The sequence below is a fragment of the Tuberibacillus sp. Marseille-P3662 genome (genome assembly GCF_900178005.1).
In the GTDB taxonomy this organism is placed as follows: Bacteria; Bacillota; Bacilli; order Bacillales; family Sporolactobacillaceae; genus Marseille-P3662.
In genome coordinates this window covers 288,358-346,028 of the sequence record NZ_FXBS01000005.1, presented here as the reverse complement: position 1 = coordinate 346,028, position 57,671 = coordinate 288,358, and the positions used below count along the sequence as shown (strand labels likewise).

Annotated in this window: 65 protein-coding genes (2 of these 65 only partly in view); 5 read left to right on the top strand and 60 right to left on the bottom strand. The window is 42.5% G+C overall.

The features are described from left to right. The 11 genes from B9Y89_RS07805 to B9Y89_RS07755 all read right to left on the bottom strand — a co-directional run. Positions 1 to 299: the beginning of a hypothetical protein gene (locus B9Y89_RS07805; RefSeq protein ID WP_139822752.1), read on the bottom strand. The gene continues 877 nt to the left of window position 1, outside the view; the window shows 299 of its 1,176 coding nt (coding positions 1-299); it begins with the start codon at positions 297 to 299; its stop codon lies beyond the left edge, outside the window. 62 nt (positions 300 to 361) lie between these two features. Beyond that, complete coding sequence (locus B9Y89_RS07800; RefSeq protein WP_085522667.1) at positions 362 to 1,267, bottom strand: sulfotransferase family protein; 906 nt, start codon at positions 1,265 to 1,267, stop codon at positions 362 to 364. Next, entirely contained in the window at positions 1,264 to 2,769 is a 1,506-nt protein-coding gene (locus tag B9Y89_RS07795; RefSeq protein WP_085522666.1) for an oligosaccharide flippase family protein, read from the bottom strand. Before B9Y89_RS07795 ends, B9Y89_RS07800 begins: the two co-directional genes overlap by 4 nt. A gap of 12 nt (positions 2,770 to 2,781) precedes the next feature. Then, positions 2,782 to 3,603: a CDP-alcohol phosphatidyltransferase family protein gene (locus B9Y89_RS07790; protein WP_085522665.1), complete on the bottom strand. Its 822-nt coding sequence runs from the start codon at positions 3,601 to 3,603 to the stop codon at positions 2,782 to 2,784. A 50-nt stretch (positions 3,604 to 3,653) separates the two neighbouring features. Next, the gene (locus B9Y89_RS07785; protein ID WP_085522664.1) at positions 3,654 to 4,334 is read right to left on the bottom strand and encodes a sugar transferase; all 681 of its coding nucleotides are present in this window, start codon (positions 4,332 to 4,334) and stop codon (positions 3,654 to 3,656) included. A gap of 7 nt (positions 4,335 to 4,341) precedes the next feature. Beyond that, positions 4,342 to 5,220: a UTP--glucose-1-phosphate uridylyltransferase GalU gene (galU, locus tag B9Y89_RS07780; protein WP_085522799.1), complete on the bottom strand. Its 879-nt coding sequence runs from the start codon at positions 5,218 to 5,220 to the stop codon at positions 4,342 to 4,344. Positions 5,221 to 5,534: 314 nt separating this feature from the next. After that, positions 5,535 to 6,302 carry a tyrosine-protein phosphatase gene (locus B9Y89_RS07775; RefSeq protein ID WP_085522663.1) on the bottom strand — a complete coding sequence of 256 codons (768 nt, stop codon included), beginning with the start codon at positions 6,300 to 6,302 and terminating at the stop codon, positions 5,535 to 5,537. Between the two features lie 108 nt (positions 6,303 to 6,410). Then, positions 6,411 to 7,130 carry a CpsD/CapB family tyrosine-protein kinase gene (locus B9Y89_RS07770; RefSeq protein WP_441351468.1) on the bottom strand — a complete coding sequence of 240 codons (720 nt, stop codon included), beginning with the start codon at positions 7,128 to 7,130 and terminating at the stop codon, positions 6,411 to 6,413. Beyond that, positions 7,111 to 7,860 carry a YveK family protein gene (locus B9Y89_RS07765; RefSeq protein WP_085522662.1) on the bottom strand — a complete coding sequence of 250 codons (750 nt, stop codon included), beginning with the start codon at positions 7,858 to 7,860 and terminating at the stop codon, positions 7,111 to 7,113. The genes B9Y89_RS07770 and B9Y89_RS07765 overlap by 20 nt, the downstream gene beginning before the upstream one ends. A gap of 164 nt (positions 7,861 to 8,024) precedes the next feature. Then, complete coding sequence (locus B9Y89_RS07760) at positions 8,025 to 8,315, bottom strand: hypothetical protein (RefSeq protein WP_085522661.1); 291 nt, start codon at positions 8,313 to 8,315, stop codon at positions 8,025 to 8,027. A 258-nt stretch (positions 8,316 to 8,573) separates the two neighbouring features. Continuing rightward, the gene (locus B9Y89_RS07755; protein ID WP_085522660.1) at positions 8,574 to 9,584 is read right to left on the bottom strand and encodes a DUF3231 family protein; all 1,011 of its coding nucleotides are present in this window, start codon (positions 9,582 to 9,584) and stop codon (positions 8,574 to 8,576) included. A gap of 175 nt (positions 9,585 to 9,759) precedes the next feature. On the opposite strand from B9Y89_RS07755, the gene B9Y89_RS07750 reads away from it, so the two are divergent. Genes B9Y89_RS07750 through B9Y89_RS07740 form a run of 3 tightly spaced genes read left to right on the top strand, consistent with a single transcriptional unit; the run spans position 9,760 to position 12,353 of the window. Then, positions 9,760 to 10,548, top strand: a complete 789-nt coding sequence (locus tag B9Y89_RS07750; RefSeq protein WP_085522659.1) for an ABC transporter ATP-binding protein — start codon at positions 9,760 to 9,762, stop codon at positions 10,546 to 10,548. Continuing rightward, positions 10,532 to 11,287 carry an ABC transporter permease gene (locus tag B9Y89_RS07745; protein WP_085522658.1) on the top strand — a complete coding sequence of 252 codons (756 nt, stop codon included), beginning with the start codon at positions 10,532 to 10,534 and terminating at the stop codon, positions 11,285 to 11,287. Before B9Y89_RS07750 ends, B9Y89_RS07745 begins: the two co-directional genes overlap by 17 nt. 22 nt (positions 11,288 to 11,309) lie before the next feature. After that, on the top strand, positions 11,310 to 12,353 hold the full coding sequence (locus tag B9Y89_RS07740) for an aliphatic sulfonate ABC transporter substrate-binding protein (RefSeq protein ID WP_254901212.1): 1,044 nt from the start codon (positions 11,310 to 11,312) through the stop codon (positions 12,351 to 12,353). A 453-nt stretch (positions 12,354 to 12,806) separates the two neighbouring features. Here the strand turns inward: B9Y89_RS07740 and B9Y89_RS07735 are convergent, their stop codons facing one another. After that, on the bottom strand, positions 12,807 to 13,244 hold the full coding sequence (locus tag B9Y89_RS07735; protein ID WP_085522657.1) for a hypothetical protein: 438 nt from the start codon (positions 13,242 to 13,244) through the stop codon (positions 12,807 to 12,809). Continuing rightward, entirely contained in the window at positions 13,231 to 13,446 is a 216-nt protein-coding gene (locus B9Y89_RS07730) for a helix-turn-helix transcriptional regulator (protein ID WP_441351467.1), read from the bottom strand. Before B9Y89_RS07730 ends, B9Y89_RS07735 begins: the two co-directional genes overlap by 14 nt. Before the next feature lie 102 nt (positions 13,447 to 13,548). Between B9Y89_RS07730 and B9Y89_RS07725 the strand changes: the two genes are divergently transcribed. Further along, complete coding sequence (locus tag B9Y89_RS07725; RefSeq protein WP_085522796.1) at positions 13,549 to 14,598, top strand: asparaginase; 1,050 nt, start codon at positions 13,549 to 13,551, stop codon at positions 14,596 to 14,598. A 297-nt stretch (positions 14,599 to 14,895) separates the two neighbouring features. On the opposite strand, the gene B9Y89_RS07720 is transcribed toward B9Y89_RS07725, so the two are convergent. After that, entirely contained in the window at positions 14,896 to 16,140 is a 1,245-nt protein-coding gene (locus B9Y89_RS07720; RefSeq protein ID WP_085522655.1) for an ABC transporter permease, read from the bottom strand. Further along, on the bottom strand, positions 16,133 to 17,032 hold the full coding sequence (locus B9Y89_RS07715) for an ABC transporter ATP-binding protein (RefSeq protein WP_085522654.1): 900 nt from the start codon (positions 17,030 to 17,032) through the stop codon (positions 16,133 to 16,135). Before B9Y89_RS07715 ends, B9Y89_RS07720 begins: the two co-directional genes overlap by 8 nt. Positions 17,033 to 17,356: 324 nt before the next feature. Between B9Y89_RS07715 and B9Y89_RS07710 the strand changes: the two genes are divergently transcribed. Continuing rightward, on the top strand, positions 17,357 to 17,791 hold the full coding sequence (locus tag B9Y89_RS07710) for a GNAT family N-acetyltransferase (RefSeq protein ID WP_254901210.1): 435 nt from the start codon (positions 17,357 to 17,359) through the stop codon (positions 17,789 to 17,791). Positions 17,792 to 18,183: 392 nt separating this feature from the next. Here B9Y89_RS07710 and rbsK read toward each other — a convergent pair whose 3' ends face one another. The 45 genes from rbsK to rho all read right to left on the bottom strand — a co-directional run. After that, positions 18,184 to 19,065 (bottom strand): ribokinase, encoded by an 882-nt coding sequence (gene rbsK, locus B9Y89_RS07705; RefSeq protein ID WP_254901209.1) that lies wholly within the window; start codon positions 19,063 to 19,065, stop codon positions 18,184 to 18,186. 85 nt (positions 19,066 to 19,150) lie between these two features. After that, complete coding sequence (locus tag B9Y89_RS07700; RefSeq protein ID WP_085522653.1) at positions 19,151 to 19,453, bottom strand: hypothetical protein; 303 nt, start codon at positions 19,451 to 19,453, stop codon at positions 19,151 to 19,153. 221 nt (positions 19,454 to 19,674) lie between these two features. Continuing rightward, entirely contained in the window at positions 19,675 to 20,112 is a 438-nt protein-coding gene (fabZ, locus tag B9Y89_RS07695) for a 3-hydroxyacyl-ACP dehydratase FabZ (RefSeq protein ID WP_085522652.1), read from the bottom strand. 47 nt (positions 20,113 to 20,159) lie between these two features. Continuing rightward, positions 20,160 to 20,576 carry a DNA-directed RNA polymerase subunit beta gene (locus tag B9Y89_RS19335; protein ID WP_254901208.1) on the bottom strand — a complete coding sequence of 139 codons (417 nt, stop codon included), beginning with the start codon at positions 20,574 to 20,576 and terminating at the stop codon, positions 20,160 to 20,162. An 18-nt stretch (positions 20,577 to 20,594) separates the two neighbouring features. Continuing rightward, complete coding sequence (locus B9Y89_RS07685; RefSeq protein WP_085522651.1) at positions 20,595 to 21,437, bottom strand: flagellar hook-basal body protein; 843 nt, start codon at positions 21,435 to 21,437, stop codon at positions 20,595 to 20,597. 12 nt (positions 21,438 to 21,449) lie between these two features. Then, complete coding sequence (locus tag B9Y89_RS07680) at positions 21,450 to 22,259, bottom strand: flagellar hook-basal body protein (protein ID WP_085522650.1); 810 nt, start codon at positions 22,257 to 22,259, stop codon at positions 21,450 to 21,452. Between the two features lie 75 nt (positions 22,260 to 22,334). Continuing rightward, complete coding sequence (locus B9Y89_RS07675; protein WP_085522649.1) at positions 22,335 to 23,336, bottom strand: rod shape-determining protein; 1,002 nt, start codon at positions 23,334 to 23,336, stop codon at positions 22,335 to 22,337. A gap of 202 nt (positions 23,337 to 23,538) precedes the next feature. After that, complete coding sequence (gene spoIIID / locus B9Y89_RS07670; protein WP_085522648.1) at positions 23,539 to 23,808, bottom strand: sporulation transcriptional regulator SpoIIID; 270 nt, start codon at positions 23,806 to 23,808, stop codon at positions 23,539 to 23,541. 599 nt (positions 23,809 to 24,407) lie between these two features. After that, a complete protein-coding gene (locus B9Y89_RS07665; protein ID WP_085522647.1) occupies positions 24,408 to 24,941 on the bottom strand; it encodes a chromate transporter in 534 nt (177 codons plus the stop codon). Next, entirely contained in the window at positions 24,938 to 25,507 is a 570-nt protein-coding gene (locus B9Y89_RS07660; protein ID WP_085522646.1) for a chromate transporter, read from the bottom strand. The genes B9Y89_RS07665 and B9Y89_RS07660 overlap by 4 nt, the downstream gene beginning before the upstream one ends. A gap of 33 nt (positions 25,508 to 25,540) precedes the next feature. Next, positions 25,541 to 27,154 (bottom strand): gamma-glutamyltransferase family protein, encoded by a 1,614-nt coding sequence (locus tag B9Y89_RS07655; RefSeq protein ID WP_085522645.1) that lies wholly within the window; start codon positions 27,152 to 27,154, stop codon positions 25,541 to 25,543. A gap of 54 nt (positions 27,155 to 27,208) precedes the next feature. Further along, complete coding sequence (locus tag B9Y89_RS07650; RefSeq protein WP_085522644.1) at positions 27,209 to 28,180, bottom strand: ABC transporter ATP-binding protein; 972 nt, start codon at positions 28,178 to 28,180, stop codon at positions 27,209 to 27,211. After that, entirely contained in the window at positions 28,146 to 29,150 is a 1,005-nt protein-coding gene (locus B9Y89_RS07645) for an ABC transporter ATP-binding protein (protein ID WP_085522643.1), read from the bottom strand. Before B9Y89_RS07645 ends, B9Y89_RS07650 begins: the two co-directional genes overlap by 35 nt. Positions 29,151 to 29,158: 8 nt before the next feature. Beyond that, entirely contained in the window at positions 29,159 to 30,709 is a 1,551-nt protein-coding gene (locus B9Y89_RS07640; protein ID WP_085522642.1) for an ABC transporter substrate-binding protein, read from the bottom strand. Between the two features lie 255 nt (positions 30,710 to 30,964). Continuing rightward, positions 30,965 to 31,867: an ABC transporter permease gene (locus B9Y89_RS07635; protein WP_085522641.1), complete on the bottom strand. Its 903-nt coding sequence runs from the start codon at positions 31,865 to 31,867 to the stop codon at positions 30,965 to 30,967. A 16-nt stretch (positions 31,868 to 31,883) separates the two neighbouring features. Further along, on the bottom strand, positions 31,884 to 32,825 hold the full coding sequence (gene nikB, locus B9Y89_RS07630; protein ID WP_085522640.1) for a nickel ABC transporter permease: 942 nt from the start codon (positions 32,823 to 32,825) through the stop codon (positions 31,884 to 31,886). A 353-nt stretch (positions 32,826 to 33,178) separates the two neighbouring features. Next, positions 33,179 to 33,625 carry an Lrp/AsnC family transcriptional regulator gene (locus B9Y89_RS07625; protein ID WP_254901207.1) on the bottom strand — a complete coding sequence of 149 codons (447 nt, stop codon included), beginning with the start codon at positions 33,623 to 33,625 and terminating at the stop codon, positions 33,179 to 33,181. Between the two features lie 244 nt (positions 33,626 to 33,869). Next, positions 33,870 to 34,901, bottom strand: a complete 1,032-nt coding sequence (locus B9Y89_RS07620) for a M23 family metallopeptidase (RefSeq protein WP_176222147.1) — start codon at positions 34,899 to 34,901, stop codon at positions 33,870 to 33,872. Positions 34,902 to 35,126: 225 nt separating this feature from the next. Continuing rightward, on the bottom strand, positions 35,127 to 36,155 hold the full coding sequence (spoIID, locus tag B9Y89_RS07615; RefSeq protein ID WP_085522638.1) for a stage II sporulation protein D: 1,029 nt from the start codon (positions 36,153 to 36,155) through the stop codon (positions 35,127 to 35,129). 241 nt (positions 36,156 to 36,396) lie between these two features. Further along, entirely contained in the window at positions 36,397 to 37,725 is a 1,329-nt protein-coding gene (gene murA, locus B9Y89_RS07610; protein WP_085522637.1) for a UDP-N-acetylglucosamine 1-carboxyvinyltransferase, read from the bottom strand. 92 nt (positions 37,726 to 37,817) lie between these two features. After that, complete coding sequence (locus B9Y89_RS07605) at positions 37,818 to 38,567, bottom strand: YwmB family TATA-box binding protein (RefSeq protein WP_085522636.1); 750 nt, start codon at positions 38,565 to 38,567, stop codon at positions 37,818 to 37,820. Positions 38,568 to 38,678: 111 nt separating this feature from the next. Then, a complete protein-coding gene (locus B9Y89_RS07600) occupies positions 38,679 to 38,909 on the bottom strand; it encodes a DUF1146 family protein (RefSeq protein ID WP_176222146.1) in 231 nt (76 codons plus the stop codon). A 233-nt stretch (positions 38,910 to 39,142) separates the two neighbouring features. Continuing rightward, the gene (locus tag B9Y89_RS07595) at positions 39,143 to 39,544 is read right to left on the bottom strand and encodes a F0F1 ATP synthase subunit epsilon (RefSeq protein WP_085522634.1); all 402 of its coding nucleotides are present in this window, start codon (positions 39,542 to 39,544) and stop codon (positions 39,143 to 39,145) included. A gap of 36 nt (positions 39,545 to 39,580) precedes the next feature. Further along, positions 39,581 to 41,002 (bottom strand): F0F1 ATP synthase subunit beta, encoded by a 1,422-nt coding sequence (atpD, locus tag B9Y89_RS07590; protein WP_085522633.1) that lies wholly within the window; start codon positions 41,000 to 41,002, stop codon positions 39,581 to 39,583. 26 nt (positions 41,003 to 41,028) lie between these two features. Further along, the gene (atpG, locus tag B9Y89_RS07585; RefSeq protein ID WP_085522632.1) at positions 41,029 to 41,904 is read right to left on the bottom strand and encodes an ATP synthase F1 subunit gamma; all 876 of its coding nucleotides are present in this window, start codon (positions 41,902 to 41,904) and stop codon (positions 41,029 to 41,031) included. 48 nt (positions 41,905 to 41,952) lie between these two features. Next, positions 41,953 to 43,464 (bottom strand): F0F1 ATP synthase subunit alpha, encoded by a 1,512-nt coding sequence (atpA, locus tag B9Y89_RS07580; RefSeq protein ID WP_085522631.1) that lies wholly within the window; start codon positions 43,462 to 43,464, stop codon positions 41,953 to 41,955. 27 nt (positions 43,465 to 43,491) lie between these two features. After that, positions 43,492 to 44,025, bottom strand: coding sequence for a F0F1 ATP synthase subunit delta (locus B9Y89_RS07575; RefSeq protein WP_085522630.1), 534 nt, complete (start codon positions 44,023 to 44,025; stop codon positions 43,492 to 43,494). After that, on the bottom strand, positions 44,022 to 44,510 hold the full coding sequence (gene atpF, locus B9Y89_RS07570; protein WP_254901206.1) for a F0F1 ATP synthase subunit B: 489 nt from the start codon (positions 44,508 to 44,510) through the stop codon (positions 44,022 to 44,024). Before atpF ends, B9Y89_RS07575 begins: the two co-directional genes overlap by 4 nt. 94 nt (positions 44,511 to 44,604) lie before the next feature. Next, positions 44,605 to 44,829 (bottom strand): F0F1 ATP synthase subunit C, encoded by a 225-nt coding sequence (gene atpE, locus B9Y89_RS07565; RefSeq protein WP_085522628.1) that lies wholly within the window; start codon positions 44,827 to 44,829, stop codon positions 44,605 to 44,607. 71 nt (positions 44,830 to 44,900) lie between these two features. Beyond that, positions 44,901 to 45,665 (bottom strand): F0F1 ATP synthase subunit A, encoded by a 765-nt coding sequence (atpB, locus tag B9Y89_RS07560; protein WP_085522627.1) that lies wholly within the window; start codon positions 45,663 to 45,665, stop codon positions 44,901 to 44,903. 31 nt (positions 45,666 to 45,696) lie between these two features. Then, on the bottom strand, positions 45,697 to 46,080 hold the full coding sequence (locus tag B9Y89_RS19570) for an ATP synthase subunit I (RefSeq protein WP_085522626.1): 384 nt from the start codon (positions 46,078 to 46,080) through the stop codon (positions 45,697 to 45,699). A 2-nt stretch (positions 46,081 to 46,082) separates the two neighbouring features. Continuing rightward, positions 46,083 to 46,298, bottom strand: coding sequence for an AtpZ/AtpI family protein (locus tag B9Y89_RS07550; protein ID WP_176222145.1), 216 nt, complete (start codon positions 46,296 to 46,298; stop codon positions 46,083 to 46,085). Positions 46,299 to 46,780: 482 nt separating this feature from the next. Next, positions 46,781 to 47,410: a uracil phosphoribosyltransferase gene (gene upp / locus B9Y89_RS07545; RefSeq protein WP_085522624.1), complete on the bottom strand. Its 630-nt coding sequence runs from the start codon at positions 47,408 to 47,410 to the stop codon at positions 46,781 to 46,783. Positions 47,411 to 47,540: 130 nt separating this feature from the next. Continuing rightward, the gene (gene glyA / locus B9Y89_RS07540; RefSeq protein WP_085522623.1) at positions 47,541 to 48,791 is read right to left on the bottom strand and encodes a serine hydroxymethyltransferase; all 1,251 of its coding nucleotides are present in this window, start codon (positions 48,789 to 48,791) and stop codon (positions 47,541 to 47,543) included. Positions 48,792 to 48,922: 131 nt separating this feature from the next. Beyond that, the gene (locus B9Y89_RS07535) at positions 48,923 to 49,546 is read right to left on the bottom strand and encodes a low molecular weight protein arginine phosphatase (protein WP_176222144.1); all 624 of its coding nucleotides are present in this window, start codon (positions 49,544 to 49,546) and stop codon (positions 48,923 to 48,925) included. Positions 49,547 to 49,618: 72 nt separating this feature from the next. Further along, complete coding sequence (locus B9Y89_RS07530) at positions 49,619 to 50,131, bottom strand: manganese efflux pump MntP (RefSeq protein WP_441351472.1); 513 nt, start codon at positions 50,129 to 50,131, stop codon at positions 49,619 to 49,621. 214 nt (positions 50,132 to 50,345) lie between these two features. Beyond that, positions 50,346 to 51,392 (bottom strand): L-threonylcarbamoyladenylate synthase, encoded by a 1,047-nt coding sequence (locus tag B9Y89_RS07525; RefSeq protein WP_085522620.1) that lies wholly within the window; start codon positions 51,390 to 51,392, stop codon positions 50,346 to 50,348. A 96-nt stretch (positions 51,393 to 51,488) separates the two neighbouring features. Beyond that, the gene (locus B9Y89_RS07520; protein WP_085522619.1) at positions 51,489 to 51,929 is read right to left on the bottom strand and encodes a GNAT family N-acetyltransferase; all 441 of its coding nucleotides are present in this window, start codon (positions 51,927 to 51,929) and stop codon (positions 51,489 to 51,491) included. Between the two features lie 78 nt (positions 51,930 to 52,007). Then, positions 52,008 to 52,700, bottom strand: coding sequence for a stage II sporulation protein R (spoIIR, locus tag B9Y89_RS07515; protein ID WP_139822751.1), 693 nt, complete (start codon positions 52,698 to 52,700; stop codon positions 52,008 to 52,010). A gap of 201 nt (positions 52,701 to 52,901) precedes the next feature. Next, complete coding sequence (gene prmC / locus B9Y89_RS07510) at positions 52,902 to 53,774, bottom strand: peptide chain release factor N(5)-glutamine methyltransferase (protein WP_085522792.1); 873 nt, start codon at positions 53,772 to 53,774, stop codon at positions 52,902 to 52,904. After that, complete coding sequence (gene prfA, locus B9Y89_RS07505; protein WP_085522617.1) at positions 53,774 to 54,844, bottom strand: peptide chain release factor 1; 1,071 nt, start codon at positions 54,842 to 54,844, stop codon at positions 53,774 to 53,776. Before prfA ends, prmC begins: the two co-directional genes overlap by 1 nt. A 123-nt stretch (positions 54,845 to 54,967) precedes the next feature. Further along, positions 54,968 to 55,426, bottom strand: coding sequence for a hypothetical protein (locus B9Y89_RS07500; protein ID WP_085522616.1), 459 nt, complete (start codon positions 55,424 to 55,426; stop codon positions 54,968 to 54,970). Positions 55,427 to 55,481: 55 nt separating this feature from the next. Continuing rightward, on the bottom strand, positions 55,482 to 56,108 hold the full coding sequence (locus B9Y89_RS07495) for a thymidine kinase (RefSeq protein ID WP_085522615.1): 627 nt from the start codon (positions 56,106 to 56,108) through the stop codon (positions 55,482 to 55,484). A 78-nt stretch (positions 56,109 to 56,186) separates the two neighbouring features. Next, entirely contained in the window at positions 56,187 to 56,390 is a 204-nt protein-coding gene (gene rpmE / locus B9Y89_RS07490; protein WP_085522614.1) for a 50S ribosomal protein L31, read from the bottom strand. A gap of 121 nt (positions 56,391 to 56,511) precedes the next feature. Next, positions 56,512 to 57,671, bottom strand: partial view of a transcription termination factor Rho gene (gene rho, locus B9Y89_RS07485; protein WP_085522613.1) — the 3' portion only. Its footprint extends 103 nt past the window's final position; the window shows 1,160 of its 1,263 coding nt (coding positions 104-1,263); the start codon falls outside the window, past its right edge; it ends in the stop codon at positions 56,512 to 56,514.

Genomic DNA, 57,671 nt, shown 5'->3' with positions numbered 1-57,671 from the left:
ATTAATAGTAAATAAAGTGAATCCGAAATAACATAAATTAATGGATTGCCATTTATAATCCCAATTACCAAACCTTCAATAAACAAAAAAAGCAATAATAAAAATATGATTAACTCATATTTTGAAAAGCGTAAATGAATTTTTTTAGCATTTAAAATTAAATAAACTACTGTTATAACACCTGTTATTCCGACGTAAATTCCATTTGTGTAAGGAGTTAACGCAAAACCATTTTTATTTAAAATTATAGTTAAAATATAGGCGACTAAAATATTTATCATAATATAAATTGTCGTCAATATTTTGATCCATCTATTCAAGGGAATTTTTATCATGTTTATTTTCCTTTATATTTAAGTGATTAGCTATACCAGTTATTCAAATTTATATTTATCATATTTTCCAATTTGTTTATGTCTTCTCTATACTCTTGTATTAATTCCCTTTCGAATTTGTTTTCTACTTTAGGCTTTTTTAGATTATTATTATATATCTTTGCTCTTATATTATATCTTAGTTTCTTATTGGGTATTAGTTTTTTTAATGTACTTTTAAACAAATTTTTATTTATCATTAAATCATGAATAAAATGATTCTTAGGAACGCCAGATACATTATATCTTGTTTTCATATTTGGAATAAAGCTATCATTTACTTCCAGAAATTTTAGAACCTCCCTGTAAACAGATATTGGATTATCAATAAAATCATCATATAAAATTACTTTAATTTGATCATTATTAAAAATTTCATAATACCTTTTTAACTGTTCGTAATAATAACCTGCTGATTTATAATGCCATATTAACCCCCAATTTGCCTCAATTCTACTTTTCTCTTCACTTAAAGCCTTACCGAAATCTTTTGGATATGGCTCTCGTTTATCCCGACAGCAATGTAAATAACTTGAAAAAGCTCGATCTACTGGGTTTCTTAGTATAGCAATTAATTTTGCATTTGGAATATAGCTTTTTATATTTTCTGGAGCATACTGACTATACAAATATAAGGGAGAAGCCTCCCCTATTGCCTTCTCATCTTGAACACCCGAAAACAGTCCCCTATAATCTTGCATATTGTTAATTGAATCTTTATTCACCCCTTCATCTTGAGGTCCCTTAAAATTAATTTCTTTCCCCTCTAGTGCGAAAAAATTTGGTTCTTTTAAAGAGGGCATAAATATTTCAGGATGTTGTTTTAAATAATGATATAACGCTGTGGTGCCACCCTTTGCAGCACCTAAAATTAAAAAATTAGGTAGTGTCATTTAATTTGATCTCCCCCCAAAATTCTTAACCTGATAAGAATTTTCCTTAGTGAATTTTTTTCTTCCTTTGTGCAACCTATTACTAATAACAATGTGAAGTGAATAAAAAAGGCGACAAGATTTGAGGCTAAAAGATTGTAAATGCTTAAATCTCTTTCTGTCATTAAAAATAGTAAAATATTTATGAAGAAACTTATCATGAAAGCCAAATGAAATCTAGAGAATGGGTTTAGTTGCAACCTATAATATACAAAATAGAAACCTATTAAATTCACCAAAGAAAGCCCTAATGAATACGAAACAGAAATTCCTATTGATTCATAATTATATAAAAGTAATAAACATAAAATCACTATTAAATTAGATAATATATTTATTTTTAAGTTAATATAAGAGTAACCGGTCATGATTAGTAAATATCCAACTGAACCAAATGAAATATTAATTATCTCTCCTACAGAGAAAATGAATATAACAAGAACTAAACTATTATTTTCATAACCAAATAAGTTAAATAAAACCTCACTATTAATAATTAACCATATAGACACTAAACCACCAATTGATAAAAGTATTTTAACACTTAATATATAATAATGATTTAATTGTTCAAAATAATTTTTGTTATAAAGACGTGAAATGATAGGGCTTAACACCATATTAATAGCTATAAGTACAAATGAAATTAAGCTAGCAGTTTTAATCCCCAAACTTACAAAACCTACCACTTTTGAAGCCACTAAAATCCCAGAGATTATAATTAAAATTTGCATCTTATTTTGATTTAATATATTGTTTCCCATGTTGATAATGGCATACTTAATAAGATCTTTATTTAGTTGCGGTTTAAATTCAAAGCAAAAATTCACTCCTATTAACTTTAAATTTCTGCTAAATAAAATAACAGCTGTAACAAAAACTACAAAAAAGGTAATCGTGTAAGATAAAGCAACTAAAATTTCTGAATTACTATTTTCCCCGTAAATAAAATATAAACCAAATAAAATAAAAAAATAAAGTGTCGGTCTTATATAATCTTCCGGTATTACTGCATGGATGTGTTTGTTTATAGATTGATTGAAGGCCCTGAAAAAGATTGATAGAGAATTGAAAAATACGGATAATGACATAATAAAAAATATTTCTATATGTCCAGGATCCAATAAATAAATTATGAATAGATATACAAAAACAACACCTATAGCAACATAAATCACAAAAGAAAGTATGTTATTAACCTTGTGGCGGAATTCTTCATTATTACCTTCTTCCCATACTGGAACATATTTGACAATTAGTTTATCTAGGCCAAAAACTCCTAATACCGAAAAAATCAGTACATAAGATAGTGCTATATTATAATAACCAAAACTACTTGGATTAAGAATTCTTGCCAATAGCACTAAATTAACATACCCAAACAAACTTGTTATTACCTTACCACCAAAAACAAGAACGGTTTTTTTACTTTGATTTAATAAGTTATCGGTAATCTTGTTCATAATATCAACTATTTATACCGTTATTTTTTTTAACATTATTATCACCAAATATGCTCGTCTTATTATATTGGCTAACATGAACAAACTAAATCCAATAAAATAAATTGAAATAATATAAATGAAAAACTCCGAAAAAGAGACTGAAATTAACATGAATATTGTATAAGACAAAATACAACCTGGAAAAGTTAATAATTCCTTCATAAACATTTCTAATTTCTTTTTATAGTTTCCCTTTTTGTTTATTATAATAGCTCTTTCACTAGTAGATTCTGATAAATTAAGTATATTATTCTTTCTCAACTTATCTATCATTTCATTATTACTATAGATTTCTTTTATTAGAATCTGTGCAAGACACAATCTTGGAAAATTTGACATACCGAAACATGATACAATTCCTAAATATATATAAAGTTCATTTGAACTATAATAAAATAGTCCAATTCCAAGAAATAAATACAAAATATTTGTCGAAAATGAATGAACTAAAAAATCGAAATAACCACCATCTAATGATGGATTTTTTCCATTTTTATTGATGTAATATCTTGCTACCTCACCATCGCAATGGTCCAAAATAAAATATAGATTTATAAGAATAATTGATGATAATCCAACCCAAAGTAAGTTTAGTGAAAGAAATAACAAAGACACACAGGACAAAACAGCACAAATCAGGCTTAAAAAAGTAATTGTATTTGGCTTAAAATTTAATTTAATAAAAATTACACTTAAAAATACTGATATTTTCCTTCCAATATATTTCGAATAATAAAAAGGTTCATTATCGCCTTTACCAACAATCGAAATAAGTTCGCTGTAATAAGACATTTATATCTCCCTATTAAAAATTGTTTGTTAATCGATCAAAAAGAATTAATTTAAAAGGCTCCCCTTTTACTAAAAACAGTTAAAAAAGTAAGTATAAATATTCTCGAATCCATTCTAATAGATTGGTTATATACATAATATAATTCTAGGTTAACCCTTTCAGGGTATCCAACAGAACTTCTACCACTAACTTGCCAATATCCTGTTAATCCTGGTTTAACCGAAACAAAAAGCATTTTTTTATTTCCATATTCTAAAAGTTCTTCTTCTACAACAGGCCTAGGGCCTATTAAACTCATGTCTCCTTTTAGAAGATTAATAAATTGGGGTATTTCATCAATACTCGTTTTTCTTATATATTGACCTAACTTTGTTATTCTAGGATCTTCTTCTGGTTCAAGTTTATAATTATTTTTAATATATTTTTGATAGAGTACTTTATTTTCTTTTAGCCTTTTATCCGCATCGACAACCATTGATCTGAACTTATAGATTTTAAACATCTTACCACTTCGGCCTACTCTTTGTTGAGTGAATAAAACAGGACCTTTATTTTCACCAAAAGCGTAAAAAATTGAGATAACCAAGAAAATGGGGGAAGATAATATTAATCCAACAATAGCCCCTATAATGTCTATTGTCCTTTTCATGAAAAAGAATGTAGCTGAAGGGGAATTCACTTCTACGCTAGTATAACTTTGATTTAATTCAGCGGTGTTATTGTCGTCCATCAATATATCACCCCTTAACTAAATCTTTCTGTTTCATTTCTTCTAGAAATGCTAAAATCTCCTCACGCATATCCTCTCTTGCAGCAGCCATTTCTATCGTTGTTTTAACAAATCCCAATTTCTCACCAACATCATACCGATCACCTTCAAAGTCATACGCAAAGACATTCTCTAACTCATTGACATATTGAATGGCATCTGTGAGTTGAACCTCGCCGCCTGCACCAAGTTCTTGTTTATCAAGGTAAGTGAAAATCTCTGGAGATAGCACATAACGGCCCATAATGGCTAAGTTAGAAGGCGCGTTTTCTTTAGGCTTTTCAATAAAGTTATTAACTTTATATAAGCTCCCATCCTGGGATTCAGGATCAATAATACCGTAACGATGAGTCTGATCATCCGGCACTTCTTGAACGCCGATAACGGATGATCCAGTTTGTTCGTATTGTTCAATAAGTTGTCCAATGCATGGGTTGTCCGATTGCACGATGTCGTCACCGAGAAGGACCGCAAACGGCTCATCGCCAATAAATTTACGAGCGCACCAAACCGCGTGACCGAGGCCTTTGGGTTCCTTTTGTCTGATGTAGTGGATGTCCACTTTAGACGGTTGTTGGGCTTTTTCAAGTAGCTCGAATTTTTCTTTCTTAATCAGATTATCTTCGAGCTCGAAGTTATTATCGAAGTGATCTTCAATCGCACGTTTGCCTTTACCGGTCACAATGATGATGTCTTCAATGCCAGCTTGGACCGCTTCCTCGACAATATATTGGATCGTTGGTTTGTCTACGATCGGCAGCATTTCTTTCGGCATAGCTTTCGTTGCGGGTAAAAATCTTGTTCCTAGTCCAGCTGCAGGGATAATCGCTTTTCTAACTTTGCTCATCTTAAGTCCTCCTACTATTTGTTCTACATAACAACCTTGGCTACATTTACCATGAGCCGTGCGGTCAACAAAGCCAAAGTTATTATCGAATAATTGAATACTTTGGTTATGTAAATCATCGGGCATCTAACCCATCCTCACACCGCGCTATTGACGACAAGCGTCTAAGGGGCAAGTTCGCTTGCCACCCACAGCGTAGCCGAGTGTCTCCATTGATAAAGGTTAGGAAACATCACCTATGACTTTAGAGCTAGTGTCAAGCCGTAACTGAACAAGGTTCGGCGCTTATGCCCCAACCATGTTCACAACTTTGCTTAAAATAATCCGAGAAATTTTTTCGTCTTCACGGGCGACGGTGGTTCTTGGTTAATCATGTTGCCTTCGACGAGGCGCTGACTGTTTTCCTCAAATATATACCGGACACTGGCACCATATGCATCCTCTAGCGCTTCAAACGCGGATCGCATGTGGAACGCGCGCGTGGTTGTGTTGTGTGCGTCGGACGCAATAATATGAGTCAGCTGGTGCTCAACGAGATCGAACGAGAACTTTTTCAGTTTACGTCCGAATTGACCCGTTAAGCTGGCTGCGGTCACTTGAGATACCGCGCCGCCCGCAATCAGGTTATATAACACGTCTGGGTCTTGGATGATCCGGTTATTCCGTTCGGGATGAACAATCACTGGTGTAAGTCCGGCTATCTGCAGGTCGTAGACGAGCTGTTCAGCGTAGCGCGGGACATGACCCGTCGGGAATTCGATTAATACATATTGATCCTGGTTGTCAACGGTTAATAGATCCCCAGATTCATAGGCTTCGAGAAATTCACCGAACACGCGAATTTCTTGACCGGGGAGCACCGTTAACGGAATACCCGCTTCTTGGAGTCGCTCATTCAAGCGATCCACTTTATTGAGAACTTCCGCTTTCGGATTGTCATAATGACGATTCATATGATGCGGCGTGGCGACAATGTGTGTGATGCCTTCTTGGATGGCGGCTTGCGCCATCGCTAGAGCCACCGTATCTGTTTCCGCACCGTCATCAACATTCGGCAGTATGTGACTGTGGATGTCAATCATGTGTCGATCATCCTTTTTCAACAATAGGTGTCATGATATGACAATGTTTTCCTATTAAAAATTTTAACACAACATGAACAAACTGACTAGTTCTTTTTAACTAACAATCTATGACTGGCCGTAATAATAGTAGTAACTGTCTTTCTTCGACCGTGGCTGATCATTCAGAACTACCCCAAGTAAGTTAGCGCCGCTTTTATTTAGCAGATCCTTCGAGCGAACGGCTTCTTCACGGTCGGTTTGTTCACTTCTAACCACCAAAATTGTGCCGTCACAAAGGTTGGCCACCACTTGGGCATCCGTCACCGCCATAACTGGAGGTGTATCAAACACAATGACGTCGAATTGTTGCTTAAAGACTTGCATCAGATCTGTCATGGCTTTTGAACCAAGCAGTTCTGAAGGATTGGGCGGTACAGGACCGCTCGTCAAAGCATAGAGATTGTCAATATGTGTCTGTTCCACTTCTTCCTCGAGTGTCGATTGCCGGGTTAACACATTGGTCATACCGTTGCGGTTCCCTAACATAAAGGTGTAGTGACTGGTTGGCTTCCGCAGGTCAGCATCAACGATAAGGACCCGCTTGCCTTGTTGGGCAATCACAGCTGCAAGATTAGCGGCAGTCGTTGATTTCCCTTCAGATGGACCGGTCGAGGTCACCATGATCGTTTGCACATCGATATCAGGACTGGCAAAATCAATGTTCGTCCGGATCGTTCGGAACTGCTCAGCAATGGGTGACTTTGGATTCGCGTGCGTCACGAGACTGCGCTGCTTCATATTAAAAATCTGATGACGATTCTTCTTATTACGCTTCAAAGCCTTCACCCCTCTTCGATTGCTGACTAGCTTGTGTTAAGGTCTGCGTTTGCTTTAGATCCTGGGAGCCGATCCGCGAGACCACACCCAGCACCGGCGTGTCGAGCACTTCCTGGATATCTTCTTCCGTCTTAATCGTTGTATTCATGTATTCAAGCAAGAAGGCGAGACCGACAGACACCATGAGACCAACAACAAAGGCAATCGCCATATTCAGCATCGGCTTCGGACTAACGGGCTGCGGGTCATCCGGAACTTCTGCCGCTGAGAGAATATTGACATTATCAACGTTCAAGAGCTGTGGAATTTTTGCCTGGAACACTTCCCCGACCTTATTGACGATCGCCGCAGCTTGTTCAGGATCTTGTTGTTCGATCGCCACATTGAACACTTGTGAATCTTGTGAACTATTGACCGTTAATAGACTTTTGAGCTGGCTTGGTGTGTAGTCCAAATCAAGATCTTGAATCACTTGTTCAAGCACTTTCGGACTTTTAACAATCACACTATAAGTATTGATGAGCTTAACGTTCGTCTGGACTTGATTCATATCTAAACCTTGCTTCTGGTTAGATGATTGGTTAACTAGAATCTGTGAAGACGCTTGGTACTTCGGCGTCATAAAGAAATAGGTGGCAACTGCGCTCACGAGTACCGCAACCAATGTGATCAAAACGATCAACTTCAATCGCTTACGAAGTGTTGCGAATATCTCGCGCAGACTGATTGTTTCTTCCATAGAATCCTCCTGGATGGGCTGATAGTGGATAGATAAATAGAATTTCCTGACGATTATAACATATCACCCAGGTGCTAAGTGTAGACTTCTGTAAATTTTTATCGAAAACAGATTAAACTTAGGGTTTTGTGTCACTATACTCATTGGCCCACGACTGCATTGTGCTAAGTTCGCCACCGGTTGACCCGGGATAACGCATCTTCTTCTTCATCAGCTTGTTCGATGAGATAGATAAAATTTTCTTCCTTCTTCAACAACCGTTTCCGAACGTAGTAAGCCCGGTACCCGACCTTTTGCAAGGGTTCATAGTTGGACAATTTTAATTTCTGTTTCTTGCCAAAGCTATGTACGGCTTCATAGACATTCGCTGCGTTAATCACAGCCTCGGGCTGACGGTTGGGATTATGATATTGGACCCGGTCTTCATACTCAATATAGAAAGAAAACAGCGGCATAATGATTCCACCTTTGCTATTCGATTAGAATTGACGTTTTTTGTAAGTCGATAGGACTTTTCAACTATATCATAATTCCTGATTGAATTTAACCGATTCGACAATATTTGGACATAAAATTTATGTAACTGTCCGTCACACCTCACTGTGATCTTCTATATCTTGAGTATAACATGTCGGCTGACCGGAAAAGTGGATAGCTGATCGATGATTCAGTGTTAAATGGTTCGACGCCAAACATCAGAATTTGTCGATAACTTATTCTTTCTCTTGCTTTTTCACGAGTTCCTTACGATTGGGAGCCTCAGGTGGCTGCTCCATCCATCCATAGTTAATCATGATATTGGCGCCATCGTTCGCATATTTCGTAATCTCGGCTGTCAGGCGAGCGTAATGGACACTCAAGTCATGTCTTGGGCTTGCTGCCATGGCAACACCGTATTGTCCAATACCAGACGCAATCAAAGTCGAGACATGATACATCATCAGTTTGTCCGAAAAAGGTGAGTTCGTTGAATCTGTCACCTCGTCTGATAAATGATCCACTGTGGAAAGACTATCCTTCTTCAACAGCGAACTAAACGTTTCAAGATGTCTATTGGCGAGTTCTCGTCCTTGCTTAAAATACTTAATAACTGCTTTGTCTCTAGCCACCTGGGCAAACCCGGTAATCAAGGCTTCGCCCAATGTATTCCGTTTGGCGTTATAGACGAGATTAGCTATTTCTATAGCCAAAAGGGGCCTTTGCTCACCTATCCATCCGGCGAGGAAACTTTGTTTTTTAACAAAATCAACTTGCTCGGGATTGGGTATAGATGGTGCCTCTTGAAACACCCCTTTTTCCATGGCTAACTTTTTCCCACGATTGTGAAGCTTCTTCGTCTGTTCCAGACAATCGGAGTAATAATCGATGACATCCTGACGAGAGGCCAGAGACAGCGCCAGGCTATATGAGGATAGGCCGAATTTACCCATATTGACTAAATAATATAAATACAATTTATCTGAAAATAAGCGCGGCGCATCCAGATTAACGTCCTGCTTGGTGAATCCGACAGGTATCGGAAATTCCTCCTGCGTAAATATATGTTTGACTCTGCGAATATGCTGCCGCGAAATGCTCAGAGCATACTGCAGCAAGGAATGAATTGCTTTGTCTTCAACATTAGACAAAAAGTACTCAATGCCACACATAGCCATCGTATCATTCTGATATGAGACCCAAAGATTAGCCTTTTCCGATGCTGTTAATGGACGCTTCTGTGTCATCAATTATACCTCCGTTACCATTTTTTCTTAGATTACCCAATTGGGAAAGTATTATTGGTGCATCAGACCTAAAAATCATTGATTGCTTAACAACCGTTGACCTGTTAGACTATAATATGATATTAAACCTCACTAAGTTTATAGGAATTCACATATTTAAAGGATGACGACTCCAATGTTTTTACAAGCGTCTGATTTAACCAAAACATTTCCACAAAAGGATCAACAAACCCTTACTGTGTTCTCAAATATTGATTTATCTGTGGAACAAAATGAATTCGTTTCAATATTGGGGCCATCAGGTTGCGGGAAATCAACATTGCTTTCGATGGTCGCTGGTCTTGAGGCGCCGACATCGGGCACACTCACCCTCGAGGAGGAGCCGATCTCTGGACCCGGTGTCGAACGTGGCATGGTCTTTCAACAACCGGCCTTATTCCCGTGGCTAAGTGTCAAAGAGAATGTCATGTTCCCGCTGAAGCCCATGCATGGCAAGCGAGAAAGTGAAGAAATGGCTTTAAAACATTTAAAGATGGTGCACCTGAGCCGCTTCACCGATGCTTATCCGCATGAATTGTCAGGCGGCATGCAGCAAAGAGTGGCGATCGCTCGTGCTTTAGCTATGGATCCTAAAGTGTTATTGATGGATGAACCGTTCGGGGCGCTAGATGAACAAACGCGGCACATCCTTCATGATGAACTGATGAAAATTTGGGCGGAAACGAAAAAGACGATTCTTTTTGTCACTCATAGTATTAATGAAGCGATAAAACTGTCTGATCGTGTCGTGGTCATGGGGACGAAGCCAGGCCGGGTGATCGCCGATTATCAAGTAGACATTCCTAGGCCCAGAGAGCGGGACGACGAAAGGATGATTGCGATGGAGAAAGATATTATGGGGCTGCTAGAAACTGAGATTAATAAAGTGTTAGAGGAAGAGTTAAATTATGACAGTCGCCCTTAAACGTATTCTGTTCATTGTTGTTGTTCTTGGCATTTGGCAGCTGATATTCTCACTCGGCATCTATCCTGAAATCCAATTTCCGTCGCCGGCTACCGTCTTCACCGCCCTTTATGATGGTTTTAAGTCAGGGGATTTAGTGAAAGCCCTGGGTGCGAGTTTTAAACATTTACTCATCGGTATGAGTCTGGCTATTATCATTGGTACGCTCATCGGTGTGCTGCTTGGCAAGTCAAGACACGCCAATGAAACAGCCGGTATGTATTTGATTTCCTTGCAAAGTATTCCGAGTATTGTCTGGGTACCGTTAGCGATCATGCTCATTGGTCTGAACGAATCGGCCGTCATTTTTGTCGTTGTCCTAGGCGGAACGTTTGTCATGGCCTTGAACGTCCGGACCGCGGTTCATAATGTCCCGCGTCAATATATTCAGGCCGCGAGAACGATGGGATATAAAGGTTTGGCACTATTCTTCAAGGTGGAAGTACCGGCGAGCCTCCCTTATTTCATGAGCGGCATTCGTCTTGCATGGGCATTTAGCTGGCGGGCGTTAATGGCCGGCGAGTTGCTCAGCAACGGTCCGGGACTTGGGTATTCCCTGAGTTACGCCCGGGACTTTGCGAAAATGGAGTTAGTCATTGGTATTATCATTATTATTGGTGTGATCGGCTCCATTGTTGATCAACTGTTTTTCTATAAATTAGAGCAAAAAGTGATGAAACGCTGGGGCATGTCTAAATAATCAATGGAAAGGATTGAAAGTGATGAAGACAATGAGAACATCGCGGGGAATATCGCGGAAAATTTTATCATTAATGTTCATATTAGTATTTGGCTCGGTCCTTGCGGGCTGCGGAAGTTCAGAAGACTCTTCTAACAGTGAAGGATCATCGGGATCAACGCCTGATGAGGTTGTGATCGGCTATTTCCCAAATATTAACCACGTCGCAGGCATGGTTGCCGAGAAAAAGGAAATGTACAAACAAGCGTTACCTGATGGCACGAAGGTCAGTTTTAAATATTTCCCTGACGGTTCGGCCTTCATGACCGCCCTTGAAACAGGAGAAATTCAGGGTGGCCTCGTCGGACCAGGACCCGCCATGAACCACTATGTCAGCGGCGCCGATATAAATGTTGTCGCGGCGGGATCGACCGGCGGCACCGTGATTATGAAACGGAATGGATCCGGCATTGAGTCACCGGAAGACTTAAAGGGGAAAACATTTGTATCTCCAAGAGTCGGATGCACGCATGATGTGCAGTTCGAAACACTTATGAAACGCGAATACGGCATCACATCGGAACGAATCGACGGTGAGATGAAGCATGTTACCGGGAAGCCGGCAACCTACTCATCCCTTTTCGCCTCGAAGCAAGTCGACGTCGCAACGGTACCTGAACCATGGGCATCGGTCATTGAAGAAAAAGGCAACGGCAAAGTCCTTGTCGATACCAAAGATGTGGCTTTTGGTAAGACGCTGCCGGCCGCTGTATATGTAACATCCCAGGATCTTGCGAAAAACAATCCTGACTTCGTCCAAAAATTAGTGGATGCTCATAAAAAAGCAACCAAGTTTATTCAAGATAACCCTGACGAAGCCAAGACCATCGCGATCAACAAAATCAAAGAAATCACCGATCAAAAGCTATCTCAGTCAGTCGTTGATAACGCGTGGGATCGCATCGACTTCACTTACGATGTCAAAACCAGTGATCTACAATCATTCGCCGATGCTTCCTACGACCTGAAATTCCTTGATGAGAAGCCAGATCTCGAAGGCCTTGTTAAGAGGGATTTTATTAAGTGATCATGAGGGTTCTGACCCCCCTCTGATAAAGTATTAACGCGATAAAAGTAACGAAGGAAGGAAACGCCTTTATTTCTACTCTTAGGAATAAAGGCGTTTTTTGTTTGTACGGTGTCAGGTACCTTGTATTGTGGTCCAGTTTTCGTCATCCCGCCAAATCTAAGTAAGATCAAATGATGATATCATTATAATGGATGGGTTTCGCTCATAATCTGCGGTTTTCGCTCATAATCAGCTATTTCCGCTCATAATCGTGCTGCTTGCGCTCATAATCAGCTATTTCCGCTCATAATCGTGCTGCTTGCGCTCATAATCAGCTATTTCCGCTCATAACTGAGCCACCTTCGCTCATAATCTACGATTTTCGCTCATAACTAAACGACTTTCTCTCATCATTAAGCTGATTTCCCCAAGCAAGCTCACTTAATTTGTAGAAACCTCTCCACAACTGATTCATCCTTCATCATCGTCCCAGCGGCGTTTTTTCATGACATACCCTATCGTGAATGTCGCGGAAAAACAAATCCAAAAGATAGCGCCGAACAGAATGGCTTCCCATGCGGCACGTTCAGGCGATGCTAACAAATAAATGAATGTAAATACGACACCGATCACAAGGGCGATCAGTAAGTTTCGCTTGTATGAAGCTAGCAAGCTATGTTCCTTTTGCTTGGGTTCTTCATGATCGATGGAAATGCTGAGATTCAAAAAATTCACAAGGACGCCCGTTAAAATAAGGAGAAAGAATACCGGGCTTTCCCCGGGATTTATATCTCGAAAAATAAAATTGTATAATATAATCGCCATCAGTCCCAAGCTTTGAAACACAAAGGCAATGCGGATGTTTTTGAGATTTTTTAATATCAATCGTTCGTCTTTAATCTTTTTCACGATGCTCCTCCTCGTCGACCCAGAATAGGTCATCCAGTGTTTTGCCAACGGCGTGGCAAATCGCCAAACACAAATTCAGCGTTGGGTTGTATTTACCTTTTTCAATTAAGCTGATTGTTTGGCGTGTGATACCGATTTTTTCAGCAAGTTGTTGTTGCGTGAGATCCGCTGCGACGCGCGCGACCTTGACCTTATTATTCACGTGAGAGAACCTCCTCTCATCATTATAGTAACATATAACTGACATAATGCAATATATAATTTACATGGACCTATTACAGGGGTCAGACCACAGATGCAGATCATGCAAAATTACGATAGTCTAAGGTTAGGGATTTTACATAGTGGAAGGGTGTTAATTTTGAATCAACCGATCACAGTGGAAGACTATCGTGGCGGAACGCTGGAAAATGTGCATCCGAGTATCGTGTGCGCGGTGAATGATCAGGGGAAGAGCATCTTTAAACGCGGGGATGTGTCTCATCCAACATTTTACCGGTCGGCGATGAAACCGATTCAAGCAATCCCGGCGTTTCGCTCGGGTGTTATAGAGGATTACGGATTGTCGGAGAGAGAGGCAGCTTTGTTTACAGCTTCACATCGCGGCGAAGTCTATCATCAGGAGGCGTTGGCATCCTTGATTGAAAAGCTCGGCATTGATGAGGAGGCTTTGATTTGCGGTGAAGCTTATCCATTGAATAGGCAGCCGAGACACAATTGTTTATGGCACCAACAACCGAAGCGGAAACTCTATCATAATTGTTCGGGAAAGCATTTGGGTTTCTTGGCAGCATCTCGGGCTTTTGACTGGGGTATGGATCGTTATCAGGATCTGAATCATCCGCTCCAACAAGAGATTCTTCGCCTCGTTTCCGAACTATCGGAGACTCGTGTCGCGGACATTCAATCAGGCAAAGACGGTTGCGGCGTCCCTGTCCACGCCGTTCCGTTAAAAAATATGGCGTTATCCTATTTGAAGTTGGCTTGTCCTGATTTGATTCAAGATGAAGCGACCGCTTCAGCCGTCGGAACAATTGGCCGCGTAATGAATGGTCAACCTGAAATCATCGCTTCCCATCAGTTTATTTGTGCGGCTTTACTGCATGATGACAATATTATTGCCAAGGGTGGCGCACAGGGCGTTTATTGCTTTGCTCTGCGAAAAGAAAGGGTTAGTTTTGCGTTAAAAGTGTTGAGTGGTTCAGAAGAGGTTTGGCCTCTGCTCGTTGCCTCGTTACTTGAGGAGATCGCCTATGATAATCAGGCGACAATAGATCGGCTGCGCAGTCTCCGCTCACCTGTTATTCGTAATGACAGCGGCGAACCGGTTGGGGAGACAGTTGTGAGGGGTTAATTTCTTTCAAAACATACGTTCCCATACGATCAGTTTTGCGACGTTAATTTTCCTCATAGATAAAAAAAGTAAACCTCCCTGCGGCTAGGAAGAGGATTACTTTTTCCGAAAATGCCACCGCATACTCTGCGGGTAACTGTACCGAACGTCGATGTTTGCGCATCGACGTTCTTTTTATTTTATTACCTAGATCTATTACAATATGCCTGTCTTCTAAAATCAATTAACTATAAGGTGGCAAAATCGTTGAAGAAATGATGTTCCTTTAAGGGTCTGACCCCTTTTTAGACCCTTTTTTTATCTCAGTGAAAAAGCTTGCTTAATGCTCTTGAATGAGGCTTTGCCGTACATGAGCACGCCGCCGCGGTAGACCCGGGCGCCGATGACGAGTAAGATGGCAATCGTGAGCACGAGCAGTCCGATGCTGACCGCCACTTGCCAGAATGGGACAGCCACCAGGCCGACGCGCAGGAACATGATCATCGGTGAGAAGAATGGGATGAATGACATTACGGTGATGAACATGGATTCAGGTGCGCCCAGTCCGAAGATGGCGCTGTAAAATCCGATGAAAATCAGTATATATACCGGGGCCATCATTTGTTGCGTGTCTTCCACACGGCTGACGAGTGATCCCAGCATCGCGAGCAACGTCGAGAATATTAGGTACCCGAGAATGAAGAAAACGAGCGCATACACTATGGTTGATACCGGAATCGATGCTAATGACAGGCCTGAGAAAAATCCGGCACCTGCACCGCTGTCGTTCCCGGCTGATTTCAGGGCAAAATAACCGACAACAATCCACACGCTAAATTGCGTCAGACATAACAATGCGAGACCTAAAATCTTGCCGAACATTTGCTTCACAGGTGAGACGCTGGAAATCATAATCTCCATCACCCGCGATGATTTTTCCGTTGCGACATCAGTGGCAATAAGACTGCCATAAAAAGTGACTGACATAAGTAAGACAAATAGCAACGCATAGACGAGCGTGCGCGCTTGACTTAATTCTTTGGCTGACTTTGTCCCTTGATCCAGGGCGACTTGTTCGAAAGTCACCGGTTGAGAGATTTTGGCAAGCGCGTCCGGACTTATATTCAGTTGTTGTGTGGCGACACCAACTTTAACTTGTTGGAGCGCTTGCTGTAATTGCTTCGGAATGTTACCGCCGGACACTTTTTCTGACTTATAGGTAGCTTCCGGTAACCCTTCGCTTCCCGCATTCAGCAAAAGATAGCCAGCAAATTCATCGTCCGCAACAGCTTTTTCAGCGGCTGCTTCATCCTTATCATAACGAACGACTTTGAGATCATCAGCCGACTTCTCGATTTGGGCCGCCAACGGTTGATAGAATTGACCTGTCTCATCAATCACCGCGACCTTATCCGCCTCTTGGTTATCAAACATGTTGATAATATTTTGCAGGTTAACGAGTCCGACAATAAGGAAGGCGGTTAGGATTGTAATAATAATAAACGATTTCGCCCTAAGCTTACTAAGATAAGTATGACAAAAAACCGTCCAAAATTTACGCATACGCTTCACCCACTTTCTCTATGAAAATATCATTCAACGAAGGTTCTTCAAGCTCAAATTTACTAACGAATCCTTTTCCGGACACTTCGTTAAAAATAGCCTGCGATGCCGCTTCATCGTCAACGACCATCTCCGCGCCTTGTGATGTTTTGCGAAAGGTCACAACGCCTGGTACTTGCTCTAAATCACTCAAATCAAAATCAGCATGTACGACGACATTTTTCTTACCAAATGATCGCTTGATCTCTGTTAATGCCCCGTGTACCACAGGTTCACCCCGGTACAAAATGCAGACATGCTCGCACAATTCCTCAACATGCTCCATCCTGTGACTGGAAAAGAGTATCGACGTCCCTTGTTCTTTGAGCGACACAACCGCCGATTTCAAGACTTCTACATTGACCGGATCAAGACCGCTGAAAGGCTCATCTAAAATGAGCAGCTTCGGCCGGTGGATGACCGCTGCGATGAACTGGATTTTTTGCTGATTGCCTTTCGATAGCTCTTCCACTTTTTTATCCATGTATTCAGGCACACCAAATTGGTCGAGCCACTTCGCCAGTTCTTCCAGAATGTCTCCTTTTTTCATACCGCGCAGCCGACCGAGATACAGCATCTGGTCGCGGACTTTGAGCTTCGGGTACAACCCGCGCTCCTCAGGAAGATAGCCAATCACGTCACTGGTCGCGTAATTGATCGGCTCCCCTTGCCATGTGATCGTTCCTTCAGTCGGCTCAAGCAACCCAAGAATCATGCGAAATGTGGTCGTCTTGCCGGCACCATTAGAACCGAGCAAACCAAACATTTGTTTTTCCGGTATTTCCAGATTGATGTGATTAACGGCCGTAAAATCGCCGAAAGTCTTGACGACATCATTAATCTGTAATGTCATAACCCCACCCCTTCAATTTTTTAGTAAAACACATTTATATTTAAGCGCATAGGCTGATTCCTTGATTATAAGATAGGCAAACAGCCCATTTACAATGGCAATATATACTACGGGTGAACTTAGGCAAAAGATTCCCCAATCGAAATAATTATGTAAATTTATTTGGGGTCTGACCCCCGCTCTGCTAAAGCGTTAACGCGGTGGGGGTCAGACCCTTATTTAAGTCAATATTTAAACTTCATATAATTATCGGAAATTTATGTTACAATGAAGCACGCAATTGGTCTACTTTTAGACTTACTTCCCGCGAAGAGAGGTAAGCCTATGACAGCAACTAGACTTTTATTAACACTTGCAGGAGGAAAAGATATGTTCAAACATATAATTGATGAAGACGTTGCTTTAAGATTGTTTACCCAGGACGATACTGAGGAATTTTATAATTTATTAATTCATTCAAAGTTACACTTAAAAAGATGGATGACTTGGGTCGATTCTATCAAAAGCGAAGAAGATGCAGGCGAAAGTTTAAAAATGAGAATTGAAGGATTAGTAGAAAGCGGCGGATACCCTCAGTGGTTTGCTATTATATATAAAGGAAGAATCGCGGGTACCATAGGTTTTAATGACATTGATAAAATGAACAGCGTAGGAGAATTAGGCTATTGGCTCGGTAAGGATTTTCAGAAGAAGGAAGAATCAGACAGGCAGAATGGTTATATGATCATTACGAAGACCAAATTGTTTACGGGCTTTTAACTGCAGACTGGAGCGATAGTTAAAAATAGTAAAACCCCCCTCTAAAAGGGAATGGTTTTTTCCTAATCTTTAAAGCAATGGAATGGTTGATAGATAAATTGGAACGGTCAGTAGCGATTTTGGAACGGTTAACCGATCATTTGGAACGGTCAGATATTCTTTTGGAACGGTCTAACCCCAAACTGGAACGGTAGAGCCGGCATTGGTGGAGTCGAAGGGTTGCTTGCAGTATCTTCATCGCAAGCTACATTCATACAAAAAATGGGAACTGACATCCCAGCCCCCATCTTATAATCATTATGAGATTTTAAAAATGAGGTTTCTGCGGAGGTGAATATTGTTGGTCTTGGTCAGGATGTTACAGAACTCTCACGCGGCCTTTTACAACCCTTCTAATCCATTTCATCCATAAGTTGTAAGACTTCTTGATGTGTGGGCATTCCAGACTGAGCACCTAACTTCGTCACGGCTCTTGCACCTACGGCATTCGCATAACGTACAGCCTCCGTTAGTGAGGAACCGCTAGCTAAGCGGGCAGCTAACCCGCCATTAAAGGCATCCCCGGCGCCGGTCGTATCAATCGGGTCGACGGTATAACCTTGAACAGTACTGCCTTTTCCATGATTATAAACATCGGTTCCGGCGCTTCCCTTTGTCACGATGAGCGGATTGTCAAAGTGATCTAAAAGCGCATCATGATGCATCAAGCGGTGTTCATGTTCATTTGGCGTTAGATAGTCAATCTGATGAACCAATGCTGTTGGCAAAGCTTGATAAGGGGCTGGATTCAGGATCACTGGCACATGATGACGCCGGGCGACTCGGGCCGCCGCTGTGACGGTGTCCATCGGAGTTTCTAATTGCAAAAGCACGATATCACTGTCTGCGATGGTCGGTTCAACGTTTTCTAGGTCTTCCGGGGATAGGCGGTGATTCGCTCCAGGAACAACGACAATATTGTTCTCCCCCTCTGACACAACAATGGTCGCTGTTCCGGTCGAGGTGTCTGTGACCTGTTCCACATGGTTTGTAGACATCCCCTCTTTAGCAAGATGGCTGATGATCTCACGGCCAAAAGCGTCGTCACCTACCCTGCCGATCATCTGAACATCAGCGCCTAGCCGGGCGGCAGCAACCGCTTGATTGAAACCTTTACCACCTGGATTCATGGTAAACTGCTCGCCAAGAACCGTCTCACCCGGTTCAGGTCGACGCTCCGTTTCCGCAACAAGATCCATATTCATACTTCCAATCACAGTCACTTTAGGATTCACATTGTTCAACTCCTTTGATGAATGCACCAGCTCCTCTAAGTGTAGCCATATATCATTGCGTTGATCCTAATCATTGTGCCGACTTTTAAATGTCTCGAGACTTTTCTTTATTGGGTCTTTCAATGATCCATTGAATCAATATAGAAGCGCCCAAAGACAAACATCCGTAAAATATAATTAAATAGTAAGGAAGATAATACCCATTATCAACTTTCACTGAATACAAAGTGAACAGCGCTGTGCTTGCCAATAATGTGAATAAAGACCCAATCCAAAGCGTCTTCGTTAACAAGTAGCCCAAAAGACCCAAAATAAAAGCTGCAATTGGGAATACCAAATATATGTAGGTCATAATTGCTGAGCTCATTTGCTCAAAAAATCCAGACATATGGCCACACCCCAACGTAGATGTTGGTATTATTTTACTAATATAAAAGACTCTTGTAAAGGACTGGAATCCACAAATGCTTAAATTTTATGAAAATGTAACATTGGTAATCTGATATTAAAAGCTGTGGACAACAGGGGATGCTATTGGTAAAAAGCAAAAAAAGAGTGCTCCGTCATCTCACTTACGGAACACTCCCTATATCAATGATATACTTCGCTTCATGATTCGTCTTTGTCACCTAAAGCAAACATGATCTCTGCTTCTGCAGCGACTTCACCGTCAACAGTGGCAATCCCTTTACCTTTGCCGACCTTGCCGCGCACGCGAGTCATTTCGACTTCCAATTTGAGCTGATCGCCGGGTTTGACTTGACGCTTAAAACGGCACTTGTCAATGCCGGTAAAAAACGCCAAGCGGCCACGGTTGTCCTCTTGCTTCAACATAGCAACAGCGCCAACTTGAGCCAGGGCTTCGACGATGAGAACCCCTGGCATAACAGGATAGTCGGGAAAATGGCCGTTGAAAAAGTCTTCATTACCCGTGACGTTTTTCAAACCAACTGCCCGCTGGCCTTCTTCGACTTCTAAGACGCGATCAATGAGCAAGAATGGATAACGATGTGGAATGATATCCTTGATCTCTTCAATGGTGAGCATAGTATCCGTCCTTTAACACAGTATTACGGTGGGAGGTTAGCTCCCCCTTAATCTTTATAAATAATGTCATAAATGTGTTGCCATGTTTCTTTGTGAAACACATCGAAGGCTTGTCCGCCGCCGATGACACCAAAGCCAATCATGGTACCGACGACCAGTGCAAAGATACATAAGAGCAGTAGAACAACGACCCGGAGCCAAACAGGCATGAGACGGAGACGGTACCGTTTTTTCTGTTGTTTTTCCTGTTGGCGTTTCGCTTCCCTAGAACCCGGTTCCGTATCAGGCATCTCTTCTTTCTTGCGACGATGAAGCCATTTCTGAAACCAGCCTTTCCATTTCCGGAACCAGCCTTCACGTGTTTGATTCTCTTGTTCCTGATTAACGGCCTGATCATTTTCCATCTGCTTAGCGGCCTGTTCTTCTGGTTGTTTGGCTTTTCTTTGCTCTCTGGTCTGATCCATAACTGAACGCCTTTCTTTCTACCTGATTGAATTCACAAGCCCCATCATCTGATCGTGAACACGGATGGAGCGGGCATTAAATTGATAGGAACGCTGCATAGTGGTCAAGTCTGTCATCGCTTCGGTTAAGTCAACATTGGACTGTTCGAGGGAGCCCTGACGGACCACCGATTCCCCACTATTATACTGATTGCTGACATCGGCCAAATTAAGGCCGCGTGCTGCCAACCCATCAAACGTATAACGCCCATTGCCTTGTCCTACTAACAATTGTGGGCGGGTCACATCCGTCAACCCCAGCTGACCTAATTGTGCCGTTCCTTGAGGGTACTCGACTTCCATATTGCCCGTCCCGTCAACATTCAATGATTTGAAGTTCTGATTCACTTGAATCGGCTGATTATCCGCATCTAAGACAGCATGGCCTTCTGATGTCACGAGATTCATTTGATCCGAATCATTGTCAGGTTGTAAATAAAACGTACCATTGCGCGTATATTGAACAGACGGTGCACCGCCTTCATCAGCCACTTGGACTTTAAAAAACGTGTTCGGTTGCGTCAAAGCAAAATCCAGTGTCCGTCCAGTCTCTTGCAATCCGCCTTGCTTTGTATCCATCGGTGTCGCTGATAATTGGGCACCCGTTCCCAATCTTAGACCATCAGGTGTTAGCCGGTCTTCGTCCGTGTTGTCTTCGCTGGGCAAATTGTTTTGCTCTTGGAACAGCAAACTGTTGAAGGAGGTACCGCGGCTCTTATAACCATATGTGTTCACATTACTGATATTATCTGCCGTCACATCCAGACCTTTTTGCAGTTGGCCCATTGTCACAGCGGCATTAATCATCGCCCGGTTTGTCATGGCCTGTCCCCCTTATCCCAAACGACCGACTTTTGTTGCGGCAAGTTGCATGCTGCGGTCATAAGCTTTTAATATTTTTTGATTCGCTTCAAATAATCGATACGAATTCGAAAGGTTCGTCATTGATTCTTCTAAGGCAACATTAGATTGCTCCAAAAATCCTTGTTTGATATTAAATGAAATATTGTCATTATTGTTGGCTTGCGGTAATAATCCATCACCTTCAAGATGATACAACCCGCTGCCGTCTTTCACCAAATCATAAGGATTGGCTGCATAAGCCACTTGAACCTGGCGTCCTGTAAATTGACCCTCTTCAAACACACGTCCGCTCGCATCAACATTGAAATTCTGGGAAGCTAGTTGAATCGGTTGTCCATTGGTACCGAGCACAGGCTGACCTTTAGCTGTCGTCAACTGGCCTGTCCCATCCAGGGTCAATTGACCATTTCTCGTATAACGACGATTTCCGTCCGATCCTTCGACAGTAAAAAAGACAGCGCCCGGACGACCGGTGTCAGCATCACCGGGGATATTGTTACCCATTAACGCCAAATCCGTTGACCGGTTTGTTTCCTTTAGCGATCCGGAAGTAAAGTCAGGGACCGTCTCCTGAACATAGGCACCTGACGAAAGGCGGCCCAAATTTTCGCTGTTCCCTTTTTGGAGACGTTCAATTAAGTAATTGGGAAACGACTTGGTCGCCGTCTGATCAGCCTTATAACCTGGCGTATTTTTATTGGCAATGTTATTCGTTAAGACATCGGTTCGGCGGCTTTGGGTCATCATGCCGGAAGCCGCTGTATAAAATCCTCTAAACATCCGAGTAGCCCCTTTTAAAAAGATTCGGTTAAGGCAAGTGGGTGGATCATACCTTGATCAACGAGTGCAAAAGGATTAGCTTAATTTTTTCTTGGGTAACTTGTCCAAGTGATCAAGCATCCGTCCAGTCCCTTCAGCAACGCAGGCCAAAGGATCCTCAGCAATAACAACAGGGACTTTGAGCTCTTCGGAGAGCAACTGATCAATGCCATCAAGCAGGGCACCACCGCCGGTTAAAATAATACCGCGGTCAATAATGTCGGCGGATAATTCAGGCGGTGTCCGTTCCAACACATTTTTTGCTGCTTGGACAATGTTATCAGTTGGCTCTTGAAGGGATTCACGGATTTCTTCAGAGTTAATGGTAATGGTTTTCGGTAGACCGCTGACCATATCACGACCGCGAATGGTAATCTCCTCGTCACGAGACCCTTTATAAACCGTCGCAACAGTCGTTTTAATATCTTCTGAGGTCCGTTCACCAATCAGTAGCTTGTACTTTTTCTTAATGTAATTAAGGATTTCTGTATCAAATGAGTCCCCGGCCATTTTGATAGTGGAGGCGGTGACAATATCACCCATCGACAAGACAGCAATATCGGTTGTGCCACCGCCTATATCAATCACCATGTTACCGCTTGGCTGAAAAATATCCATACCGGCACCAATCGCCGCTACTTTCGGTTCTTCTTCTAAAAAGATATGTTTTCCGCCGCTTTTTTCCGCTGCTTCTCGTATCGCTTTTTGTTCAACCGATGTGATGTTCGTCGGAGTACAAATAAGGATGCGCGGCTTAGTCATAAATCCTTTGACTTTAATTTTGTCAATAAAGTATTTGAGCATCACTTCAGTAATTTCAAAATCGGCAATGACACCGTCTTTTAGTGGACGGATGGCAACAATGTTACCCGGCGTACGACCAACCATGCGCCGGGCAGCTTCACCGACTTCTAGCGGTTTGTTTGTCCTTTTATCAATTGCAACTACGGATGGTTCGTTTAACACGATTCCGCGGCCTTTAACATACATTAATATATTCGCTGTACCAAGGTCTATGCCAATATCCCTTGAAAACATAAGGATCCTCCCTGTAAACAAATGCATTAAAATTCAACATACGTCGACTTTTTCATCTAACTATTCTAACACATTTTTGGCTTACAGGGTGCATTTTATAAAAGAAAAATCGAATCATGTCGTATAAATTCCTGGAGCGTTTATATGGGAGATTGTGTGGTCGATCGACGGCCGGTGTCTTGGATTCATGTTGTATTAGCGATTAGTTTTTCACCGGTTCTTCAGAGTCATTATGGTACTTGGTACGAGTCGCTTCTCCTCCTCGGAGATGCCGAATGGACTTGTGATAGCTTAATACTGTTTGAACTTCATTCGATAGTTCAGGATTGATGATGGGCAGCCTTTCTGTTAAATCTTTGTGGACGGTGCTCTTAGAAACACCGAACTCTTTGGCTACGACTCGCACTGTTTTCTTCGTCTCGACGATATGCCTTCCAATCTTGATCGTTCTTTCTTTGATGTAATCGTGCACACCACTCGCCTCCCAAAAAAGATAAAACATGCGATATGAGAATTATTTGTGATGCTTCATAACGACACCACACCTCATAACCATTTGTGTGAGTTTGTAACATTTTATTAAACAGGTTTGGGTTATATGCCAAAAAGTCAAGAAGGACAAGGGGTTTTGCATAATTTTTATTTAACTCAGACGATGGACAGGCGAGGATTGAGGGGTATCTGTGACCGGATTCGGAGGATGAGATGGGTAACTTTGCTGAAAAATGAGCGGTTTTCATGAAAGATGAGCGGTTCACATGGAAAATGAGCGCTTTTCATGAAAGATGAGCGGTTCACATGGAAAATGAGCGCTTTTCACAGAAGATGAGCGGTTCACATGGAAAATGAGCGCTTTTCACAGAAGATGAGCGGTTCACTCGAAAAATTGAGCGGTTTTCACGAAAGATGAGCGGTTCACATGGAAAATGAGCGCTTTTCACAGAAGATGAGCGGTTCACTCGAAAAATTGAGCGGTTTTCACGAAAGATGAGCGGTTTTCAGGAAACAATGAGCATCTTCTCAATGTCCACAAAAAAGGACTGCCACCTCGGCAGTCCTTAATTTTGTCTCTTATGCACCTAGAAATAAAGCGCCGTAGGCAAGCGCGCCGGCAATGACGAAGGCGGGATGAACGCGGAGGCGTTCTAACAAAAGGTAGGAGGCGACAATGAGAATGCCTGTCTGTATCCAACCCGCCGAACCTATGGATTCTTGAAAAAATTGATACGCCATCAACCCTAATAACACAGCGATGGTTGGACGGATCAGCAATGTCAGTTGTTTGACTTTCGGGGAGTCCTTATATTTGTAGAGCAGCCTCATTAACGCAATCATCAAAATCAATGAAGGGCCGACAGTCGCGATGATCGCAACCAGCCCACCCAAAATGCCGCCTTCAGCGAAGCCGATATAGCCGGCCAATTTCGTTGCAATCGGACCGGGTAGTGAATTACCCAAAGCCAAGACACGGCTGAATTCACTAACATTCATCCATCCGTAAGTGTTGGCGACTTCATTTTCGACTAAAGGAATCGACGCCGGCCCGCCGCCATAACCAAGGATTCCAGGAATGAAAAACGCGAGAAAAATGTGCCACAGATTCATCCCGTCTCACCCCTTTCATCACTGGACTTTTTCGACTGACTAGGCTTAATAAGAACATATAATAGCGTTGCTCCAATGATGATGGCAGGATGAAGCCCTAACATTTTGATCAGTAACAGGGCTACAACAGCCAAGATTAAGCATTTGATCCAGCCGAGACCTTGGCCTGCTTTTTGTAAAAACTGCCATGTTAATACGGCCAACATGACCCCGACGACCGGAATGACGGCATGGGTCATCCCTTGCACCCAAGGTTGCTCTTGAAATGCGGCAAGAAAAGTTAATAACAAGATCATTAATAAAATCGTCGGGACGATGGTCGCCAAGACGCCGACGACCATCCCCCACGTCTTAGCAACCATCCAACCGATATAGCCGGCCATCTTCGTCGCAATCGGCCCTGGCAAAGTATTTGCCAAGGCGAGGACATCGCCGAATTCATCATCGGTCATCCACTCATATTTGTCGACCACTTCTTTATGAATAAGCGGGATTGAACCCGGACCACCGCCATATCCCAACAAACCAACCCGCAAAAATGCCATAAACAGATTATAGAGGCGCATGGGACTCAAACTCTCTTGATGTCAAATATTGTGTTACCATGCAGCGACCCCTCCATCAGTTCTAAATTCTGTACCGCCGTTTAACACACCTGTTTCCGGATCACGCCAAATGATTTGCCCGCGGCCAAAGGTATTAGGTTCCAAGGCATACTGAATATCATGTCCTTTATCCGCCAGTGCCTGCGCGAGGTGGTGCGGAAAACCATGCTCAACAAACACTTGCTTATCTTTCATCCATTGCCATCTCGGCGCATCTAAGGCTGCTTGCGGATTCAAGTGAAAATCGATCGTATTCATGAGCACTTGCATGTGTCCCTGCGGCTGCATAAATCCTCCCATGACACCAAACGGCCCGACAGCTTCACCATCCTTTGTCAGAAATCCAGGAATGATGGTATGATACGTCCGTTTCCCAGGTGCCAAACAATTGTCGTGGGAAGGATCCATTGAGAAGTTGTGCCCTCTATTTTGCAGGGCAATACCTGTTCCTGGTACAACAATCCCGGAACCAAAGCCCATATAATTACTCTGGATGAACGACACCATGTTACCATCAGCATCAGCCGCAGCCAAATAAACCGTGCCGCCTTTAGGCGGCTCACCAGGTTCCGGCTGCATTGCCTGCTCACCAATAGCCGAGCGGCGTTTTTCTGCATAGGCTTTTGATAACAATCCTTCTAGCGACGCACTCATATGCGACGCTTCAGTAATATATTTCTGACCGTCTGCGAATGCTAGCTTCAGCGCCTCAATTTGCTTATGATAGGTATCAACAGAATCTTTTTCATTAAATGTTAGACCGTCTAAGATATTCAACCCAAGCAGCGCGATCAAACCTTGTCCGTTCGGCGGAATCTCCCAAACGTCATAGCCATGATAGTTCACCGAAATCGGATCGACCCACTCCGGTTGATAGTTCATTAAATCCTCTTTGCGAATAAAACCATCATGCTGTTTTGAAAAGGCATCAATAGCATCCGCGAGTTCCCCTTTATAAAAAGCCTCACCCTGCGTGTCAGCAATCGCCTGGAGGGTGCGGGCATGATCCTGTGACTGCCAAAGTTCACCCGCTTGCGGCGCGCGACCATCTGGAGCAAAGGTCGCAAACCAATTTTGGAAAGCCTCATCGGTCAGTTTCTCTTTAAAAGATTGATAGGCGCGTTGCCAAAACTTGGCCAGCACGGGTGACAGCGGATAACCTTCTTCCGCATGCTTAATTGCGGGCGCTAATACATCTTTAAATGGCAGTTGACCGAAGCGGCGCGAACATTCTACCCATGCCGCCGGCGCCCCGGGAACCGTTACCGGCGTCAGACCATGGGTCGGTATCGTATCATGACCGCGCTCTTTAACAGCATTAATAGATAGTTTCTGCGGCGCAGGCCCGCTTGCATTAAGGCCATGCAGTTCCCCGTTCATCCAGACGAGAGCAAACGCGTCACTCCCGATACCGTTTGATGTCGGTTCAACGACCGTCAAACAAGCCGCTGTTGCAATGGCAGCATCCACCGCATTGCCGCCTTGTTTTAATATCTCCAGACCGGCCTGTGCCGCCAGTGGTTGCGATGTTGCAACCATGCCATTTTTACTATAAACGGACTGTCTTTTCGAATAATAAGGTTGATAATTTGGATCATACGGCATCATGGTTGTCCCTCCCTAGTTGTATTCAATATACTCAGCTTAACAGTTAATCCCCTTCTAGACCATATGACAAGCAGCATAGTGATCATCATCAACTTGCCGCCACTCTGGCTTCACCTCTTTACAGATATCAGCAGCTATCGGACAGCGGGTATGGAACGGACATCCAGACGGCGGATCAGTTGGACTCGGAATCTCGCCGTTCAAATGAACATGCTCCCGTTTTCGTTTTGGTGCTGTTCTCGGAATAGCTGATAATAAAGCTTGGGTATAAGGATGCTGCGGATTTTGATAGAGTTGTTCCGTTGTTGTCAATTCAACCATATTACCGAGATACATGACCAAGACTCGATCACTAATATGTCTAACAACGCCTAAGTCATGAGAAATGAAGAGATACGTCAAACCGTAACTGCTTTGCAACTTTTTTAATAGATTAATCACTTGAGCTTGCACGGATACGTCCAGTGCAGAAACAGCCTCATCACAGACAATAAAAGACGGATTCAATGCGACGGCCCTCGCAATCCCTATCCGTTGTCTTTGACCGCCGCTGAATTCATGGGGATAACGATCATAATGTTCAGCGCCTAACCCAACTTCTTCTAATAAACTCATGACTTTTTGCCGGCGTTCACCGGCCTTATCATTTGTATGAATGATGTATGCTTCTTCTATGGCTCTACCGATGGTTTGCCTAGGATTCAATGATGCGAAGGGATCTTGAAAAATCATTTGCATTTCTTTTTTCAGCGGCTTTAGTTGTCTTTTACTTAACTGTGTAATGTTCTGATCCCGAAAGACTAACTGCCCATCCGTCATCGACTCAAGGCCAAGAACCGTACGTCCCAATGTTGATTTCCCGCACCCTGATTCCCCGACTACACCAAGTGTTTCTCCTTCTGTGATATCTAAGGTGACTCCGTCCACAGCTTTAACACTGCCTTTAGTTGAATTGAAAAGACCACCTTTGATCGGAAAGTGTTTCTTAACGTCACGCATTTGAAAGAGGACGTTGTTCGAACTCATGATCGCTTCCCTCCTTCAGCCAACAACGGGTTTTGTGCTGTTCTATTTCAGTTATGTGCGGATGTTCATCTTTGCAAATATCCATAACAAAAGGGCATCTGTCTTGGAATCGGCATCCTTGAGCGCGCTCATTCAGGCCTGGAAGCGTCCCAGGAATACCGCGTAACTCCTTACTTTCTTGCTCCACATCAGGGACAGAAGCCAGCAATCCTTGTGTGTAAGGATGCTGAGGGTCGTTAAAGATGGTCTCCACATCCCCTTCTTCAACAATCTCACCGGCATACATCACAATCACTCGATCAGCGATTTCTGCCACAACTCCCATATCGTGCGTGATCATGAGAATACTCGTATCAATCGTATCTTTTAACTCATTCATTAAGTCCAAAATTTGCGCCTGAATGGTGACATCCAGTGCCGTTGTAGGTTCATCAGCTATAATCATCTTGGGATTACAGGCTAATGCAATGGCAATCATCACTCTTTGGCGCATCCCGCCGCTAAGTTCATGAGGATATTGCTGCATGCGTTTTTCCGGTAAAGACAGCCCGACCTGTTTCAATAAGTCAATTCCCTTTTGGTGCGCCTGTTTTTTATTCATCTTTTCATGAATACGCAAGGGTTCTCTAACCTGATAACCGACTGTAAAAACCGGGTTCAACGCCGTCATAGGTTCCTGAAAAATCATCGAAATATCATTGCCTCGAATCCGGCGCATGTCCTCGTTCTTTAGCGCAGCAAGGTCTTTTCCCATAAACTGAATGCGGCCGCTTGCGACTTGGCCATTATTGGGTAACAAGCCCATGATAGACAAGGCACTGATACTTTTCCCACAGCCTGATTCACCAACGACACAAACCGTCTCACCTTTATTAACTTTGTAAGATAAGCCATCGACGGCTGATAGATGACCATCAGCCGTCTTAAATTGGACTTCCAGATCGTTGATATTTAATATTTCTTCAGTCATGGCGACGTCTACTCCCTTTCAATGTTCTTCAGAAGCCAATCCGCTGTTGGTGATATTTTAAATCCCTTAACATCATCACGGTAAGCGGCTGTTACCATTGCATGGTTCATAACGACCCATGCGGCATCTTTTATAGCGATCTTATTCGCTGCGTCGAGTTTTTCTTGACGAACGTCTTGGTCAACAGAGAATCGTGAAGCGTCAACCAGTTGATCAAACTCACTATTGTTATAATTGGCCCGGTTGGATGATTCCATATTGTCGCTATGCAGGTTAGGATAGAGTAGTTCACTGCCGTCACCCGTTGTGTTGCCCCAACCTAGGAATGTGATATCAAACTTCCCTTGTGTGGACACATCCAAGAATGTCCCCCATTCCATCGATTGAAGTTTCACTTTCAACCCGGCATCTTCAAGTTGCTCTTGGACAATTTGGGCCATCTTCATATAATTCTCCCTGTTGGCCACCAACATCTTGAGCTCTAAGCCCTTCCAACCATTTTCTTCGATCATTTTTTTAGCTTTTTCTGGATCATACGTGTAACCAGCGTCTTCTGCTGACTTATCATAACCCGAAACCTTAGGACCTATAATACTATTGGATTGAACGCCCAAACCATTTAACTGTTTAACATAGGACTTCCGATTAATAGCATAAGATACGGCCTTTCTAAACTTGAGCTGACTCATTGGGTCTTTATTAAAGTTAAAAGCCATGTAAGAGACACGCGTACCCGGTTTTTTCGTTGTTTTTACATTTTGTAGACTCTTAACGCGTTGCCATTGTGATGAAGGAATGCCATCAATTAGGTCAACTTCACCCGTTTGCAGCATGGAAATGGCCGTATTCACATCTGGCACGACTTTGAATGTCGCTTCTTTTAGAGCAGGGTCCTCACCCCAATAATTGCTATTCTTTGTGACGGTAACATGGTCGCCTGTCACCCATTCTTTTAACTTATAAGGTCCGGTCCCAACAGGTTTTTTCATGAGATCGTTCTTTTGATCGGCTTCTTTACTAATAATAGACGCATTATAGTGAGCCAAAGCCGCTAACATAGGGCCATAAGGTTCCTTGGTTTTAATCACCACCGTGTATTTATCTTTAGCAGTGACTTTCTTAACCGATGCTAATAGAGAAGCTCTTGGTGCTCCGGTATCCGGATCTCGAAGCTTATCAAAAGTATATTTAACGTCTTCGGATGTTAATTCCGTTCCATTCGTAAATTGAATACCTTCTTTTAAATGAATCACCCAAGTCTTTTTATCCGGCGTTTCATATGATTTCGCTAATAAAGGTTTGATTTCCATTGTATCCGGATCACGAGTAAATAACGTTTCATAGATTTGCATAATGACTCTTGCAGACACAGAATCATTGGTCATAATCGGCGATAGGCCGACCACTTTCGTCGTATTAGCATATGTTAACGTCTGTTCTCCGCTGGTTCCACTGTCTGAAGATGCAGAGGAGTCCGTTTGACTTGAGCCGGAACACCCAGCCAACACGCCTCCAACCAACATCATAAGTGCCACAACAAGCATTAAAGATCGTCTCATTCGTTTATTCCTCCCCGAATCTTAATGAGTTCTTAAATTTAAAGCTCTTCTCGTATGGATTGTTGCTTTTTGACCGCAGCCCGAATACACTTCGCTTTCCGCGGGAGACCCGTGAGCCTCCTCGAACTTCGTTCTGCGGGGTCTCACTTTGGCCGCTGTTCCCGCAGGAGTCTACGTGTATTTGGGCTGCTCACAGCGTTAGATTCTTTCAGTTCGTATCGAAAAGCAATCCTAATATAAAATAAATCGCTAGAGTTACTGGTCAACATCCATGTTTGGATCTAGTGTATCCCTTAAGGCGTCTCCCACAACATTAAAGGCAAAGACGACCAACACAATGGCAATACCCGGTATGATGACCATATGCGGTGCTGTCCAAATCAACTTTTGACCTTGAGCGATCATGGCTCCCCATTCCGGTTTGGACGGATCGGCTCCTAGTCCAAGAAAGCTAAGTGAAGACGTTGATAAAATCGCTGTTGCCATCCGCATCGTTATAAAGACGATAATGGGTGCCAAACAATTGGGCAAAACATGCTTAACTAAAATTCGAAAATCACTGGCTCCAAGTGACCTCATCGCGGTGATATATTCTTGTCTCTTTATCGATAACACGCTTCCTCTAACAATTCTTGCGCAGGTCGGGATCGACCATATACTAATGGCAATAACGACATTAACCAGACTTGAACCTAAAATCGCGATGATTAGCATGGCTAACAATATGCCTGGAAAAGCGAATAAGAGATCAGATAGACGCATAATCAGCCCGTCTAAAAGCCTATAATAGCCTGCTAACAAGCCGAGAATAATGCCAAAAAAAGCCCCAATAGCCACAGACGTTATCCCGACAACGAGCGAGATCCGCGCTCCAAAAACAAGCCTGCTCCACATATCTCGTCCATAATTATCTGTTCCCAACCAATGATCGGGCGAAAATGGCGGTAAATTTGTATGCGACAACTGCTGATTAACCGGATCATAAGGGGCGATCAAATCAGCGAAAACAGCAAAGAAAATCTGCACAACAATAATGAATAATCCTATTAAAGCAAGTTTGCTATGGAGCATCCCTTTCACAATCTTTTTAAATGTACTATCACGTTTATCTTTTTTTTGTTCAATAGCTGTTTGATTCTCAGCCAGTTGACTTTCCATGTTCAACCCCCCCTCTCTAGTCATAACTAATTCTTGGATCAATCAAGGCATACACAATATCAACTAGAAGGTTGACAAAGACAAAAATGGCGGCTATCAACAATACCGAACCTTGTACCATTGGAAAATCTCGTGCTGATATTGCCTCAATCATTAATCGTCCGACGCCGTTAATGGCAAAGACTTGTTCAACAATGATCGTGCCTCCTAGTAGAAAACCGAAATTTAATCCGATGACGGTAATCACTGGTATCATCGCGTTACGTAGACAATGAATCCAGATGACAGCCTTCTCCTTAACACCTTTTGCTCTGGCTGTTCTAATAAAATCTGAACGAATGATCTCAAGCATTGATGAACGTGTCATGCGGGCAATCATGGCTGCTGAAGCTGTTCCTAATGTAATAGCAGGTAAAATTAACTGCTTGATGCCCGCAATCGTCCATATCGGCTCCGTCAAACCTCCAACTGGAAGCCACTGTAAGTTAACGGCAAAAATGAGAATAAGGACAGCTCCCAACCAAAAGTTAGGAATTGAGACACCTGCTAGAGCGGCTGTTGTACTAAAAAAATCTTGCCAGGAATTTTGTTTGAGTGCGGAAATGATCCCCGCGGGAATACCGATAATGACTGAAACAACAACACTTGCAACAGCCAAATTTATGGTATTGGGTAAACGTACCATGATTTCTTGAGCTACCGAACGATCGGTTTGAAAAGATTGGCCCATGTCACCTTGTAAGACACCGGCTATGTAATCCCAATATTGAACAAACAAAGGTTGGTTCAAACCCAGCTGCTCTCTTATCGCTTCGATATCAGATTTTGATGCTGTCGGACCGCCAATCACTGCTGCTGGATCCCCTGGAGCAATATGCATACTCAAGAAAACAATGATCGAAATACCAAATAATAAAAAAATGGTTTGTACCAGTCTTCTTCCTATTAACGCAACCATCCTCCATCACACCTCCATTCAAGCTTATTGAAAGTCTTGGATACGTGATTAAGCCGCCATCACCTCCATTTTGTCTCAAAAACAAAGATATAGATTCCGATTGTTAGCCTTTTTAACAAATTATCTTAACTTTTGTTTTGTTTGTTTTAATCATGATTATATGACAGCTGAAAATAGATTGCAATATATTTTTCAAAAAAATATTAATCATTGGTATATTATTTCACTTCAAAATCCTTTATTGATTTTAAGTAGTATACTGTTACTTTGATAAAGGTTTTCTGAAAGCTATAAAGAAAAGAGCGAAGCCATACGAAAAAACCGCAGGCTCCAATATGGCCTGCGGTTCAGAATTACAGCTTCAGTCCTGTCCGGCTTTTGAAGCGGCGGAGCAGTATGTGGCTATCGACTCTTGTAATACCTTCCAATGCGTATAATTCTTCGTTAATGAATTTTTCCAAAGCATGAAAGTCCTCGACAAGGACATGCATATGTAATGTACTTGGGCCAGTCATTTGATAGCAGCTGGCGACGACCGGATTATTCACAAGCGTTTCGGCAACTTCAACTAAATAGGCCGGTTCACAGTCAACTTCAAAAAACGCGGACACATGCTTACCGGCCAATTCCGAATTAATCACGACACTGAATTTTTCGATGACACCTTTGTCAATCATCTGATTGACACGTTCGCGGACAGAAACGCGGGATATATTCAGTTGTTTACCAATATCGACATATGACATCCGGCCATCATCGTTTAAGCAATCTAAAATCTTCCGGTCTGTTTCATCAATCAAATCATCCTCCCCCTTGACATTAAATTTTTCCAGATGATGTGACTTCAAAATCTATCTTATACGATTTGCCTACCATTTGTATAGAAAATTATGTAGACTTTGAAAGGAGTTAAGGGCCGCCGCCGCGAAATCATTAACAACGCAACCCTGAATCAAGACAAAAAAAATAGACTGCCGTGGCAGCGGCAGCCCTAATTTTAAGGTTTCCGAACTTATTCATGAAGGAAAGACGTTGGTTTCTTGATTATTCTTCGCTTTGTTGACTATCTTGATTTTGTTCCTGATTCGAATCTTGACTTGATTCCGTATCATTCATGGAATCTTTGTTGTCGTTTGACGTATCATCTTGAGATTCAGGGTTGCTGTTGCTATTTTCACCCATTGGAGCTTGTTGTTGCTGCTGTTGTTGCTGACTATTCGTTCCCATGTCTTGGTCCTGCTCATTCTGAGATTCTTGGTTTGTGCTATTATCTTGACTTGATTTATTTTCTTGACCATTGGAATCATCTTGAGCTGAACCTTCATCACTTTCAGTAACAGGCTCAGTGCTATTGTCCGAGTTTTTGGCAACTTCATCTAGAGCGGCAACCCCTTTGCCAAGATAGGCCAATGGATCAACTGCGACACCTTTTTTGCGAATTTCAAAGTGCACGTGGACACCAGCATCTTTGTTAAAACTACTGCGTCCTGAGACACCAAGGACGTCTCCTTGCTTAATTTTTTGTCCTTCTTTCACTTTCAATTCATTCAAACTTGAATATTGTGTTGTGACCTTATTGCCATGATCAATCTGAACGACTTTACCTAAGATATTATCTTTCTTAGCTTTGACAACCGTACCACCCATAGCAGCCGTAACATCAAATGATTCATTGTTCTTTGAAGTATAATTGACACCTGTACTTTGTTTGTAGGTATTATCATAGGTTACTATAGCGGCTTGTTGGTCCTCTGGGTCTCCGTTAACGTCATAGAATTTTTGCGTCACCTCGACAGCATCCTTATTTGCGACCGGCAAAGCAAACTCTTCTTTGGCACCATTGACGGGAACAGCTTCTTCATTATCTTCATCAATGGCAACATTGCCTTGTTCTTCGCCCGTTGGCGACGTCTCATTCTGTGTATCTCCACCGCCCTGTTGAATCCATAAAACTGAAATCATGACCAAAGCAGCAACGCCTAAGTACATGGCTGGATAAAACCAACGTCTTCTTGTGAGTTTCCGCAATTTGTTTTGGGATTCTTCTTGCGGATTTCGATTGTTTCGATCTGTCATCTTTATCACCTCAGCAACCATTCTCATCAGATTTGCGAGAATCTATACCCTAATAGTCAAAAAAGTTACTAATTTTTTTCGACAAATCTACTACATTGATGATACTGGATTCTTTTATATCCATAGGGGCATGTTGCCGGGTGTGACAATCCATTTTTGAAACATGGGATAAAATAAAACCATTGGCTCTAAGCACCAATGGTTTCATAAGAAGTGGATCCCGCTCTAATCTTTAGCGGCTAACTTCCCTTTGAGGGTTGGGTTAATTTTTTCAATATCAACATCACTATAATAGTAAGTCACAATATCCTTGTATGATTTGCCCTGCTTTGCCATGCCGTTTGCACCGTATTGACTCATACCGACGCCATGACCAAATCCTTGAGTTTCTGCATAAATCTTGCCATCTTTCTTTTTTAATTCAAAGTCAGTTGAGCGTAAACCTAACTTTTCGCGAACATCTCGACCTGTGAATGCCTGGCCCGCAATTTTGATTTTGCCGACCCGGTGTCCGTTCGTTGTCTTAACAACTTTACCAATAGAACCGGACTCTTCCTCGAGGTTCACACCTAAGTCCTGTTCAAATGTTGAGACAGGTATGGTAGTGGTTTCAAAGGATTTAGGGGAATTTTTATCCCATGGACTTTTAACGCTTTTTAGATATGGAATCTTATTGGACCAATAGTCCTCTGAATCCTCTGTGTAACCATTACTGGTTGAGAAGAACATCGATTCAATCGGTTGACCATCATATGTGATGATTTCACCCGCTGTCTCCGAAACGGCCTGTTCAATTTTGGCGATCTTACTATCATAATCATCGCCCCATTCCTTTTTGAGATCATCGTGGCTTTTATAGACTTGATAATATTTTGTATCAGTGACTTCCGCATCTTTTGGCAAATTCGCTTTTGGCCCTCTAAGTAAATGCTTAACGACATATGTTCGAGCGGCGAGCGCCTGTGCTTTTAATGCTTCAATATTGAAATCGGCTGGCATTTCCGATGCTACAACACCGACCACATAATCTTGAAAGTCAATGGTTTGAACTTTATCGGATTGGCTGCGATAGACAGAAACCGCAATAGCTGGTCCCGACGATTGGTCTTTTTCAGCGGAAGCTGGTTTTGACTGATCTTCAGCCTCAGCTTGCTGCTGTGAATTTTGCCCGCCAAATGGAACGACGATGAGGGTTGGAATGATGATAACGGCGACGAGTAAAAAAGTTGCTGCATAAACTAGTGATTTGTTCATACCCGGGCCTCCCATAACTAGATTTTCTAATAGTGTATGGATGATTCCCGACATTTAGAACTTACAAAAATGTGTCACATATTCATTCACTGATAAAATGTATATGCTCTAAAAAAATGGACATACTATAGGTTATGAGTGTTTTTGAGGTCGGATCACGCGAGTCCGTTACGTGACTGTTGATTTCAGCTCAGGCGTTCCTGAGCCGTATAGTAAAAAAAGAGCCGCGAGCGGCTCCTTGTCAGGCAAATTTGGGTTTCATATTCAGTTTCGGTACTTTGCTTTTGACAGTTTCGACTTCTTGTTTCTCTTGGGCGGGAACACGTTCAATATCGGCACCCAGCGAAAGAAACTTTTCGGTAAAATTAACATAGCCACGGTCAATGTGAGTTAATTCTGTCACTCGTGTAGTGCCGTCAGAAACTAATCCGGCAATCACTAAAGCGGCTCCAGCTCTTAAATCGGTCGCCGCCACTTCTGCGCCTTGCAGCTGACAAGGGCCGCTAATAATAGCAGATCTTCCCTCGATTTTGATGTCGGCATTCATACGGCGAAACTCTTCAACATGCATGAAGCGATTCTCAAATACGGTTTCCGTAATAACAGCTGTTCCTTGAGATTTAAGCAACAGAGCCATCATTTGCGATTGCAAATCGGTTGGAAAACCTGGATGCGGCATTGTTTTAATATCTACGGGATTTAGTATATCCGGACCTTTAACGCGCAATCCATTACCTTCCCTTTCAATATGAACACCCATTTCCTCTAACTTGGCAATTAAAGGCCGTAAATGCCTTGAAATAGCGCCTTCAATGAGAATGTTACCCTTTGTAATAGCTGCTGCTATCATATACGTACCGGCTTCAACGCGATCAGGTATAATGTCATGAGTGACACCCTTGAGCGAACGAACACCTGTGATGCGTATGGTTCCTGAACCCGCACCTGTAATTTTGGCTCCCATCGCACTTAAATAATCCGCCAAATTTTCGATCTCAGGTTCACAAGCACAGTTTTCAATTACTGTTTCTCCGTCAGCCAAAACAGCCGCCATCATAATGTTTTCCGTAGCTCCAACACTTGGAAAATCTAAATAAATGCTGGCTCCTTCTAACCGATCGTCCACTTTAGCTTCAATAAAACCATTGCCAATCGTGACTTTAGCGCCCATGGCTTCAAAGCCTTTCAAGTGTTGATCAATAGGACGTGAACCGATCGCACAACCTCCTGGTAGAGCAATGCGTGCATGACCGACACGGGCTAATAATGGCCCCATAACCAGAAATGACGCCCTCATTTTCCTTACATATTCAAAAGGTGCTTCTGTAGATAAGGTGGACTGGGCGCCTACAGTCACAGAATTATCCTCGTATGTCACATCAGCATTAAGATGTTTTAAAACTTCTTTAATTGTAAAAACATCTGCTAAAGCTGGTACATTATTTATTTTACTAACGCCTTTTTTGGCTAAAATCGATGCAGCAATGACAGGAAGCACAGCGTTTTTTGCCCCATCGACTTGCACCGTTCCTTGGAGTCGCCTCCCGCCTCTCACAATGATATTTTCCAACGTATTCCCCTCCGCGTCGTTTATCGTTATTCCCTTTTAAAGGGTGGCTGCAGCCGGTTTGGCCACCTCACATGCCCAACCCTTTATTTTTATTAGTATTCAGACGTAATTATTGGCGTGCCTAAGGTCACTGTTGTGGTCGAGCCTACAGTCCTAAGTGCGACCTGCAGGTTCATTTTCTGACCGTTGGTTCGAATCAACTGGTTCCATGCTGTATTATATGCAGACAATGATACAAATGTTTTTTCTTTAACTTTTTCTACCACCCGGGCATGAAGTCCTTTAGCATAAGACTGAGCCGCAGGCAATAACTTTGATGATACCGCCTGTTTTTGCCCGGAGATGGTTGTGTAAAGTTTTGTATCGGTTGTTTCTTTAAAGATTGTGCTGATACGACTGTCAACGGTCGGGGAAAACGTTTGCCACGTATTGCCATTCCATGTTTGTCCTTCAAGCTCATAAATAACATACGATGCTTTGTGATTTTTCTGTGGGTACATAAACAATTGTACTTGCTCACTGACATGATCAGATACCTTTGAATGCCCTTCAACTTCATATTGACCGGCTTGGTTGACTTTGACGTCATCCCATTCAAAATCCGGCAGCTTTTTCTTTAATGTTTGCAGCTGCTGTTTGAAAGTTGAAGAATTTGAAACACTTTTCAAATTCTGCCTAGCGTAGACAGACCAATGATCAATGCCGACATGGTGTTCTTTTAAGACTTCAGCCATCCTTGGTAACTGTGTGGTCGTTTCAGCATCTCCATTAGCTATCGAGTTTGAATAAGCACCAAAAAACAGTATCACAACAAAAGCAATCGTATAATTAATGGGTTTCACGGTTCCATCCTCTCCTTATTTACAGTATTGCCCCGGAGAGAATGGTCATACATGGAACATTCAGTTAAAACCCTACATCGTTCGACAGTTGTTATTCATCATTTGCTTACATTACATAAAATTTTGTAGATTAAGGGACCAATTGACATAATTTAGAATAAAATTGCCAACGTTATAGCTGATTGTAATAGCAATAAACAGCATGGCAACTTTAGCTTTCGGACCTTGTGGGTGTTTAAAGTATACATCAATTTTAAAACTTTGCAACGCCCACCAGGTTAAAATAAGCGTGATGAGATGCACCACTAAATTTAATGCCGATTGGACATTGAGCCCATACACTATGTAGAACTCCTTTCTCAATTCAACACTTGGCATCAGATTATAATTACCGCTAAATTTTATCATACCATATTTTGTAGCAGTCCTACGACCTAAAATTATTGTAATATTTGCCATGTGTTGCTTTCAATTCAATTGTATACGTACCCTTTATGACAAAAATAAAAACTAAGCCAAGCTATAAAAAAACCCGTTCCACCATATAGATAGTAGAACGGGTTGTATGAGTCGATCTATTGTTTAGTGATCTCCAAGCGATTTTCCGCCCGTTTGAGATCTTTTAAGATTGTCTCGTACTTAGCAGTTCCTTTTTCTAAGCCGGATAACTGTTGTTCAGCGTCCTGCTTGGCCTTCTGGGCACGTTCGATATCAATATCTTCTTTGAGTTCTGCGGATTCAGCTAAAATATTGACACTTTCCTTACCCACCTCAACAAAACCGCCATTAACAGCAACAACCTGGGTTTTACCCATGTGTTTCAGCCGAACAGCATTGATTTCTAGCGGGACAACCGTCGGAATATGATTAGGTAATATCCCCATTTCCCCTGTCACCGCTCGCAAGCTGACCATATGAATGTCACCTTCGTATACTTTGCCGTCCGGCGTTACAATGTTTGTCTGAATCATATTCATGACAAAAACCCTCCTTGGGTTCTGGCATTGCGAACCTTACGCATTTTGTTCCAATTTTTTAGCATTTTCTACAACTTCTTCAATGCGACCAACAAGACGGAACGCATCTTCAGGTATATCATCATGCTTGCCATCCAGAATCTCTTTAAAGCCTTTAACCGTTTCCTTTAATGGTACATAGGAACCCGGTTGACCTGTAAACTGTTCGGCAACATGGAAGTTTTGTGACAAGAAGAACTGAATTCGACGGGCACGGTGAACAACGAGTTTGTCGTCATCTGACAGTTCATCCATACCTAAGATCGCAATAATGTCCTGCAAGTCATTATATTTTTGCAAGGTTTCTTGAACACGACGTGCCACATCGTAATGCTCTTCACCCACATTTTCAGGTGCAAGTGCCCGAGATGTCGATGCCAGTGGGTCAACGGCCGGATAAATCCCCATTTGCGACAAACTACGTTCAAGGTTAGTTGTCGCATCTAAGTGCGCAAACGTGGTTGCAGGGGCAGGGTCCGTATAGTCATCAGCTGGGACATAAATCGCTTGAATGGATGTAATCGATCCTTTTTTCGTCGATGTAATCCGCTCTTGCAGCTGTCCCATTTCTGTTGCCAACGTTGGTTGATAACCAACGGCAGAAGGCAGGCGACCAAGCAATGCGGAAACTTCCATACCCGCTTGAGTGAAACGGAAAATATTATCAATAAAGAGAAGCACGTCTTGTCCTTCTTCATCACGGAAGTGTTCAGCCATCGTTAAGCCGGAAAGGGCGACACGCATACGGGCACCCGGCGGTTCGTTCATTTGTCCGAACACCATCGCTGTTTTGCTGATAACACCGGAGTCACTCATTTCATGATAAAGGTCATTCCCTTCACGTGTCCGTTCTCCAACACCAGCAAATACGGAAATACCACCATGTTCTTGTGCAATATTGTTAATCAATTCTTGAATAAGCACGGTTTTTCCAACACCGGCACCGCCAAACAAACCGATTTTACCACCCTTAACGTAAGGGGCTAAAAGGTCGATAACTTTAATACCGGTCTCTAAAACCTCGGTACCTGTGGATAGATCTTCAAATGTTGGTGCTTCGCGGTGAATGGAATTACGCTGAGCCTTCTCAGGGATTTCATCCTTCAAATCAATAGCTTCACCTAGTACGTTAAAGACACGCCCAAGGGTTTCTTCACCAACAGGAACCGAAATAGGGCCACCCGTGTCTTCAACAGCCGTCCCGCGAGTAACACCATCAGTGGAAGACATTGCAATCGTACGGACAGTATCATTGCCTAGGTGAAGAGCAACTTCCAACGTTAATTGGATGCCCGTATCATCTGAGCCTTGGGCCGCTTGGTTAATCGTTAGAGCATTGTTAAGTTCAGGCATATGGCCATCGTCAAATTTAACATCGACAACGGGACCCATAACCTGAGTAATATAACCCTTACTCATGCTTTCCCTCCTTACTTCTCATAAGACTATTCTAGTGCAGCGACGCCGCCGACAATTTCACTAATTTCTTGGGTGATAGCGGCTTGACGCGCTTGATTATATTTAAGTGTCAAATCATCAATGAGTTCATTGGCGTTGTCAGTTGCACTTCGCATGGCTGTCATTCGAGCAGCATGTTCAGCTGCCTTTGCATCTAACAGTGCTCCGAAGATCAAGCCCTCTGCATATTGAGGTAAAAGTGTTGCTAACACTTCCTCAGCGGATGGTTCGTATTCGTAAGTGACGCTCTGAGTTTCGCCACTGTCCTCAAAAATGTCATTTAACGGCAATAATTTGGTATCCCGTAAATCTTGTTGAATGGGGCTAACAAAATGATTATAAATCATATATAATTCATCGATCTCTTCATCAATAAATAAATTAACAGCCGTTTTGGCCACCGACTTTATGTCATCATAGCTAAGTTCATCTGGTACATCTACTATTTCTTCAGCAATAGGGTAACCTAGTTTTTTGACAGCGGCAGTACCAATTTTACCAATTGACAATACTGTAAATTCATCATTTGACCGATGGCGTTCTTTAATGAGGCTGTCCAAATGTTTAAGAACATTATTATTATAGCCTCCGGCAAGACCGCGTTGACCCGTTATAATCAAATAACCAGTCTTCTTCACTGGGCGGGATTTTAACATTGGATGTTTGGCGCCACTTCCTGACTGAGTGCCAGATGCGATATTCCCAACGACTTCTCGAAGCTTATCGGTATAGGGTTCATAAGCTTGAGCCTGGTTTTGTGCTTTCGTCAATTTAGACGCCGAAACCATCTGCATCGCCCGAGTAATCTGTTTCGTATTCTTAGTGGAAGAAATTCTTCCTTTAATGTCACGCAACGATGCCACTACACTTCACCACCTTCCGCAAAAAGCGTTAGGCACTCGCCTAACACATTATTCACTTGATCCTGCAAAGCCTTTTTTAAATTCCTTAATAGCATTACCAAAGGCTTCTTCGTCGGGCAGTTTCTTCGATTCACGAATCTCACTAAGGATATCGTTGTGATTTTGTGTCATATAAGACAAGAACTCTTTTTCAAACCGCTGAATATCTTGAACAGACACATCATCCAAATATCCTTTGGATAGAACATATATAATCGCAACTTGATTTTCAACCGGATACGGGTTGTGCAAGTCTTGCTTAAGAATTTCCATTGTCTTTTCACCGCGTGACAACTTAGCTTGGGTTGCGGCGTCAAGATCAGATCCAAACTGGGCAAATGATTTAAGTTCATTATATGAAGCTAGGTCGAGTTTGAGCGTCCCAGCAACTTTCTTCATTGCCTTAATTTGCGCATCCCCACCAACACGAGAAACAGATGAACCAGCATCGATCGCCGGACGCATACCTGAGTTAAATAAGTCAGTCTCAAGGAAAATTTGTCCATCTGTGATAGAAATCACGTTTGTCGGAATATAAGCGGCAATGTCGCCAGCTTGAGTTTCAATGATTGGCAAAGCGGTGATTGATCCGCCACCTAGGTCATCGTTTAGCTTAGCCGCACGTTCAAGTAAACGCGAATGAAGGAAAAAGACATCACCAGGATAAGCTTCACGACCCGGTGGTCGACGTAATAGCAAGGATAGCTCACGATACGCCGTCGCTTGTTTCGATAGGTCATCAAAAACCACCAAAACGTGCTTACCATTGTACATAAGGTCTTCACCCATGGATACGCCGGTGAATGGAGCCAAGAATAACAATGGAGCGGGTTCAGAAGCACTCGCGGTAACAATAATCGTCTTTTCAAGTACCCCTTGTGAACGCAACGTCTCAACAACACCTGCAACCGTTGATTCCTTTTGCCCAATAGCGACGTAAACGTTAATGACATCCTCATCTTTTTGATTAATCATCGTATCCAACGCAACGGAGGTTTTACCTGTCTGCCGGTCACCAATAATTAATTCACGTTGGCCGCGGCCAATGGGAATCATTGAGTCAATGGATTTGATCCCTGTTTGCAAGGGTTCATTAACCGATTGACGAGCCATAACACCAGGTGCTGAACTTTCGACGGGCCGGGTTTTATTGGCGTTGATCGGTCCCTTTCCATCAACGGGTTGTCCTAATGGATTGACAACACGGCCAAGGAGTTCTTCACCAACAGGCACTTCCATAATTCGGCCGGTTCGTTTAACTTCATCACCTTCATGAATGTCTGTAAACGAGCCGAGGATGACAACACCAACGTTATTCTCCTCAAGGTTTTGCGCCATGCCCATGACACCATTAGCAAATTCAACAAGTTCTCCAGCCATGGCGTTATCTAGACCGTGAACGCGAGCAATACCGTCGCCGACTTCAATGACGGTACCCACTTCATTCATTTCAACCGTTGCATCGTAATTTTCAATTTGTTGCTTAATTATTGAACTGATTTCTTCGGCATTAATGCTCACTGACATTTCACCCCTATCTACCTGCATTCAGCTTTTAAGCTGCGTCTTAAGACGTTTCAACTTGCCGGATAATGAACTATCAAATACGGTGTTACCAATCTTTACAATGATACCACCAATAATATTCTGATCAACTTTGGCATTTAGCCGGAGTTTTTTATCCAATTTTTGACCAAGGTCTTCAGCCAATTTTTGTTTTTCATCTTCCGTTAGAGGTTGAGCGGTTGTAACAACCATGTCCTCAATCCCACGATAGTCATTAGCCATATCCACATAGTCATTAATTAAATAGTGAATCGTTTTTTCACGCCTACGATCAACAAGGACTTTTAATAAGTTAATGACCTCTTGGCTAAGATCCTGTGAAAAGACTTTTTCTATAATGTCTTTTTTATTATTACTTTCGACCTGAGAATGAGAAAGCACTTTTTGCAAATCGTTACTTGACTTCAGCGTTTCATTAACAACATTAAGCTGCGACTCAAATTCGTCAATTAAATGGCGCTCTTTAGCCACTTCAAATAGAGCCTCGGCATAACGCTTGGCTACAGCTTCACTCATATACGATCGCCTGCCTCGCGGATAAATGCATCAATCTCTTTCTCATGGTCTTTAGCATCAACTTCTTTTTCAAGTACTCGAGAGGCTAATATAACGGAAAGATCGGCTACTTCGTCGCGAAGAGAAGCAACAGCTCTCTCTCGTTCACGGTCAATTTCTTCTTTGGCTTGTTCAACCATACGGTCCGCACGGCCTTTAGCATCATCAATAATTTGCTGTGCTTCACTTTCAGACTGCTTCTTAGCACGATCTATGATTTCTTTGGCATCTGAACGCGCTTGATCTAATTGTTCTTTTTGCTTTTGCAGAAGCTGAGCCGCTTCTTCCCGGTCATTCTCTGCATCTTTTATTTGCGATTCAATATTGTCTTGACGGTCTTTAAGAACCTTCATCGCTGGTTTCATAGCAAATCTGGAAACAAGCCATAATAAGATTAAAAATATGATGATTTGGAACAAGAAAGTCCCAACTTCAAAGTGAACCACATGTTTCACTCCCTTCGCTGATTAGGAGACCCAACAGTTGTTAAAGTTAGGCGGGAGAAGTATAAACCTCCCACCTTTGATTTTCAGAGTTGAATTAAAGAACTTTCGAGAAGAATAGAATAAGCCCGAAAGCAAGTCCGATAACAGGCAACGCCTCAACAAGGCCGATACCAAGAAACATAAGACCCATCAAGCTACCGCGAGATTCCGGTTGACGTGCAGTACCTTCTATTGTACGGCTGACAACAATACCGTTGCCGATACCTGCACCAATAGCTGCTAAACCAAATATCAAACCAACTGCGATTGCGTAATCCATAAAAATATACCTCCTAAATGTAGTAAAGCAATCTTTTATATTAAAAAAATTTGTTCATAGAATTACATTTCCTAGTGTCCTGGCTCCACTTTTTCTGCGATATAGACCAATGACAATGAAATAAAAATATACGCTTGGACACCTGCCACAAAGACTGAGTAACCCAGCCATAAGAACAATGGCACTGTCGATATAGCTATGCTGGATTCTAATAAAATGACAATAAGAACTTCACCAGCAAAAATGTTACCAAAAAGTCGCAACGGTAGCGTTAACGGCTTAATAATTAAATCTTCCATTAAATGTAGAATAACTACAGGTTTGTACGGCTGGAAGTAGTTTTTAAAATACTCCTTAGGATTGCGCCTAATACCGAGATAATGTGAATAAACCAATACCGACAAAGCTAACGCAAAGGTTACACTAATGCTGGTCGTCGGTGATTTCCACCATGTTACCGGTACTTCACCATTATGCTCGCGAAGAACCTCTTCGGTAATTCCCAAGCCAGGCATAGTATGATGATACTCAAGTGTAATCATGAAAAATAGTTCCAACAAGTTGGAAAATAGAATATACAGCAACAACGTAAAGGCTAAGGTTAAAAATTTTGTTGCATTTGACTTTTCCATGAATTGCTCGGCCACACCTCGAGTAAAATCAACTACCCATTCAAACAGGTTTTGTTTGCCTTTCGGTACTCCAGAAGTCATATTCTTTGTGGTGATGACAATAAACAGGAATACCAGTAATGCTGTAATAACGATCATTAGGCATAATGGCAAATCAAATGTCATCCCTAGAAATTCACTTCTGGGAGAAAATTCTTCGCCCATATACTCACTTCACCCCTTTCACAAGATTAATTCAATGCTGTCTTTTAAAGCTGTCCAATAGAGCCATTAACGGTGCTAGCAATTGAATAAATACCAAGCCTATAACGACTGCTAACAGTGAAAAAGAATCTTGATATTGAATGGTAATAAAAACAGCTATAAAAACAATTGTGAATCTTGACAACATCCCGTTTGATCTCGTTGGTCTTTTTCCCTTATCTATTGCCCGGGATGTAATTTGTACCGCTTTAATATAACTTATCAAGGCGTTTATTAAACTAAAACTTATTCCTAAAAAAAGTCCTTGGATCACTTTTTTATATGGGAGGAAACTCCACAATAAAACAAGTACTAACATACAAATAATTGTGGATAGCAGAACTTTCTTAAAAAAAACTGTAAAACTGTTGTGCATGGTCAGTCTCCAATGTAGGGTTTAAGAATGAGATAAAGTGTATAGAACCCGGATACAATGCCTAGAAGGAGACCTATAAGGAGAAAAACAGGATGGGTTCCCCACCATTCATCTAGCTTATGTCCACAATAAACTCCTACAAGGATGCACATGGCCAAGTCAAGTCCGGCACCGCTAAAAATCGCTATTCTTTTAGACGTTTGATTCGGTTTAGCCAATAGCACCATCCCTTGTCGAAGACAAAAATAGACACATTTCTCACCTTAATACAGCTTAACGAAAGCGCTATCTTGTTGTCAACAAATATCCACTTTTTCAGAACTTCAAATGCTGGAAAGTCTTTCGCTTACAAATAGTAGATATATAAAAGTGTGAAAAATGAAAAAGCTAGAATGATTCCATTCGGAGAAAACCAACGCTAATGGCAATTAAGACAATTACCATATATACCCTGTATTGCATATAAAAGGCCCATCCCTATCCTATAACATAGTATCAGGCGGGTAACACCTTGTCAACGAAAAAAGCGGGAACCTTGAAGGGTGAAACTATATTGCTTGTACTTATATTCTACTGGAATTTTAACATCAGTGAATCCTGATTTTGTGACGTCTTTTTGAAAATCAAAGAGTAATAGAACAGACAAAGGGATATAGAATAAAAAGAAGGACCCAAGATTAATCTTGAGCCCCCCATCTATTTATTTAGTTCCAAATAACCGATCACCAGCATCGCCAAGTCCCGGGATGATGTAGCCTTTATCATCCAATTTTTCATCAAGGGCACCGAGATAGATGTCGATATCCGGATGATACTCTTGAACTTCTTTAACACCCTCAGGGGCAGCTAGCAAACACATTAACTTAATATTTTGTGCACCTTTTTCTTTTAAAAGGGTTAATGCGGCGGCTGCGGATCCGCCTGTCGCTAACATCGGATCAACGACAATTAGTTCTCTTTCATGAATATCGGAAGGCATTTTTGAATAATATTCTACAGGTCTAAGTGTCTCAGGGTCACGGTAGAGACCGACGTGACCGACTTTGGCTGTGGGAATTAAATTCAATATTCCATCAACCATACCCAATCCAGCGCGCAAAATTGGGACGACACCTAATTTTTTTCCCGATAACTGATAAGATTTTGCATCAGCAACTGGTGTTTGTACAGTTATCTCTTCAAGCGGCAAATGCCGGGTAATTTCAAAGGCCATTAGAGTGGCCACTTCATCGACTAACTCACGAAATTCTTTCGTTCCCGTATCCTGCTTCCTAATATATGTTAGCTTATGTTGAATTAATGGGTGATCCAAAACATTTACTTGTGCCATCAAATCCTCCTCAGAGATTCTTCCCGACGTATTGTACCGAAAATCAACAAGCGTTTCAACAACAATTCGAGAAATGGTTGATCCCAACACAACAAAAGACGGCTCATCGCCGTCTTTTGAATGGTCAATATTACTTCACCAATAGTTCACCGTATAAAGGAAACTGATTGGTTAATTGTTGAACATGGCTCTCAGCTTCTTTAAGTGCCTGATCATCATTTATATTCTTTAATACGGAGGCAATAATGGTCGCCACATCTCTCATAGCATCTTCATCAAAATTGCGTGAGGTGACCGCTGCCGTTCCCATACGCAAACCGCTTGTTACAAACGGACCTTCAGGATCGAAAGGAATGGTATTTTTATTTGTTGTAATGCCTACACGATCTAACGCCTTCTCAGCCTCTTTTCCGGTGATCGAAAGGTTTTGCAGATCAATAAGAACAAGGTGATTATCTGTTCCACCGGAAACTAAGTTAAGACCTTCAGCCTCCAATTGTTCACCAAAGGCTTTCGCATTGTTAATAATTCTTTGAGAGTAATCTTTGAATGAAGGGTCTAACGCTTCACCAAATGCAACGGCCTTCGCTGCAATGACATGCATAAGCGGTCCCCCTTGTAGTCCAGGGAAAACAGCTTTATCAATCTTTTTCCCATACGCCTCTTTACATAAAATCATTCCGCCGCGCGGACCGCGCAACGTTTTATGTGTCGTAGTTGTTACAAAATCTGCATATGGAACTGGATCGGAATGGAGACCCATGGCAATGAGTCCGGCAATATGCGCCATGTCCACCATGAGATACGCACCGACTTCATCGGCAATCTCTCTAAATTTGGCAAAATTAATATCACGTGGATAAGCACTAGCCCCAGCAACAATTAACTTGGGGCGATGCTCTTTTGCCTTCTCAAGAACATCGTCATAGTTGATTTTCTCTGTTTCCGAATCAACACCGTACTCAACAAAATTGTATTGTTTGCCGCTGAAATTCACAGGACTTCCGTGAGTGAGATGACCGCCATGGGATAAATTCATGCCTAAAACGGTGTCTCCGTGTTCTAGAACAGCAAAATAGACAGCCATATTTGCTTGGGCACCGGAATGAGGTTGAACATTCACATGATCCGCACCAAATAATTGTTGGGCCCGATCACGTGCCAAATTTTCGGCCACATCCACATACTCACAACCACCGTAGTAACGACGCCCCGGATAACCTTCGGCGTATTTGTTTGTTAAAACGGATCCAGCAGCTTCCAAGACCGCCCGGCTAACAAAATTTTCAGAAGCGATTAGTTCGATGTTGTTTTTTTGCCGCGTCAGTTCGCCTTGAATCGCATCAAATAATTCTGGGTCTTGCGTTTTGATATGCTCCATTGATAGCAACTCCCTTTCGAACCATTTTCATATTAATCCTACCATTTTTACATCAATAAGTAATGATTTTCAGTCAATTAATTATATCTTTTTTCATTATTCTACATCACTCGACTATTTCCCCGGAAATATCAGCGTAATTTCGACGACAACTGATCGATCAATGCTTCTATTTCCGAACACACCTTACTATATACATCCTCGGAAGCACCAAATGGATCGCTGATGTCCAGGGATGGTTGCGCATTTTCAAGGGTATGAATGTCATCCAGATTAACTTGCAAGTCCTCATGCATCTGTTGTTCTTTTTTTTGCCGTTCATCAGCAGATAAGTCTGGATTCTGGCATACATGCAACCACTCGGCTCGTTTGGTTTCATATTCGGCAATAGCCTTTTGTAAGTCTTCCCAATTACCGGCTGATGCGGTCTCAGCATTTACGAATTCCTTTAGCGTAAAGACTTTATTCTGTGCGGTTGGAAATGTCTGCAGTACTTGCATTTTGTGGCCCTCAGTCATTGTCAATATGTAGTCAGCCCAGTCTGTCAAGTCACGATCCAAAGGCCGTGAGCTATGCTCGCAAGCCACTCCACGGTCTGCCAAAGCATTGACAGCATTGGGATGTGCGGATTGACCTTTCATCGCATAAATACCGGCTGATTGAACCTGGATATGGCCCGGGCCTTTTTGTCTGAGTAATTGTTCAGCCATCGGACTGCGACACGTATTTCCCGTACAAACAAATAAAACGTTCACGTGATCACCCCAACCATAAAAAGCGCCCGATATAGACGAGCGCTTTTTAAAATAGTATATCATGGTTTTTCATTAGTTGAGAAGCAGTTTTAAGCCGATAGCAAATAATATAACGCCACCCAACGCTTCACTATAAGTACCTATTAATTTCTGGAATTTCCGTCCTAACAACAACCCAGCCCAAGTCAGCACCATACTAAAGCCGCCAAATAACAGCACGGTTAATAAAACTTTAGCACCGTAAATGCCTAAGCTGAGACCGACTGAGAAACTGTCTAAGCTGACGCTAAGTGCAAAAATGATTAAGCCAATACCCATTGGCCGAACCATCGGATCATCGTCCTGTTTTAGCGATGCAAAAATCATTTGGACGCCTAACAGCAACAATAAAACGCCGCCCGCCATTGCCGCTATATCGCCAAAATAATCCGATAGGAACCTGCCAATAAACATGCCTATCAGCGGCATAATGACGTGGAAACCACCAATAGTCAAACCAATTTTTGCGATTCGTTTCAAGCGTAATTCAAGCATGCCCATCCCCATACCAACTGAGAAGGCATCCATCCCTAATGCTATTGCCATTATTGAAAGCGTAAGTAACTCACCGACAACCGCTGATGTATCCAAAAGAGACGCCTCCTTACCCATGCCGTTAAGGTAAAACTATGCGCCCTTTTGGTGATTTAGAAGTACAAGCTGCTTTTTTGTCATTCACGGCGCTTTCCACAGGAGCACGTGTATGCCAACGGCTTACAGTACCTCACATTTTTTTATTTGTTTATAATACATTCTAAAATTAAGGACTAAGCGTACGCCCACCGGAAGCCTTTGAAAGTCGGTTCATGATGGCGACACCTATACCTTCCTCCGGAAAAGTCTCACAGAAAATCACGTCAACATGATGTTGATTAAATGCTCGTACAGCATGGTACAAACCGGTAGCAATTGTGGATAAGTCACGGCGTGACCCCACCACTTCAATAACATCGGCTGACTGATACGCTTCCTTATCTTCTTCGGTTGTTATCACACCGATTTTCTTCCCATCATTTCGGGCATCTTTAATATACTGATTGATCACATCAGATCCGCCGTTCACAAGATACATCGGAGCATCTGGTGAATAGTGAGTGTATTTCATCCCCGGTGACTTCGGTTGATCTGCGCGTTGTGACGATGGGGTATTAACAGTAATCGAACCAATGGTCTCCTCAATCGTTTCCTGGGTAATCCCGCCTGGCCGAAGGAGCACAGCGGGAGACACCGTACAATCAATGACGGTTGATTCTACACCTATGCCCGTTGCTCCACCATCCACAACACCCGCGATCTTACCATCTAAGTCATCTAAGACATGTGCTGCCGTCGTTGGACTTGGTTTTCCAGAAGCATTGGCTGACGGGGCGGCAAGCGGGAGTCCAGCTGCTTTAATAAGCGCAAGAGCTACTGGATGATCAGGCATCCGTATCGCTACAGTATTCAGCCCCGCCGTCACACGATCTGATACTCGGCCCGTCGTTGGCAGCACAATTGTCAGCGGACCAGGCCAAAATGCTTCCATCAGTTTACGGGCCTGCTCAGGGATATAAGGGACAAGCTCATCCAATTGTGAATTATTAGCGATGTGGACAATTAACGGATTGTCACTAGGACGTCCTTTCGCTGAGTAAATACGCTCAATAGCTCTATCAGACAGTGCGCTTCCACCTAAGCCATAGACGGTTTCTGTTGGAAAAGCGACCACATTTGTATTCTGTAATTCAGTTGCGGCTTGTTGAATATGTGGATAACTATCAAGATTATCAACATTTTTATCAACAGCCCAATGGATGGTGTTAACCATGCCTTCATATCCCCTTTTATCAATTGTTTATCCACCAAAACTCAACATTTATACACATTATTGTGGATAAACGTTATCCGAACTGTGTATAACTTGTTAATGGAGTGGCGTCATCAATAGTTTATTTTGTTCCGATTCCTTCACCTTGTCAAAATGTTTATGACCTATGAAGTGCGTCGGTAGTTCATCCAAAGATTGTTCCGAAAATCCAAGCGGTTCAAACAGCGAAGGATCAGCCGGCGTCACAAAATACACTGATTTCGCTTGTCGTTCACGGGCAAATCCTAAAGCAACCGTCAAAAAGTAGAACAAGTCATCACTTTTACAAGTTGACGAATCCACAACTAATGTTCGAAGCAGCGCATCTTCGTGACATAGTTCAATTCCGACCACGCCAACAATAGCTGTTTTTGATTTCATCAACAAATAGTATGTGTTCTCATCGGCCTGTTCGGGAACGGTAACTCCTACTTGCTCAGCAAACTGTTTAATATGTGGATAATCCTTATTTTGCGCAGGTTCAACAACAACGTTCATAAAAAACCTCTCCCTCATTTTAATCTACCATTTTATTAATAGTTTTATGATGGTCACGAGAGGTTTAGAAGAACAAATTCAAAATAAGTTTTTAAAAAAATGGATGATAGCCGTGAAGATGTCCACGATAAAGAACTTCACTTCAGGTTTTTCGGCTTGTTCCGCTCCGCCCTTAGAAGATCCAGCATCACTTTGATGACTATTTGATTGAGCAGGTTGTGAATCTTTGGCTTTCACGGCATCGCCATGTTCAAAATCCAAGAAGCAAAGCGGTGGAAACAAGACACACCACCAATTAGCACCTTCACCACTGCCTAAAGTAATCACTAAAGCCTGATAAGTACCCGCCGGATAAACATAACCGCCGTACATTTTGGTCGGAAACTTAGCAGGACCAAGTTGTACCGTGAAATCTTGATCAAGCCCTTGAGCTTTAAGCTGTTCCCGAACTGTCGAACGAACATCATCCAAGTGTGACTTAATCTCTTGCTTGGCTTGACTTGCTGAGGTCAGATCATATACCCAAGATTTCACATTCGCATTGACTTGATCACGAATGTCGCGCTTCACTTGCTGATCAGCAGCTGAATTACTATTAGCCAAGATCCTTAATCGTATGGCATTGTCAGGGATCTTCTTCTTATCGTTTGATGCCTGCGATAGATTTTGCTGCGTTTGCATGAGAATCATAAATAGAATCGTAGATAAGACCAGGATAAAGATAGATTTATTTTTAACTTGTTTTAGGGATAACGTTCGCTTAATATTCATGTGACACCCGCCCTTTGCCGTTTTCTTTATCAGCATTATAGACGGATCTCACAAATCTCATACTATGATTCTTTTAAAATTTGGCTGTTTTCGTATACATTGTTGTTCTTTCAGTATATTGTGTAGCGGAAATAGGGTCACTTTCCGCGGGCAATCCGCGAGCCTCCTCAAGCTCGACCTTTCAAAAGTCAACAAAAAATTTTATTTGTTATTGTGGATAATCGCGAATACCATTCGCTCTTTCTGGTTTATATCGGTTTCAATCTCGACCCTTGCGTTAGCACCAAATACATCCACAAGCATATTCTTAATACTCATTCCTTGTCCTGAGCCAATTTCAAAAGCAACGAGCGCCTTATCCATCAAAACTTTCGGTAAATCAGCGATGATACGGCGGTACATGGAGAGACCATCTTCACCGCCGGCTAGGGCAATGGCGGGGTCATGATCTTTCACAACATCATCAAGACTAAGCATATCAGGATCAGGGATATACGGTGGATTGCATATGAATACGTTCACTTGGTGTCCTGTCAGCAACAAGGGCTCCAACAAATTGCCATGATAGAACGCGATGTTAGCGCCTAAATTCGCTGCATTTTTCCGGGCAACATCTAGAGCCTCATGAGATATATCAACGGCACTCACATACCATTCCGGGTGTTCTAAAGCCAATGTTACCGCCAATATCCCGCTGCCTGTCCCGATATCACATACGTGGGTCGACCTTTGCGGAAACATATGCTGTGCCCGTCGCAATGTTCCTGCAACCAATTCTTCTGTTTCCGGGCGCGGTATCAGTACATCCGGGCTGACCGTAAACGGACGGCCATAAAACCATTCGTAACCCGTGATATGCTGAACTGGAATCCCTTTCATAACATGATCGCGAACTTTTTCCTCAAGCCAATCATCATCAGCTATATCCAGCGGATCTTGCAGGCGTGTGAGCAACTCTGTCCGATCCACCTGCAGGCGATCCCTTAGTAGAATTTCACCAACATTCGCATCGCGTCCATATTGATTTAAAAAAGAAGAAGCCCATCTCAGGGCTTCTTGAATCGATCGCTTCATCATTGTTCGGCCTCTTCCATTAACTTGGCTTGTTCTTCAACTATCAACGCTTCATGGATTTCTTCAAGCTTACCTTCTAATATCTGATCTAGTTTGTGAAGCGTTAAGCCAATCCGATGATCCGTGACCCGGCTTTGTGGGAAATTGTAAGTTCTAATCCGTTCAGAACGATCACCAGAACCGACTGCTGACTTCCGATGTTCATCATATTCCTGCTCAGCTTCTTTTTGATACTTGTCATAAATTCTCGCCCGCAACACTTTCATCGCTTTTTCTTTATTCTTAATTTGCGATTTTTCATCCTGACAGGAGACGACAATACCTGTGGGCTCGTGCGTTAACCTGACCGCCGACATCGTTGTATTAACACTTTGACCTCCGGGACCGCTCGAAGCGAATGTGTCAACACGAATATCTTTGTCTTGAATATCCACTTCAACTTCCTCAGCTTCCGGCAACACAACAACCGTTGCTGTGGACGTATGAATACGTCCGCCCGATTCCGTTTCGGGCACACGTTGAACACGATGAGCACCACTTTCAAACTTGAGCTTGGAATACGCGCCTTGACCGTTAACCATAAAAATCACTTCTTTAAAACCGCCAACTTCATTTTCACTGGTTTCAATGACATCCACTTTCCATCCGTTGGTTTCAGCATAGTGCGTATACATCTTATACAAATCACCTGCGAACAAAGCAGCTTCATCCCCGCCAGCGGCACCTCGGATTTCTACAATCACATTCTTATCATCATTGGGGTCTTTTGGCATCATCATTTTCTTCAATTGTTCCTCTAATTCTTGCTGACGATCCCCCAATTCTTCCATTTCGGTACGCGCCATTTCCTTCATATCTGGATCGGTTTCATCCGCAACCATAGCTTTGGCGCCATCATACTCTTCGATGACCTCTTTATAGTCACGGTATGTCTGTACAATGTCTTGTAAATCAGCCTGTTCTTTCGAATATTCACGAAGTTTCTTAGCGTCATTAATGACTTCAGGATCCATTAATTGTTGATTCAATTTTTCATAACGATCTTCAATTGATTGCAAACGTTCAAGCACGTTGCTTCACCTCGATCTTTTCCGATAACAAAGCTATTATAGTACAGTAGACACCCCTAGTCAAAAAAACAGTCAGGCACTTATATCATATGTATTGTTGTGCGGGAGGCGAAACTCCCGCACCTATCTTTTGACACGAAGCACGATATTATATCGAACCATTTGGCTTTGCAGTGTGTCCTTAAGTTCTTTAACTTGCCTGTCATAAGCGGCATCCGGCCCTTTATATTTAGCACCTACAACCGCCTTACCCCCGGCAAATCTAACGGAACCTGGCGTAAAATGGTCTTTTTCGCTAATTGTATGGCGAATCATGTCCCGATCGTGGCCATAATTAAAGTTTTTGGTCCCCATATTCGAGTATTCTGGTGTCCGGTTACCGTCATAAGAGTTGCCTGCATCTTGATTGCGGTTTGAAAAATAATCACTCACAGGACCAAGTCCAAAATAGTTGTCACCAGCATTCTTATTCTCAGCACTGGTGTCATAGGGCGTCACATCATTCTCCTCTGCCGTCTGCACCCCACAACCTGTTTGTGTAACCGTTAAAGCCAAAGCTCCGATGAGAAGCGATTTTTTCATAAGAAAAACACCTCCTCACGGGTAGCTTTTCCCATAAAAAGATGTTTATTGCCTGCTAATTTTCTCCTACTTCCACCGTTTCTGGCGTGCTCGTCTTGGGTACCGTGTGGCTGGGAACTTGATGACAATGCCGGCAACGCGGCTCATAAGATTCCGAAGCACCCACCAATATAACCGGATCATGATAATTTGCCGGATGACCGTCAATCAATCGCTGTGTGCGGCTCGCTGGTGAACCACAAACCATACAAATGGCATTTAATTTGCTAATGGTCTCACTTGCCGCCATCAATTCCGGCATCGGTCCAAAAGGCTCCCCACGGAAGTCTAAGTCTAACCCGGCCACAATCACCCGGACACCCTGATCTGCCAGCACTTCAGCAGTTGTAACAACATCGGCAGCAAAAAACTGGGCTTCATCAATAGCTATGACTTGAGTATCAGCTTCCTTAAGAGCCATGATTTGCTGCGCTTGGTCAATAGGTCTAGCAACAACGGAATGACCCGCATGCGAAACAACGGCTTCCTCACTATAACGGTTATCAACAGCGGGTTTAAATACTTCGACCTTCTGCTTGCCAAACGTCGCACGTCTGACGCGGCGGATCAACTCTTCAGACTTTCCTGAAAACATGCTGCCACAAATACACTCAAGCCAGCCATTTTGATTGGTTAACTGCATGGGCGTGCGCTCCTTTTAAGCGGAAAAATATAAAGAAAACAGGCAAGAAGACTTGCCTGTCTCAGGATCTCATCATTATTACTTAAGATTATATTTTTTCTTAAAGCGGTCAACACGGCCACCACTATCAGCAAATCTTTGACGACCTGTGTAGAACGGATGGCAATTCGAGCAAATCTCTACACTAAGAGGCCCTTCTTTAACGGAGCCTGTTTCGAATTCATTGCCGCAAGAGCATTTAACAGTGACTTTATGGTATTCTGGATGAATTCCTTGTTTCATGCTTTCCATCTCCTTTATGCCCTGATTATCTCTCAAACCAGAGTTTCTCTATCGCAACAGCATTTATTATATCAACCTAAAGAGGGATATGCAAATCGAATTTTTTCCATTTAAAATTCCCTTAAGATTGACCACTCTTCTCTTTCTCAAACAGCCGGAAAAATTCTTCATTTGATTTCGTTTGGCGCAAACGACGATAGAAGTGATTAACAAAGTCGGATGAGTCGTCCATCGTTTTGCGGATCGACCATAACTTATCTAAGTGATCCTTTTCAATTAACATCTCTTCTTTACGTGTTCCGGACTTGCGAATATCAATCGCTGGAAAGATGCGGCGCTCAGCCAGTTTGCGGTCAAGGTGGAGTTCCATGTTCCCCGTACCTTTAAATTCTTCAAAAATGACGTCATCCATCCTTGAACCTGTTTCGACCAAGGCGGTGGACAAAATCGTTAAACTGCCGCCTTCTTCAATGTTTCGAGCGGCACCAAAGAATCGTTTTGGCTTATGAAGCGCAGCGGGATCAATCCCTCCAGATAAGGTTCGTCCACTTGGTGGTATGACTAAGTTATAGGCTCTTGCTAAGCGCGTAATACTATCCAGTAGGATGACAACATCTTTTTTGTGTTCCACTAATCGCATCGCCCGTTCAAGGACAAGTTCAGCGACTTTTATATGATTATCGGGAACCTCATCGAAAGTTGAACTGACGACATCCCCGTCAACTGAACGTTCAATATCAGTGACTTCTTCAGGACGCTCGTCTATGAGAAGGACAATGAGTTCACTATCGGGATGATTCGTTGTGATACTATTTGCGATTTGCTTTAGCAACATGGTTTTACCCGCTTTAGGCGGAGCAACGATAAGTCCCCTCTGGCCATATCCAACTGGGGAAATCATATCCATGACACGGGTTGATATGCCTTTGGCATGCGTTTCCAACGACATTTTCTTTTCCGGATATAGAGGGGTTAATGCCGGAAAATAAACACGGTCTTTAGCAGTTTCAGGATCATCACCGTTAACCGCCTCAACATGCAGTAAACCGAAATACCTTTCATTCTCTTTAGGCGGTCTCACCTTCCCGGAAACTTTATCACCGCTCCTAAGGTCAAAGCGTCTGATCTGGGAAGCGGATATGTAAATATCCTCGGAACTCGGTGAATAATTAATCGGTCGTAAGAAACCGAATCCTTCTGAAGTGATGATTTCCAAAACGCCTTCCATAAATGACAATCCGTCATTTTCCGCACGGGCTTTCAATATAGAGAAAACCAGTT

Coding starts and splice junctions, on each gene's coding strand:
- B9Y89_RS07800 (WP_085522667.1), bottom strand. CDS start 1,267: ATGACACTACCTAATTTTTTAATTTTAGGTGCTGCAAAGGGTGGCACC.
- B9Y89_RS07795 (WP_085522666.1), bottom strand. CDS start 2,769: ATGAACAAGATTACCGATAACTTATTAAATCAAAGTAAAAAAACCGTT.
- B9Y89_RS07790 (WP_085522665.1), bottom strand. CDS start 3,603: ATGTCTTATTACAGCGAACTTATTTCGATTGTTGGTAAAGGCGATAAT.
- B9Y89_RS07785 (WP_085522664.1), bottom strand. CDS start 4,334: ATGGACGACAATAACACCGCTGAATTAAATCAAAGTTATACTAGCGTA.
- galU (WP_085522799.1), bottom strand. CDS start 5,220: ATGAGCAAAGTTAGAAAAGCGATTATCCCTGCAGCTGGACTAGGAACA.
- B9Y89_RS07775 (WP_085522663.1), bottom strand. CDS start 6,302: ATGATTGACATCCACAGTCACATACTGCCGAATGTTGATGACGGTGCG.
- B9Y89_RS07765 (WP_085522662.1), bottom strand. CDS start 7,860: ATGGAAGAAACAATCAGTCTGCGCGAGATATTCGCAACACTTCGTAAG.
- B9Y89_RS07760 (WP_085522661.1), bottom strand. CDS start 8,315: ATGCCGCTGTTTTCTTTCTATATTGAGTATGAAGACCGGGTCCAATAT.
- B9Y89_RS07755 (WP_085522660.1), bottom strand. CDS start 9,584: ATGACACAGAAGCGTCCATTAACAGCATCGGAAAAGGCTAATCTTTGG.
- B9Y89_RS07750 (WP_085522659.1), top strand. CDS start 9,760: ATGTTTTTACAAGCGTCTGATTTAACCAAAACATTTCCACAAAAGGAT.
- B9Y89_RS07745 (WP_085522658.1), top strand. CDS start 10,532: ATGACAGTCGCCCTTAAACGTATTCTGTTCATTGTTGTTGTTCTTGGC.
- B9Y89_RS07740 (WP_254901212.1), top strand. CDS start 11,310: ATGAAGACAATGAGAACATCGCGGGGAATATCGCGGAAAATTTTATCA.
- B9Y89_RS07725 (WP_085522796.1), top strand. CDS start 13,549: ATGCAAAATTACGATAGTCTAAGGTTAGGGATTTTACATAGTGGAAGG.
- B9Y89_RS07720 (WP_085522655.1), bottom strand. CDS start 16,140: ATGCGTAAATTTTGGACGGTTTTTTGTCATACTTATCTTAGTAAGCTT.
- B9Y89_RS07715 (WP_085522654.1), bottom strand. CDS start 17,032: ATGACATTACAGATTAATGATGTCGTCAAGACTTTCGGCGATTTTACG.
- B9Y89_RS07710 (WP_254901210.1), top strand. CDS start 17,357: ATGACAGCAACTAGACTTTTATTAACACTTGCAGGAGGAAAAGATATG.
- B9Y89_RS07700 (WP_085522653.1), bottom strand. CDS start 19,453: ATGTCTGGATTTTTTGAGCAAATGAGCTCAGCAATTATGACCTACATA.
- fabZ (WP_085522652.1), bottom strand. CDS start 20,112: ATGCTCACCATTGAAGAGATCAAGGATATCATTCCACATCGTTATCCA.
- B9Y89_RS19335 (WP_254901208.1), bottom strand. CDS start 20,576: ATGGATCAGACCAGAGAGCAAAGAAAAGCCAAACAACCAGAAGAACAG.
- B9Y89_RS07685 (WP_085522651.1), bottom strand. CDS start 21,437: ATGACAAACCGGGCGATGATTAATGCCGCTGTGACAATGGGCCAACTG.
- B9Y89_RS07680 (WP_085522650.1), bottom strand. CDS start 22,259: ATGTTTAGAGGATTTTATACAGCGGCTTCCGGCATGATGACCCAAAGC.
- B9Y89_RS07675 (WP_085522649.1), bottom strand. CDS start 23,336: ATGTTTTCAAGGGATATTGGCATAGACCTTGGTACAGCGAATATATTA.
- B9Y89_RS07665 (WP_085522647.1), bottom strand. CDS start 24,941: ATGAATCTGTGGCACATTTTTCTCGCGTTTTTCATTCCTGGAATCCTT.
- B9Y89_RS07660 (WP_085522646.1), bottom strand. CDS start 25,507: ATGCGCCTCTATAATCTGTTTATGGCATTTTTGCGGGTTGGTTTGTTG.
- B9Y89_RS07655 (WP_085522645.1), bottom strand. CDS start 27,154: ATGATGCCGTATGATCCAAATTATCAACCTTATTATTCGAAAAGACAG.
- B9Y89_RS07650 (WP_085522644.1), bottom strand. CDS start 28,180: ATGAGTTCGAACAACGTCCTCTTTCAAATGCGTGACGTTAAGAAACAC.
- B9Y89_RS07645 (WP_085522643.1), bottom strand. CDS start 29,150: ATGACTGAAGAAATATTAAATATCAACGATCTGGAAGTCCAATTTAAG.
- B9Y89_RS07640 (WP_085522642.1), bottom strand. CDS start 30,709: ATGAGACGATCTTTAATGCTTGTTGTGGCACTTATGATGTTGGTTGGA.
- B9Y89_RS07635 (WP_085522641.1), bottom strand. CDS start 31,867: ATGGAAAGTCAACTGGCTGAGAATCAAACAGCTATTGAACAAAAAAAA.
- nikB (WP_085522640.1), bottom strand. CDS start 32,825: ATGGTTGCGTTAATAGGAAGAAGACTGGTACAAACCATTTTTTTATTA.
- B9Y89_RS07620 (WP_176222147.1), bottom strand. CDS start 34,901: ATGACAGATCGAAACAATCGAAATCCGCAAGAAGAATCCCAAAACAAA.
- spoIID (WP_085522638.1), bottom strand. CDS start 36,155: ATGAACAAATCACTAGTTTATGCAGCAACTTTTTTACTCGTCGCCGTT.
- B9Y89_RS07595 (WP_085522634.1), bottom strand. CDS start 39,544: ATGAATATGATTCAGACAAACATTGTAACGCCGGACGGCAAAGTATAC.
- atpD (WP_085522633.1), bottom strand. CDS start 41,002: ATGAGTAAGGGTTATATTACTCAGGTTATGGGTCCCGTTGTCGATGTT.
- B9Y89_RS07575 (WP_085522630.1), bottom strand. CDS start 44,025: ATGAGTGAAGCTGTAGCCAAGCGTTATGCCGAGGCTCTATTTGAAGTG.
- atpE (WP_085522628.1), bottom strand. CDS start 44,829: ATGGATTACGCAATCGCAGTTGGTTTGATATTTGGTTTAGCAGCTATT.
- atpB (WP_085522627.1), bottom strand. CDS start 45,665: ATGGGCGAAGAATTTTCTCCCAGAAGTGAATTTCTAGGGATGACATTT.
- B9Y89_RS19570 (WP_085522626.1), bottom strand. CDS start 46,080: ATGCACAACAGTTTTACAGTTTTTTTTAAGAAAGTTCTGCTATCCACA.
- upp (WP_085522624.1), bottom strand. CDS start 47,410: ATGGCACAAGTAAATGTTTTGGATCACCCATTAATTCAACATAAGCTA.
- glyA (WP_085522623.1), bottom strand. CDS start 48,791: ATGGAGCATATCAAAACGCAAGACCCAGAATTATTTGATGCGATTCAA.
- B9Y89_RS07530 (WP_441351472.1), bottom strand. CDS start 50,131: ATGGCAATAGCATTAGGGATGGATGCCTTCTCAGTTGGTATGGGGATG.
- B9Y89_RS07525 (WP_085522620.1), bottom strand. CDS start 51,392: ATGGTTAACACCATCCATTGGGCTGTTGATAAAAATGTTGATAATCTT.
- B9Y89_RS07520 (WP_085522619.1), bottom strand. CDS start 51,929: ATGAACGTTGTTGTTGAACCTGCGCAAAATAAGGATTATCCACATATT.
- spoIIR (WP_139822751.1), bottom strand. CDS start 52,700: ATGAATATTAAGCGAACGTTATCCCTAAAACAAGTTAAAAATAAATCT.
- prmC (WP_085522792.1), bottom strand. CDS start 53,774: ATGAAGCGATCGATTCAAGAAGCCCTGAGATGGGCTTCTTCTTTTTTA.
- B9Y89_RS07500 (WP_085522616.1), bottom strand. CDS start 55,426: ATGAAAAAATCGCTTCTCATCGGAGCTTTGGCTTTAACGGTTACACAA.
- B9Y89_RS07495 (WP_085522615.1), bottom strand. CDS start 56,108: ATGCAGTTAACCAATCAAAATGGCTGGCTTGAGTGTATTTGTGGCAGC.
- rpmE (WP_085522614.1), bottom strand. CDS start 56,390: ATGAAACAAGGAATTCATCCAGAATACCATAAAGTCACTGTTAAATGC.